The following is a 57,518-nucleotide window of genomic DNA, read 5'->3' as shown; positions in this document are numbered from 1 at the left end:
CAGATGGGCAGAGGCTTTCCTTTGTAAAGCAGGGCAGATTAAGTAATGCCGTGCATTTTCTTTTTCAGGGTTCCGTTCAAACCTAACATAACCAGACCTGCCAGCATAGGCAGAATGGTGAAAATTAGGAAGAAGACGGTGATGGAATAGTTCTCAATGATCGGGTCAATGAAGCTACCGGTTAAACCAGCTAGGTAGTTGGCCACGAAGTTCGCAATAAACCAGATCCCGAACATCAGCCCCACCAATCTAGGAGGCGATAACTTACTCACGTAAGACAAGCCCACCGGTGAGATGCACAGTTCACCCATGGTATGGAAAAAGTAGGCTAAAATCAACCAGATCATGCTCACCGAAGCGGTTTTGGCACCCTGCGGAATGGAAAGCCCGCCATAGGCCAGAATCCCGAAACCAAGTCCTAAAAGGAAAAGACCAATGGCGAATTTCACCGGACCTGATGGGTTGTAACGGCTTTCCCAGATTTTAGAGAAGATTGGCGCACAGGAGATAATAAAGAAAGAGTTCAGGATCTGGAACCAGGAAGCAGGTACTTCGGTGGCATCTGAAGTGAATTCTCTTCTCAACATCCAGATGATGATACCCCAGATAATCACAAAGCTCAAGCCCAGAAACAGGTTAGAGAAAGGAATGTTCTTGTACGTCTGTCTGAACAGATTGCCTAAAACAGCGGTTAAAATCATCATAGGCACTACCACCAGAATAGCATTGGCCCACTTAAAAATAATACCGCTGCTGCCTACCAGTACCCGGTTAGTATAATCCGCCGCAAAGATGGTCATGGAACCACCTGCCTGCTCAAACGCCATCCAGAAGAAGATCACAAAGAAAGCCAGTACTGAGATCACAATGATTCTGTCTCTCACCACGTGTGCAGGCTCCTCGGCGGCTTTCACCTCGGTTTCAGCGCTGGTGGCTACCTGGTTTTTAGTTGCCAAGCCTATGTTTCCGAACAACTTCTTGGAGAAGGCAAACTGCAGCATGCCAAACAGCATGAAGATACCTGCCAGACCAAAGCCCCAGCTCCAGCCCACTTTCTCGCCAATGTACCCGCAAAGCAGAATTCCTAAGAAAGCACCTGAGTTGATCCCCATGTAGAAGATGGTATAGGCAGCATCTTTTTTTCCAGGGTTCTTGGTGTACAATTGCCCTACCATAGAGGAGATATTAGGTTTGAACAACCCATTTCCTAAGATGATGAGCCCAAGGCCCACGTAGAAGAAGAACACGGTTTCCATGGCCATGCTGGCGTGGCCCAGTGTCATCAATAAAGCCCCGAGGATGATAGACATACGATACCCCAGGAATTTATCGGCGATGTAGCCCCCAATGATGGGCGTTAAGTAAACCAGACCGGTGTAGATACCATAAAGACGCAAGGCCTCGTCCCGTTCCCAGGCCCAGCCGCCGTTGGCCACTGTTGAGGTTAGAAAAAGAACGAAAAGCGCGCGCATTCCATAATAGCTGAAACGCTCCCACATCTCAGTGAAGAACAGAACGAAAAGCCCAGGGGGGTGACCGCTTTCCAGTTCTACCGGATGCTCTCCGTAGGGAATATTGTGCTTACTGACTTGGTCATTAAGCGGATGAACTCTTTGGGACATAGATGAATAATTAAGATGTTGTTTGTTTTAGAACGCGTAGGTTTCCTATAAAAGGTAAATATACCACTATAGCCTTACAAGGACAAACCCCAAGAAGCACAGCAGATATCATTCCAAGAAAGTTCAGCAAAAAGGCTAACATTCGTTAGTTTTTTTATAAATTTGAAAATCGAATTTCTAAATCATTCTTCCATTTTGAAAAAATAAAAAATAAAGCTTCCTTTATGAAAGAATTTGGCAAAAAGTCAGGCATCATGGATTTATCAGGGGTTGGTATTGTTCAAGCGAAAGAAATTCTCTGGAACCTTTCGCCCGCGGAGTTGGTGGAAGAAGCTCTGAAGAACGGCGAGGGCTATCTGACCGACAACGGCGCTTTGATGTGCGACACCGGTACTTTCACCGGCCGCTCCCCCAAAGACCGCTTTATTGTGCGTGATGCCGAAACAGAGCAATCTGTTTGGTGGGGCGATGTCAATATTGCCTTTGACCCAGCCAAATTTGAGGCACTTTACCAGAAGATGCTAACGCATCTGCAAGGCTGTAAATTATACGTACGTGATGCCTATGCCGGTGCCCATCCAGAGTACCGCCTGAACCTACGGATTGTGAACACCCAGGCCTGGCACAACTTGTTTTGCCACAACATGTTCCTTCGCCTCACCGAAGAAGAACTTGAACAGCATATCCCTGATTTCACCTTCATCAACGTCCCTGAGTTTTTAGCCGATCCAGCCGTAGATGGTACCCGCCAAAGCAACTTCGCCATCATCAACTTCAGCCGCAAAATGATCTTGTTGGGCGGCACAGGATATGCCGGTGAAATGAAGAAAGGCATTTTCTCGGTGTTGAATTACCTGCTGCCGCATACCCGCAACACCCTTTCCATGCACTGCTCGGCCAACGTAGGCAAAGACGGAGACACCGCCATTTTCTTCGGGTTGTCTGGAACCGGCAAAACCACCCTTTCGGCCGACCCGAACCGTGGTTTGATTGGTGACGATGAGCACGGCTGGACCGAGGACAGCGTCTTCAATTTTGAAGGCGGTTGCTACGCCAAAGTAATTGACCTTACCCGTGAGAAAGAACCACAGATCTGGGATGCCATCCGTTTTGGAGCCATTGTGGAGAATACACGCTTTAAACCCGGCACCCGCACCGTTGACTATACAAACAACTCCGTTACCGAGAACACCCGCACGGCCTACCCCATTCACCACATTGACAATGCGGTAGAACCATCACGGGCCGATATACCTAAAAATATCTTCTTTTTGACCGCCGATGCTTTTGGCGTATTGCCCCCCATCTCGCGGTTAAACAAATGCCAGGCAATGTACCACTTCATCTCGGGCTATACCGCCAAAGTAGCCGGAACTGAAGTAGGTGTGACCGAACCCCAAACTACCTTTTCAGCCTGCTTCGGGGCGGCGTTCCTGCCCTTGCACCCAACTACCTACGCCGAGATGCTTGGGAAGAAGATGACCGAGAACAACGTGAATGTTTGGTTGGTGAACACCGGCTGGACTGGGGGCGTGTACGGCGTGGGTTCCCGCATGAAACTAAGCTACACCCGCGCTATGATCACGGCCGCCCTGAACGGAGACTTACAGGACGTTGCCTTCACCAAGCATCCGGTGTTTGGGGTGGAGATGCCGGCCTCCTGCCCGAACGTGCCCGCAGACATCCTGAATCCTCGCAACACCTGGGCCGACAAAGATGCCTACGACCACAAAGCCCATGACCTGGCGAAAGCCTTTATCAAGAACTTTAACAAGTACGCTGATTACGCGAACGAAGAAATTTTGGCGGGCGCCCCAGAGGTAGCCGTGGAAGCCTAAGACTTTTAATTATTTCCTTCACCTAATAAAGCCGTCCATCTTATGGATGGCTTTTTTTATGGCAATGGTCTGCATGACCGTTTTTGCCGTATTTTTGGAAAAACAGCTTTAAACGGAACATCCATGCATCTCTTCTTCACCCCTGACTTACAACCCACAGACACGACTTACACCCTCTCAGAAGAAGAGTCAAAACACTGCTCTCGGGTACTTAGGCTAGGCCAGGGAGACCCCGTCACCTTGATTGACGGCAGAGGAGGCTTGTTTGAAGCGGAGATTGCAGAAGCTAATCCTAAAAAAACCAAAATCAGCATCTTACAGCATCACTCAGAGTACCAAAAGCGGGGTTACAGAATTCATATTGCAGTGGCGCCCACCAAAAATATGGACCGGACGGAGTGGTTCGTGGAGAAGGCCGTGGAGATGGGCATTGACGAGATTACCTTCCTGCAATGCGCCCGTTCTGAGCGCAAGAACCTCAACCTGGATCGCTTGGAGAAAATTGCCATTAGTGCCATGAAGCAATCCATGAAAGCGTACCTGCCTACCCTACATGAACTAACCCGCTATACTGATTTTATAAATAAATCTTCAACAGGACAGCGATACATTGCCCACTTGGTGGAAGGTCAGGAAAGGCACTCTCTGGCCAAAAGCATTTCGGGCGAAGATACGTACACCATCTTAATTGGCCCGGAGGGTGATTTCAGTCCGGAGGAAGTAGCCCAGGCCATACAAGCTGGATATAAACCAGTTACTTTAGGCCAAAGCCGTTTAAGGACAGAGACCGCTGCCTTGGCCGCTTGCCATACCATTCACGTACTTTTAGACGTTTAACTTTCAAGCTTCTTTTCTGAAAACCATGCATAAACGGCTTCTTCTTTGGCTGCTTCTTATAGTAGTAAGTACCAGTGCTGCCTTGGCCCAGCGCCCAAGTTTCCGAATTGCCCGTCTCAAGTACGGTGGCGGCGGGGACTGGTACGCCAATAAAACCTCGTTGCCCAACCTTATCTCCTTCTGCAACCGTGAGTTGAAAGCTAACATCGCGCCACAGGAAGAAACGGTGGAACCCGGTAGCCCCGAGTTGCTGGATTATCCGTTCGTACACATGACAGGACACGGCAATGTGGTCTTCACTGAGGCTGAGGTCCAGAACCTACGTAAGTATCTTACCGGTGGCGGTTTTCTCCACATTGACGACAACTATGGTTTAGACAAATTCGCCCGCCGCGAAATGAAGAAAGTCTTTCCTGAACTAGATTTTATTGAATTGCCTTTCAACCACCCGGTCTATCATCAGAAGTTTGATTTCCCCCGAGGTTTGCCTAAAATCCACGAGCACGACAACAAGCCTCCGCAAGGCTTCGGGATCATCTACCAGGGACGCCTGGTTTGCTTTTACTCCTATGAATGTGACTTGGGCAACGGATGGGAAGATCAATCAGTCCACAATGATCCTATTGAAAAACACCAAGCCGCTTTGCGGATGGGAGCCAACCTGATTTCCTATGCCTTAACCAACTTTTAGTCTTTGATTAACAAGCCAGTTAGGAGCTACACTTTAAGGCTTGAATTAGATACTTCAAAAGCACTTTTTGAATAAAGCGAAAGGGTTAGCTGTTTTATAACAGCTAACCCTTTCCTCTATCTATTTACTCTTACCCTTGTACTCCTTGTACTCCCTGTGTTAGCCCTGCCTTCACCCACGAAGCTACGGTGACGGTGCGCCTTGCCTGGTGCTCTACGGCCCCACGGGCGTCCGGTGAAATGCTTCCGTCCTGACCTACAGTAACGCTGGTACCGTACGGGTTACCTCCTGCCGGGAAGAGGGATTGATCGGTGTAACCCGGTGCAGCGATGATGGCTCCCCAATGGTACATGGTGGTGTACAGAGCTAAGGTGGTAGCCTCTTGTCCTCCGTGTGGGTTTTGGGCGGTGGTCATCGCGCTCACCACTTTGTTTGCCAATTTACCATGGAACCACAAGCCACCGGTACTGTCCAGAAACTCTTTTAACTGGGCAGGAACGTTTCCGTATCGGGTTGGCATACTGAAGATGATGGCATCCGCCCACTCCAAATCATCCAGGGAGACTACCGGTACATCTTTTACAGCCTCAGTATGTGCTTTCCAGGCCGGGTTCCTTTCTATAGCTTCTGGTGGAGCCAGCTCCTTTACTCTTAAAATTTTAACTTCGGCACCAGCCGCTCTGGCACTTTCCGCCGCCCATTGTGAGAGCTGGTAATTGGTACCCGTCGCGCTGTAATAGATTACCGCTAGATTTACGTTTGCCATAGTTTTATATAAATGGTTAGAAAACGAGAAAGCACATCTCCATCCCCCTGACAAGTCTTCAGGAAGTGGTCGTCTTCTATACGAGGTTATGTACCTACAGTTATTTAGAGATAGGTTTTAAATTGGTCATATTCTTTAAGTTGCCGACTTTCCTTGACATTGATCCCGGGTAGGATGAACACTTATAGCCTTTATGGGGTTAGGCTTTCTAAGTCAGAATTTTTGTCAAATCATTATTACAAAGGGAGCTTTGAAGAGCGAGTTAAGATTTTGGGTAAGGAAATACGGGATTCTTTAAGTCCATTTTTAAGAAATCAGCTCAAAAGCAAACATCCTCCCCATTCAAGCTTCTTATTTGTTCAACTCAACGCTCTTTTTTGTATTTTTGAAGTTAGGGTCAGGTTTTCTGACCGATGCGTATGGAATTAGCAAGATTAGAGATCAAAGGCTTCAAAAGTTTTGGGGACAAAGTCACTATCAACTTTGACAGCGGTATTACGGGTATTGTAGGGCCAAACGGTTGCGGAAAGTCCAACATCGTGGATGCCATTAGGTGGGTGTTGGGTGAGCAGAAGACGCGGAACCTGCGCTCTGACAAAATGGAGAGCGTTATCTTCAACGGTACCAAAAACAGGAAGCCCCAGCAAATGGCCGAGGTGGCTCTCACCTTCAACAATAACAAAGGCATTCTGCCCACTGAGTATTCGCAGGTGACCATCACCCGCCGCTATTACAGGTCCGGCGAAAGTGAATACCTGCTCAACAACGTTACCTGTCGCCTTAAAGACATCAACGACCTTTTCCTGGACACCGGGATCGGTTCTGACTCCTACGCCATCATCGAGTTGAAAATGGTGGACGACATCCTCACGGATAAAGACAACTCCCGCCGAAACCTTTTTGAGGAAGCTGCTGGTATCTCTAAGTTCAAGGTCCGTAAAAAACAGACGCTCAAAAAACTGGAAGAAACCGATGCTGATCTAGAGCGTGTGGAAGACGTGCTGTTCGAAATAGGTAAAAATTTGAAGAGCCTGGAGCGTCAGGCGAAAACTGCTGAACGTTACCTCAACCTGAAAGACGAATACAAGAAACTAAGTCTTGAATACGCCCGCCGCAACATAGGTCACCACCAAGAGGCACTGGAGCGGCTGGAAAACGAGCTGAAAAAAGAAACAGACCGCAAAGGCTCTTATTCAGAAGAGCTGGCAATCTTGGAAGATACGCTGCAGGAGCAGAAAACCCTGCTGGACCGCACCCAACACGAACTGCAGAACAAGCAGAAAGAAGTGAACGAGCATACCGGTCAGTTGCGCCAACTTGAGAACGATATCAAGTTAAAGAGTGAGCGCAACATGTACCTGCAAGAGCGGGTGAAAACCCTGCACACGCAAATAAACCAAGACACCACCAACATCAGCCAGACCGAGAACAGTCTGGGTCAATTACAAAATGATCTGGAGCAGATTCAGGAAGAGTTGCTGATTTCGGAGGAGCAACTGGGTCTGACCAAAAAAGAATTGGAGCATGTAAACCAGCAGAAAGCTGATCTACAACGTGAGCTTCAAGAAAAAACCATGGCCCAACGCCAAGTGCAAAACGAGGCATTCACGGTGAACAAAAGCATTGAAATCACGCAAGTGCAAATGCAAAGCCACCGCCTGGAACTGGAGCGCCTGCAAGAGATGGAAGGCCACGAAAGTGAGATCGCCCAGCAGCATGAATCGGCACTAGCCGAAACCAAAATCCTACTGGAAGAAGCGCAGGAAAACCTGGCAGAACTGCAGGAGGCAGAAAACCAACTTCGGGCGGAGATGATCCAAACCGAAGAAACCCTGCACGAGTACCGGCAACAGCTGATTGACCTGAACCGGGAACATGACGCCAAGACAAACCAGTACAACCTGATGAAGTCTTTGGTGGACAACCTGGAAGGGTTTCCCGAAGCCATCAAGTTCTTATATAAGGAAGAGAACTGGGACAACCCCGCTCCTCTCCTGTCTGATATCATCTCTTGCGACCCTGAGTACAAGAACCTCATTGAGACGTATCTGGAGCCTTACATGAACTTCTTCGTGGTAGATTCTGCCCAGGAAGCCGTGGAAGCCATTGAATTGTTGAAGGAGCAAAACCAAGGTCGCGCCAGTTTCATCATCCTCTCTGAGATTGAGGAAATGGAAGTACCCGCCACTATCAGCACGCCAAAATACAGAGCGGCGCTGGAGGTAGTAGCCGCCGAGGAGAAATACCACTCGCTGCTGCGCTTCATGCTCAGCGAAGTGTACCTCACCGAAACTGCCGATACCGAGCTCTTCCTCAGCGACGGTCGCACTTACATCCTAACCGATGGCACTGCTATCAAAAAACCGTTGAGTTTGGCCGGTGGATCTCTGGGCTTGTTTGACGGAAACCGCCTGGGCCGGAAACAGAACCTGGAGCAGTTGGCCGAGGAACTGGAAGCGCTGGAGCAGGAACAGGAGCGCATGAAAAGCAAAATCAGCACCTTGCAGCAGGTTTTGCAAAACCAGAAAGAAAGCACGCAGCAAGAGCAGATCCGTCTGCAGGAGCGCGACATCAACGCCTTGCAACAGGAACTGGTTAGCCATAAAGTACGCTACGAGCAGTTTCTGCTGAACCAGCAAAATCAAGCCAGCAAAAAAGACGAGCTCTTTGAAAAAATTCAGGATCTAGGCGATAAACTTGCCGACCTGATGCCGGATGCCGAAAGCAAGAACCTGGCCCTGAAAAGCTTTGAGCAGGAGCTTTCTGGTTTAAGCCAAGTTTTGGAAAAACAGAACGAAATCATCACCGAGGTAAGTGGCATCTTCAACCAGGAAAACATCAAGTTCCACCAGTTGAAGAACAGGCTGCAGAGCATTCAACAGGAATTGGCCTACAAGCAAAAAACAGTCATGAACCACCAGGAGCGCCTGGTGCAGTTGCAGGATGAGCTGAACCGCGCAGATGACGAGACTGTTTCGCTAGACCAGTTTGTGGAAGACCAGAACCACCTGCTGGAAGAAGGCATGGTGGCCCGCAAAGAAATGGCCCGTGAACTGGAGGAGATTGAGAAAGCCTACTTCTCCTTACGCGGCGAGATAGACGAAAAGGAGAAGAACATCCGGGAGTTGCAACGCAAGAAGCAGAACACTGATGAGGTGTTCCAGTCCATGAACCAGGCCATCACCGATACCCGCATCAAGTTAGTAGCTGTGATTGAGCGTTTGTCTGCCGAGTTCAACATGAACCCAGATGACCTGGCCGAAGCGCCTACCGAAAAACTGGACATCAGCAACGAGGAACTGAGCCAGCAGGTGCACACGGTGAAACAGAAACTGGAGAACATAGGACCGGTAAACCCTATGGCCGCCGAAGCCTATCAGGAAATTGATACCCGCAATCAATTCATTCTCACACAGAAAAATGACTTATTGGATGCCAAGAACCAGTTGATGGACACCATCGCGGAGATTGACACAGTGGCCAAGGAGAAATACCTTGCCGCTTTCGACCAGATCAAGGACAACTTCATGCGCGTGTTCCGGTCACTCTTCTCAGACGAGGATACCTGTGACTTGTACATCGCGGACCCAAGTAACCCATTGGAGTCGAAAATTGAGATCATGGCCCGCCCGAAAGGCAAACGGCCGTTGACCATCAATCAGCTTTCAGGGGGCGAGAAAACCTTAACGGCTATTTCCCTGCTGTTCGCCATTTACCTGCTCAAGCCTGCTCCGTTCTGTATCTTTGACGAGGTAGATGCTCCGCTGGATGATGCCAACATTGACAAGTTCAACAACATCGTGAAGAAGTTTTCTCATGACTCGCAGTTCATTGTGGTGACGCACAACAAACGCACCATGGTTTCTACCGATGTGATCTATGGTATCACCATGTTGGAAGTAGGCGTGTCCAGAGTTATCCCTGTTGACTTACGCGATCTGGCACCAGAGCCAGAGACACAAGCTGCCTTGACGGTTTAACCCTTATTTCAAATTTAAAACACCTCAGCCGTTTTGAGCTTCCTTTTACAAAAAAGGCTCTTAACGGCTGAGGCGTTTTGCTGCCTATCTAAACAAAGAAGCGCTTTCGGCCTGTTTTTCAGTAAAACAATCCGAAGGCGCTTCTTTGTAAATTTTAAGCCTTTACCGAACTCCTTGGCTTGGGAACTTAGGAGTAACGGTACGGTAGAATGCCAGTATCTTCTGCATATCAGCATCAAAGTCTCCGGTGGGGTAAATAGTAGGTCCTATGCCAGCTTCTTTTTTGGCGTAGTCAAGGTAACCTAACAGGATTGGAACACCCGCTCCTACAGCGGTATGGTAAAATCCTTTTTTCCAGCGGGGCTGATACTTTCTGGTCCCTTCCGGGGTAACCATCATTACCATATCCTCATGTTCTTTGAAGATGTCTATCATGGCGGCTACCAGGTTGTTGTTTTTCTTGCGGTCAACGGGGACAGCTCCCATGGATTTGAGCAAAGCACCCATCGGGAAAAAGAATGCTTCCTTCTTTATAGTCAATTTTACCGGAACATCCATCAAATAAAAGGCGGCCCGGGCGTACACGAAATCCCAGTTACTGGTGTGCGGAGCCGCAATCATGATGGCTTGCTTCATTCCTGGAGGCATCGCTCCTTTTAACTTCCACCCGGCAACCTTAAAAATAACTTTCGCTAAAGCTTTCCCAAACATAAAGTATCGTTGAATCCAACAACAATATTACAAAAAAACCAGCCGTTTGGCTGGTTTTCATCTATATTATGTTTAGCGCTGGGCTAATTTAAACTTCCGTTCCCTGAACAGGTACACCTGAAGGCCTATATTAGCGGAGGGGCCCCATTCTGTTACCTTGCGGTTTCCTTCGGCAGGTACTTTTTCCTGGTAGTAGGTGAACATCAAGGCAGGCTCTATGGCCACTTTAGGGTTGATGAAGATCGCGTAGCCCACTCCTCCCCTAAACTCGGCTAGGTCTGTCTTGTTGCTGTTGGGTCTGTTGTTCAGGCCTACGGCTGCACTGGCTTCGCCAAAGATCCCGTTGTCCAGATAATACCGGGCGAAGGGCCCAGCCAGGATGTTGGTAGACTGAGTCGGGCCTTGGTTTTCCATTCTTTCTTTGAAGTGGTTTACCGTTCCTCGTAAGCCCACGGCTACATCGCTTAGTACGAAATATCCTATTTTGGTATCGAAGTCAAACTGTTGCCGGTACCCAGAGATGGACTCGTTGTTAACGGTAGTATTGATTCTGCGGTAAGAACCGGAGACCCCGCCGCCCACCATTAAGGTGCGTTGGAAGATTTTGGCAGGCACCAAAGTACCCAGGTTTTCCTGGGCACGAACGTTCGTGAATACCAGAAGCAATACGCCTAAGTAGAGGAACTTTCTCATATAGTCAAATAGCGGTGAGACTTCGCGTTTATTTTGACTAATACGGCTACGAAGGTTTATGGGTATTCACTATTCAAACTAAATCATAGGACTATCTCTATATAGTCGATTTAATTAGAAGTTGAAAGCAGAGCCTTTATCTCTTCTGAAAGTTTGTAGGTGTAGTCATATCCGATGTCATACATCTCTTTAGCCCTCTTGAGATCAGAGACATGGTACTCAGTTAGTTTTGGCGGCTCCAATAAAAGATCACACAAAGAAACTCGGCTCTGAATGTTGGCGTGCAAAGCAAGGTGAAAAATCCTTTCGGTCACTTGCCTGATACTATTAATCTCTGCGTTGTGGGGCGTTGGGTTGACGTGTACCCCTATGATTTTGTCACACTCCCCGGTGATACACTCCACCGGTAAGTTGTTGACCAGGCCTCCATCTACCAAAAACCTTTTCTCCAGTTTTATGGGTTTAAACAAAACGGGTACCGCCGAGGAAGCTTTCAAGGCCTCTACCAAAGAACCTTTAGAAAAGTACACGGTACTGCCTTCCACTAGGTCCAGGGCTGAAATAATAAGTTTGATGGGCAACTCCTCAAAAGTGAGTCCATGGAGGCGCTCTTCAAAAATCTTATGCAAGGCTTGGGTGTGCAAAATACCCCTGTTCAAGGCAGGTTTCAGCAGTTTGGGCAACGGCAGTTCACAGACTAACCTTAAAACCTCTTGAGGCGAAAAACCGGCCGCAAAAAAAGCCCCGACGATTGCGCCGGAGCTAACCCCTGAAATGGCATGAATGGAAATTCCCATTTCCTGTAAAGCCTGCAGCACGCCTAAGTGTGCCACTCCTCTGGCTGCCCCTCCAGACAGACATAGTCCTAATTTAAGCATTCTCTATAAAGCAGACAAAGGGAAAACCTGGTCTACCCTTACTCCTTTGTCGGTATGCTTTACGGTACAGCACTCATTTTGGACGTCGTGCTCAAAAAATAAAACCCACTGCTCGTCGGCCGCTCTCTTCAAGAATTGCTCCTTCTCCTGTAAGGTTAGTAATGGACGGGTATCATAGCCCATTACGTATGGCAAAGGCAAGTGCCCTACCGAGGGAAGCAAATCGGCGGTAAAGCAAAGGGTGCGTCCTTTGTAGGAGATAACCGGTAGCATCATCTTGTCGGTGTGCCCATCTACGTAAAGCACCTCAAACCCTGGTAAAAATTGCTCTTGCCCCGCTGAAAGGAATTCTAATTGGCCACTCTCCTGAATGGGTAGGATGTTCTCCTTCAAGAAACTCGCTTTCTCCCTGGGGTTTGGCTCTGTAGCCCATTGCCAATGGTCCTGGTTGCTCCAGTACCGGGCGTTTTGGAAAACGGTCTCTAGGCGGTTGCCATCTTTGCCGTACCGGACAGATCCGCCGCAGTGGTCAAAGTGTAAGTGGGTCAGGAAAACATCGGTGATGTCTGAGAAGTCAAACCCTGCCTTTCTGATAGATTTCTCCAGAGAATCATCTCCGTGCAGGTAGTAGTGACTCAGAAATTTGGCATCTTGCTTATCGCCAATACCATTGTCAATCAATACCAACCGGTCACCCGTTTCTACTAGAAGACAGCGCATGGCCCAGGAACAAAGGTTGTTTTCGTCTGCGGGGTTTGTGCGTTGCCAGATAGATTTGGGCACCACGCCAAACATGGCGCCCCCGTCTAACTTAAAATTTCCGGTTGGGATTGGGTATAGATTCACAAGGTCTATGGTGTGATGTAAGCCTGTTTTTAGAAAAAGGTACTGGAAACGGAATTATTCTGTTACCACTCCCATTTCCCCGAACTTCTCAATGCGTTGCATGATGCGTTCCTCTGGGGTAAGCGCTTCCAGTTCTTCTAAAGTAGAAAGTATCTTTTTCTGCAAAGTTCTGATCATTTTCTCTGGGTTCACGTGCGCGCCTCCCAGTGGTTCTTTGATGATGCCATCTACCAGTTTATTACCCAGCATGTCTTTGGCGGTAAGCTTAAGCGCTTCGGCGGCTTGCTCTTTGTAGTTCCAGCTCCGCCATAAGATAGAGGAGCATGATTCTGGTGAGATAACAGAATACCAGGTATTCTCCAGCATGTACACGCGGTCTCCTATTCCAATCCCTAAAGCTCCACCAGACGCGCCTTCACCAATAATGATGCAGATGACAGGCACCTTGAGCATGAACATCTCTTTCAGGTTTCGGGCGATGGCCTCTCCCTGTCCTCTTTCTTCGGCCTCTAAACCAGGGAAAGCGCCGGGGGTGTCAATAAAGGTAATGATGGGCTTGTTGAATTTCTCGGCCAGTTTCATCAGGCGGAGCGCTTTGCGGTACCCCTCGGGATTGGCCATCCCGAAATTGCGGTACTGGCGCTCTTTGGTGTTACGGCCTTTTTGCTGACCAATAAACATTACCGTTTTCCCGTTGATTTCGCCAAAACCGCCCACCATGGCTTTATCGTCGCGCACGTTTCGGTCGCCGTGTAGTTCAATGAACGTGGAAGACAACCCCTTGATGTAATCCAAGGTGTAAGGTCTTTCTATGTGGCGGGAAAGTTGCACGCGCTGCCAGCGGGTTAGGTTGGCATAGGTTTCTTTCTTTAAAGACTTTATTTTCTCCTCCAAGGCCAGAACTGCTTCGCTCACGTCAACCTGGCTTTCAGAGGCCAGTTTTTTCATTTCGGCAAGTTTCCCTTCCAGAGAAGCAATAGGTTGTTCAAAATCTAACAGCATAGTAATGCCCCTTACGTTTAGCTAAAGTGTGACTACAAAGGTAAACGAAACTTGCAAAGTTTTGTAGCAGGAGTTTTTTGAAGTTTTAAGAGATTTTTTCGGTTTGAAAATGAACTGGTTATCTCTTAAACGCCCTTTCTTTTAGTCTTTTTTACGTTTTCCTGTTGTGTGGTAAAGATCTGCCCCCCATATTTGCATCATCAAACGGGGACAGCAGGTCTCCGGAAGAAGTTGGTCCGGTAGTTCAGTTGGTTAGAATGCCGCCCTGTCACGGCGGAGGTCGCGGGTTCGAGTCCCGTCCGGACCGCAGTTTGTAAGAGTCCCTTCACTTACCGGTGGAGGGACTCTTTCGTTTTATGCCTTCCTTCCTGGTAGCCCGCTAGAAGATTCTCACCTTATTATTTAGATAATTAAGATTTTGTTTTTAGGCTCCTTTTAAAGAATGTCCTGAAAACTGCTTTACTCCTATTATAATATTTAGAAGCTGTAAACCTTAGTATTCCGATCCTCTCTGAAAATCATTTTGTTTGCAGCCATCCCCCCACTCTGCCAAAGTTCGGCAATAAGTCATACCAACCGGTCAATAATAAAAAAAAGGAGCAGTTAAAGGGTTTTGAAACGGAGTAACACCAATTCTGTCAACGTTTGGCTCTTTGAATTTAGAGGAAGCTTGGTTCCGTCATCCCTCCTCTTCCATCCCTAATTTGAATGTTAATGTAATTAAGGTTTTTTCAGAATGCCAAATCTAAGGCACAACTTAACAGGCTTTACCAGCTTAACCTTTTCTAGTTCATAAACCTTGAGTATACAAAAGCAGATATTAAAAGGAAATTTGGATGATGGACTAAACTTCACTTAGTCAGAAATCTCTTTTTTTTCAAAAAAGTCTTAGGGTAGAAGTGCTAGAAGAATATGTTCATTTTATAATGCAAATAACTGTGTCTTAATTATATACTATAATTCTACACCTCTTCTGTAAAAGGTAATAGTTTTGGAAGCCCCAATATTTTTTTGAATTACCTAGAATTAGTTTGCTTCATAAAATTTAACTCTACATATTTGCACCATCAAACGGGGACAGCAGGTCTCCGGAAGATGTTGGTCCGGTAGTTCAGTTGGTTAGAATGCCGCCCTGTCACGGCGGAGGTCGCGGGTTCGAGTCCCGTCCGGACCGCAGTTTGTAAGAGTCCCTTCACTTACCGGTGGAGGGACTTTTTCGTTTTATGCCAGTTTGTAAGAAAATATACCCAAAGGGCTCTTTTCTACATTTCGCATAAACCTCTGTTGCCCTTTACACCTTAAAAAACCTATAAGCACTATTTTTATTCTATACTCCTATGCATGGTTTTATACTTCTGGAATTTGAAAAGTTTATCATTAAAGAATACGGGTTTACTACCTGGAATTCTGTTTCCAAAAAGGCTAATGCAGAGGGATTGTCTATAGATGCTCATCAAACCTACCCAGACTCAATAGTATTCTCATTAGTAGGAGAAGCGGTCAACCTTTTGGATATGGAGTTAGGGGTGTTCCTGGAGAAATTTGGGTACTCACTGGTTCCAAATTTATTAAAGGTGTATAAAGCTTATATAGACCCTAAGTGGACGACATTAGACCTTTTGGAGCATACTGAGAATACCATGCATCACGCAGTGCGAAGCAATAACCCCAACGTCACTCCTCCTATTTTAGAGATTACCAGAAGAAACCCTAAAAGCATACAAATCACTTACAGGTCTAAGAGGAACATTCCCCAGTTAGGTGTGGGAGTAATAAAAGGAATCGCCCATCATTTTGGAGAGTTAAACAAACTTCACCTTACCCTTTCCGAAACATCGGAGACAGGTGTTTACCAATATGATGTTGCCATTTTATCTTAGAATAAAAACAACAGCTTAGAATTGCCAAACGGGTACTCCAATAAAGAGTACCCGTTTAATTTGTTTTCCAATTAATACCCTTCCACCAACCATTGAAGTTGTCAAACCTCAAGGTGATGTTTCTTGGCAGGCCCCTATACTCTAGCAAAACTTTCATTCATATCCCGAATACAACCTAGCTTAGATTAATACTATCAGGAAGGATCGTAACTCTCAAAGCTCCCATCCGAAAAGAGTAAGACCACCTTCACCAAAGTTCTGCCTTCCGGTTTTCTACCTCTGGTGCTTTCTTCTAAGCGCCTTTCACTTTTTTGAACTTTTCCCTCTTTTTTCATTATAGCCAGCAAAGTATCATTTTGGGTTTCTGAGGATTTTTTCTCTTGGTCCTGGTTTTTAGAATCAGAAGTTCCGTCTAATGAGATTAGCATTTCTCCATTTCCAGAAAGTAGCCAGGTTGGAGAAAGCTCAGAATATCGGCCCATAATTTTCTGGACCACTTCCAAACTCGCCTTGTTTCTAGCTGATAAAATATGGCTCATCACCGGTCTGGCTACGCCAATTTCGTCTGCAAACGCCGCAGGCCCCAAAGCGCTCCATTTGATTACTTCTTGTATTCTGGTTAATAGATCAGACACGATTTAAGATCCTTAATGTAAATTTCTCCTTGTATACGGGAGGTTTAATAATTCATGGATGTGGATATGCAATAGATAACTACTCCTCACATTTAGAATCACCACTTCAAAAGAAAACAGATTCTCTTCTAATTATTAAGCTTTTAAAAAGAGGTTTCCTGATCTGGATGAATTTGAACGAGCCACAAAGCTAACAAAAATAAACACAGTTTACATTTGTTAAACAAATGTAAACTGTGTTTATTTTTGTTAGCTTGCTCTAATTCTACATTTAGATTGTTTTATAATTTTCAGCATCTCACTTAAACAGAACTTAAGTTTCTAAGTAGCGATAGGTCAAAATGGCAGTGGCTTTTCCTAAAGCTTTGTTTTACTATTTCCATAGTAAAATCCATGTGTCAAAACCCAGGCTTATTATTCACCCCATTACATAGTTGTTCATCTATATGAAAATGTAGGTATACCTTTTCAAGTGAAATTGTATAAAAATGGCTATTCAGAATAATTGTATTTTATCCCCACCATTTTCTTTCAGCAAGTTCCACTAAATAGAAAAGCCGAGGCCTTGCTCAAATCATGAGCAAGGCCTCGGCTTTAAAGATCAGTCCTTTCTACAGGCAGTCTATCCAGATATTATCTAAAATAGGCCATTTCCAAATCACGGTCATGGTTGTAGATATCATCTCTAAAATGTACCGCGCCGGCATCATCTACCCAGGCAGTAAAATACACAATGTACACTGGTACTTTAGCTGAAAGGTTCACGTACTTTTCTTCTCCTCCATGCATGGCAGCATTGATGGCGGAAGGTGTCCATTGTTTCTGATCTTTCAACAGGTATTGAGCCATTTCAAAAGGTTTCTCAATCCGGATGCACCCGTGGCTGAACCCACGTTCCGTTTGGTTGAATAAGTGGTCGGCGGGGGTATCGTGCAGGTACACGTTATGCTCATTCGGGAAGATGAATTTCACAAAACCCAAGGGATTCTTTTTCCCTGGCCGTTGCCGCACCCGGTATTTAAAGTTCTTATCTACAGAATACCAGTCAACGGAAGAAGGCGAGATGACTTCCACTTTATTGTTTCCTATATCCTTCACCAATTCCATATCATTACGGGCAAGGTAGTTAGGATTGTTGGCCTGGGCCGGGGCAATCTCTTCCTCTAAAATCTGCGGGGTAACGTTCCAGTAAGGGTAGAAAACAATGTACTCTAGTTTATCACTGAATACCGGGGTGGCGTGCATCTCCTTCCCTACTACCACCTTCATGTTCAAGACTTCTTTCCCTTTTTCCACCACATGCAGCATGTACTCAGGAATGTTGATGAACACGTATTTGTCCTCGAATCGTTTAGGAACCCAGCGCCATCTCTCCATATTGATGATGATCTGGTCAATTCTCTCCTCAATAGGAATGTTCATGACCCGTAAAGTTTCGCCTCCTACAACCCCATCTGGTTTAAGCCCATGGCGCACTTGGAAGTTCTTGACGGCAGCCGCTAAGGCATTATCATAGATTCTGTTTTGCGGCAGGTTCTCGGCTGGCTTGCCTAAAATTCTGTGACGCAAGGTCAAGACCGCTTGGGCAGAGTCGCCGGGTTTAATCATTTTAGAAGCCAATTCAATTTTAGGCCATCCACCTTGCTGCTTGGCTTGACGGTATTGCTTCAAGGCTTCACGTAGACGGATATAATCTGGATGCAGGGCTTCAAACTCATAATAAGGGTAACGGCTTTCCCGCTCCTTCAAAATGGTCTGCAGCGCTTTATGAAGCTTGATTTTGTTTTTCTTCACCTCCCACTCAATATTATCTATGCTGCGTGGGTCGACCGTTCCGCGGTAAAAGTCGCTGGCGTACTTAAAGTAAGAAGCCGTTAACGTAACATCTAATTCTTGCTGCAGCTTATAGCGGGCAGAGTCACTTTTGGCTTGCTCCAGGGTTTGGAACATCTGCTTCAAGTCTCTTTTAGAGTAATCTTGCGGGTTAAGACCTTCTTCGTGGGCGTTGTTCAGTACCTCCACAAACTTAAAGGCCTGCGGCACCAACTCTCCGTCTTTAAACCAGGCAAACCGGTACTGGCGCTCCCGGTAAAACAGTTTCATGAGGTCCAGGTGTTTTTTGAAATCAGGATCGCTCCTGGTAAAATTAACCACGTATACACTGTCGGTCTGCTGAGGAAATTCCTTGGCAGCGGCTAAAGCCACTTTCTTTTGCTGCTTATCACCTGACTTGGCGCAGGCAGTCAGCAGCACCAAGGTCATCATGAAAAGCATTAAAAAGGAATATATTGGTTGATTTGGTTTCATAAAGGTTGTTCCTGTCATTTAGATGTGGTACTTATACTATAAACAAACAAAAAAGTTAAGTGAAGGCTTCAGGATAGAATTGCATTTAAGCCACAATCAACCATTAAACCTGATCTAGTATAGAAAGTCTAAATCCTGCCAATATGGTGCCAATTCAAAAGGATGATTCAACCTAAAACTTCTTTTTAGGCCAATTTTACACAAAACACTATTAAAACTCCTGCTAAATGCGCCTCCATCCGGCGTTTACTTTCAACTTGCACAAAATGAATAACAGCAATCATTCTACCATCAGTTTTCCTCATGATCCTCATAGTTTCTCTAAGCCCCAGGAAGCGTGCATTCACCAGGTCGATTGGGATTTGAGGGTAGACTTTGAACAGAAGAAAATAACGGGTACGGGAATTTACCACCTGCACCACCAACAAGCACCTGAAGTCATACTAGATGTTCACCACCTCCAAATAACTAAGGTTTGGTTAGACGAGGAGGAACAAGAAGCTGCCTTCCATTTATCAGAGGAAAAACCGTTCCTGGGGCAGGGCCTACATATTCAACTTAAACCAGAAACGCAGAAGATAAGGATACACTTTGAAAGCACACCTTCTTCCGCCGCCCTTCAGTGGCTGGAGCCTTCTCAAACGGCTGGCAAAACCCACCCTTTCTTGTTCACGCAGTCACAAGCCATTTTGGCGCGCACCTGGCTCCCTTGCCAGGACAGTCCTAGCGTACGGTTCACCTATACAGCGCGGGTGCAGGTGCCTGCTCACCTGCTACCCCTCATGAGCGCCGAGAACCCGCAGGAGAAAAATGAGAGCGGAACGTACTTTTTCCGGATGGAACAACCCATCCCTTCGTACCTGCTTTCTTTGGCCGTTGGCGATCTGGTATTTGCTTCTTTAGGGGAACGGTGTGGCGTTTATGCGGAGCCGTCTTCGTTAGATGCGGCTGCTTATGAGTTTGGAGATACTGAGCAAATGCTGTTAGCCGCCGAGAAGTTGTATGGTCCTTACAGATGGGGCCGGTATGACTTATTAGTACTGCCACCGAGTTTTCCGTTTGGCGGAATGGAAAACCCTAAACTTACCTTTGCCACCCCAACCATCATTGCTGGCGACCGCTCGCTTACTAGTTTAGTAGCCCATGAGTTGGCGCATTCCTGGTCTGGCAACCTGGTCACCAACGCTACCTGGAATGACTTTTGGCTGAACGAGGGGTTTACGGTGTACTTTGAAAGAAGAATCATGGAAGCGCTGTACGGTTCTGATTACGCAGAAATGCTTCACGCCTTGGGCTACCAGGATTTGCTGCACACCTTGGACGAACTAAGCAGCGCCCCCCAGGATACTTGCCTTCACTTGAACCTGGAGAACCGTGACCCAGACGAAGGCTTAACCGAAATCTCCTACGAGAAAGGCAACCTTTTTCTCCGCCACTTAGAACAATTGGTAGGTAGAGACCGGTTTGACTCCTTTGTGAACGAGTACTTCAGCACTTTCCAATTCAGGTCTATGGACACGGCTGGCTTCGAGGTGTTTTTAGAAAAACAACTGATAAGCGGAGATGAGGACCTCAAGCAGAAAGTTAACGCCACCGCCTGGATTCATTCGCCGGGCATTCCGGCGGGGATTGCACCTGTAAAAGCAACCCTGTTTGAGAAAGTAGCCCAGGAACGGCAAAGATTGGAATCAGGCGCTTCGGCAACTTCGCTCCTAACACAAGGTTGGAGCACCCATGAGTGGCTCTATTTTTTAAGTAACCTTCCCATTGATCTGAGCCATGCGCAAATGGAGGAACTGGATTCTGCTTTTGGGTTTACTTCTTCTGGAAATGCTGAAATACAAGCGGTGTGGCTCAGACACGCCATCCAACACCAATACAAAGCTGCTTACCCGGCGCTTGAGGAGTTCCTGGTGAGGGTAGGAAGAAGGAAGTTTTTGATGCCTTTGTACAAAACCTTGCTGAAAACCGATGAGGGAGCCACCTTGGCCCGTAGCATCTACCAAAAGGCCCGGCCTAATTACCATGCTGTATCTACCAACTCCCTGGATGCTCTTCTCCATTAAATTTTATTTCATATAAGCAGAAGAGCCCGGCAGTAAGGTAGCTGCCGGGCTCTTCTGCTTTAAGGTAAGATATGACTAATGATTCTCGGCTCTTCTATTTACCGCGGTTTCAGCAATCATGGTAAGCTTTTCGTCGGTCATTTTCTCCTCGTTCAAAATTTCCTTCAAGTGGTTTAACACTTCATTATGGCCCAGGAATTTGGCGTAGGTACAAGCTGTGCCATATCCGGCAATCTCATAATGTTCTACCCGTTGTGCACAGGCAATAATACCTGCATCCATAACTTCAGGGTCGGCATCGTGCTGCATGAACTCTCTGGCTTCTTTGATGATTCCTTCCATAGCCATACATTTCTCACCGTTGCCATTGATACCCAGAATCCGGAAACACTCTTCCAGCCGTTGTATCTGCCGTTGGGTCTCTCCCATGTGTGTTTCAATAGCCGTAGCCAACTCAGGGCTTGCAACCATCTCCATCATTTCGGGCATGGCTTTCAACAACTGCTGCTCTGCGTTATAGAGATCCTTCATCTGGTGGATGAACAGGTCATTCAATGATGTTAATTTCATAGCTATACTTTTAAGTTGGAAAATCTTAAGTGTAATTTTTATACGAGGGTATGTATAGGTAGTTTACCGGATGGCAGAAGAAATGCCCTAAATTCACAATCTTACTTAAATTGGTACGTCAGCAACGTTTACCCCGTATAAGCACAGTTTAAAAAGGATTCTAAGTAAAATTCACAGCATACATGACCAAACTTGAACTGGTCCCCAAAGGCATCCTCATCGCCGTAGGCGGAAACGAAGACAAAGGCACCTATCCGCGTGCTAAGAAAAAACAATTCCATCTGAGCTTCTTTGAATTAGGCATCCTAAGACGGATCATAGACGCTATGGGGGGCAAAAACGCCAGAATTGAAGTCATCACCACCGCCTCCATGATTCCGGAGGAGTTGGGCGCGCTTTACCTGCACGCTTTTGAAGCGTTGGGCTGTAAAGAGGTCAACATCCTGGACATACGGGAAGAAGCTGATGCTATGAAACCAGAAAACCTGGATCGGCTCAAAAAGGCAAGCGGGGTCATGTTCACGGGAGGAGATCAGTCCAGGTTGTTTCAGATATTTTCGGGCACGGCTTTTCACCAGATCCTGCTGGACCGGTACTATTATGAGGCGGGTTTCGTGATTGCGGGCACCAGCGCCGGAGCCATGGCCATGTCTGACATCATGATCACTGGCGGAAGCAGCTCCCGCTCTCTCCTGAAAGGCTCCGTGAAGTTAGACCGCGGACTAGCCTTCCAGAAAAATGTCATCTTTGACTCTCATTTTGTAAAAAGGGGGCGTTTTGGCCGGCTGATGGAAGCCGTAGCCACGCATCCCTATATGATTGGCATTGGCTTGGGGGAAGACACCGGGGTTATGATCACCCAGGGTAATTTTATTGAGACCATCGGGTCTAACCTGGTGATTGTGGTAGACGGCCACCACATTAAGCACAACAACACCTCGTATGCTGCGCCCGGCACCCCGCTTTCTATAGAGAACTTCAGGATGCACGTGCTGGCCTTTGGGAATTACTATGATATACGGGAGCGTAAATTTTGCGTGGGGCAGAAACAGCTCATCCAGGTACTAGAATAGATTGCTTTTCTAATCCTGGTAGATGGCTACCAAGGGTTCCTGATCCTGAGCCCAGCTACCGCGGTACATTCCTTCTGAGTTGAAAGGCATGGCAATCTCACCGTGATGGTCCACCGCTACCAAGCCACCCTCACCGCCTTGTTTTTTTAATTTACGGTTCACCACCAGATCTGAGGCCTGGGCCAAGGTCAATCCTTTGTACTCCATAAGGCAGGAAATATCATAGGCCACCACGTTGCGCATGAAGTACTCGCCGTGCCCAGTGCAGGAAACCGCGCAGGTGGTATTGTTGGCGTAGGTACCCGCCCCTATGATGGGAGTATCACCAATACGGTTGAAGTTTTTGTTTGTCATGCCTCCGGTAGAAGTAGCCGCCGCTAAATTCCCGTGCAGATCTACCGCCACGGCTCCTACGGTGCCAAATTTCTTGTTTTTCGTTTGGGAATGGTCCAGCATGTAGACGTCAGAGTCACGGAGGGCTTGCCACTGCTCGTACCGCTGTTGGGTGAAGAAGTACTCATCAGATTCAAAGGCAATTCCGTGGTTTCTGGCAAATTCCTCGGCGCCCTGCTGGCAAAGGAACACGTGGTCTGAGTGGTGCAGTACTTCACTGGCCAGAAGGATGGGATTCTTCACGTTTCTCACGCCCGTCACTGCCCCAGCCCCAAGCGTTTTGCCACACATGATGGCCGCATCCATCTCATGCCGGCCCCTTTTATTGAAAACCGAGCCCCTACCGGCATTAAACAAAGGGCAGTCTTCCAAAGATACCACGGTAGCTTCTACGGCGGCCAGAGCCGTTCCGCCCTGCTGCAGAATTCTGTAGCCAGTTTCCAGGGCCTGGTGCAGGGCTAAGCGGTATTCATGGTCCATCTCAGAGGTCAAAGAAGCCCGGGTGATGGTTCCGGCGCCTCCGTGCAGGGCAAGGGCAAATCGATGCTTGTTCTCCATATATTGTTTTATCGCTTCTACAGGGTTCTTCCAGAGACACTTGGGTGAGGGGCCTTTAAATGCCTTTTTACACCTTCGGACAAGGTCCGGATGGTTGATAAATTTAAGTCTGGCCAGTGGAATCTTAACCCTCTATTCTTTGTATATTTGTAGAGTTTACTTTACTAATCTATTAAAATTATCACCTATGTCTTTTGATGTACAGGGAAGATTGCACGAAATCTTTGACGAAACCCAAGTGAGCGAAAAATTCCGTAAACGCGAATTCGTTTTGGAGATCCCAGACGGCTCTTATACGCAATATGCCAAGTTTCAGCTTACCCAAGACAAGTGCGGTATTCTTGACAACTATAAAACAGGCGATGAAGTAAAGGTTGCTTTCAACCTGAGCGGGAAACCATTCACCAAGAATGGCACTACCATGTACTTCACTAACCTGCAGGCCTGGAGAGTTGAGCACGCCGGAAACGCGGCCCAGCCACAAGCGTCAGGAAACCCTTATGCCCAGCAGCAGCCGGTTAAATCCAGCTCTTCGTTCATCAGCGATGACATGGACAACGATCTTCCTTTCTAAGCTTGATCTTTCCTTCTAAAATAGAATGCGGCCCCAAAAAGGCCGCATTTTTTTGTGTTCCGGGCAATCTTTTCCAGAACACAGCGAAAAGTATAAAATTTCCGTAGTCCACCTTATCCGGGCTAACCGGAGCAGCAGAGGACATGACAACAGATAAAGAAGCGAAGATAATGGTGGTGACTGGCGCCAGCTCGGGCCTGGGCAAAGCCACCGCAGAAACACTGGCAAAGGAAGGAGCAAAAGTAGTCATGGTGTGCCGAAACGAGCAGAAAGGTCACCAAGCAATGGAAGACATCCGGAAAAAAGTCCCGGAGGCTAACCTGGAACTGCACCTTGCAGATTTGTCGTCTTTGGCAGAAGTGAGACGGCTAGGCGAAGAACTGAAAGCCCAGTACCCTGTCATTGATGTCTTTATCAATAATGCCGGCCTGATTCCCGGGCTGCAGGAAACCACGGTGGATGGTTGGGAGTTGGCCTGGGCTACTAACCATTTGGCCCCCTTTCTGCTGACCAATCTGCTCATGGACTCTTTACTGGCGGCAGAACAAGGCCGCATTATCAACGTCACCTCAGAGGCTCACCGCCTGGGGCAGATTGACTTTGAGCATGCCGGCAAGCCCCAAAAATACAGTGCCATTACTGCTTACGCCGATTCTAAGCTAGCCAACATCCATTTCACCTATGAACTGGCCCGCCGAACAGAATTTACGGCCGTAACGGTGAACTGCCTGCACCCAGGGGTGGTAGCCACTAACTTCGGGAGCAACAGCAATTTTTTTATCAGGCAGATTTTACGTTTAAGCCGCTTTTTCATGAAATCAGCGGCAAAAGGAGCCGAGACTTCGGTGTACCTGGCCACCTCTCCGTACGTTAAACATGTCAGCGGTAAGTATTTCAAGAACACCAAACAGGTAAAATCTGCCGCCGACTCCAATAATGCCCATGTAGCCCGTCGTTTATGGGATATAAGCGCGGAACAAACCGGTTTTTAAGCTGTTTTTTGTGAAATACCCCTTAAACAACGCCCCCAACCGTAAACAGGAACTTTACCTGCTCATTCTACAGGGGGAAAGCGAGACGCTGGAATTCAAGAAAACCATCACTCACCCTGCCCGCATTGCCCGCACCTTGGTGTCGTTTGCCAATACCCGTGGCGGACAGATTCTGGTAGGCGTTCAGGATGATGGTACCATTTGCGGCGCAGACCCCGAGGAGGAAAAGTACTCGCTAGACATCGCCATCAATACCTTTTGTGATCCGCCGGTAGAGGTCATTTACAAAGAAGTGGAAATGGACGAAGGCACGGTGCTGAAAGTGATCATTCCGGAAAGCGCCTCCAAGCCGCATTTGGCCAAGGTGAAAGACGATGATTGGCGCAGTTACATCCGGGTAAAGGACGAGAGCGTGCAAACAAGTAAACTGGTGGAGAAGTCGCTCACGCTGGAGCCTGCCACCGAGACTATTGAGGAGAAGGTAGACCACCAGCAGGAACGCATTCTGGAGCTGCTTCGGAAATACCGTAAACTCACCATCAAGGATTTCATGCACATGGCCAACCTCTCTAAGCAAAGAGCCCGCAGGCTTTTGGTGTATATGGTACTGCAGGGCCAGATTAGGATGCACGACAAAGAAAAGGAGCCTTTTTACACCTTAAGCTAGCCAGTATATTTCAGGGCCAACTGAACAGAAAGGAAGCAGCCGAGTCTTTTTCATCCAGTTCTCCTGCCGCGGTTTGGTAGATAAGCTGGGTATTCACCTGCTCCTGGTGCTGCTCTAAGGCCAGTTGCCCTTCCTTGTCCCAGATGGTTGAGGCCCATCCTAGCATCACTCCTACTCCAAGGGTAAACAGAATCTTCATACTTCTTTGTTTTAGAACTGCTTAAGGATAAACAACATCAAACTTTATTGAACCGGCTTCCGGCAGGAATGCCATAACGCAAGGACCAACACCACCAGGCTACCTGCCAAGCTGTACCACATCTGGGGGATAAAAACCGTTGGTTCTTTGGCCTGAAAAGCCGCGGCCGCGAAAGAAGGCCAACTGTAAGGATAATACCCGATGTGTTCCCACCGGGAACCGATCAGAAACGCCAGGGTGAACAGAATCCCCAACCCGATACTGAGGGCAATGCTTTTGAATCGGTAACTGAGCCAAAACTGCAGGCTGAAAATAAACAAGGACCCCACCAGGATACGGAAAGCCCCCAGGGTGATGCTTTGCACATGGTGGTAGTGCTGGAAACCCAAATCTGGCCGGAGAAAACCCAGTAAGTATCCTGCTCCCAGCAGGCTGGCCCAGAAGGTAAGATAGCTCAGCACCATTAACCCCAACACTAGCAGAAACTTAGTCAGAAACACCGACCACCGGGGCACCGGCAAGGCATACAACTGCTTCCAGCCCCCTGATTGATGCTCGGTTCCATTTACCATAGCGGTGATCAAGGCCAGAAACAAAGGAACCAGCAACTGGCTTGTAGCAGAAAAGTTGTTCCCCGCCCAAGGATACCAAGGATCAGAACCCGGCTTCATGAGCAGATGTCCTTTGAAGAAGAACACCAGGAACGTCATGCTCACAATGGAGAGCGGGGCCAACAACGAAAGCCACAAGGCCCAGGTATGTTTTAGTTTTAATGCTTCGGCAGATACGCCCCGGCTTAGGTAAACAATAGCGGTACTCATAATGTCAGGCTTGGAGTTGAGGAACAGGAATGGTTCTGGCTGAGGAAGCTTCGGTTAAAGAAAGAAAAACTTCCTCCAGGTTTTGAGTGGTAAAGGACAGGCCGTAGACCAAAACCCCTTCCTGCACCAGCAGTTGATTGAGCGTGGCGGCTTCCTCTTTTTCCTGCACGGCCACACGCAATCTGCCGTGGGTTAGGGTTTCTACCGCATGTCCGTTCAGAAGCAATATCTCTTTTGCCAGTAAGGGGTTATCCACCTCTACCTCCATGGTTTTAGCTTGCAACGTAGCCTCCTGTAACTCCTGCACGCTTCCTTGAAAAGCCAATTGCCCCTGGTGGAGAATGGCCACGTGTGACACGGTTTTCTCAATCTCGCTTAGAAGGTGGCTGGAAAGAAAGATCGTTTTGCCGTGCTCCTGGTTCAACTCTTTCAGCAGCTCTCGCATTTCCCGGATGCCGCTTGGATCCAGTCCGTTGGTGGGTTCATCCAGGATCAACAGCTCGGGATCTGAAAGCAGCGCCAAGGCTATACCTAGCCGTTGGCACATGCCCAATGAATATTGCTTCACAGGCCGGTGGGCATCACGCTTTAGCCTTACTATCTCTAAAACATGCTCAATTTGCTTTTTCTCTGCCCCCAGCAATCTCCTGCCCACCTCCAAGTTTTCTCGGCCGGAAAGGTGCCGGTAGAGGCTGGGCGTTTCTATCAAGGCGCCTACCTTTTGCAGAAGCGGCACCCGGTGGGCTAGCAATTCTTGCCCAAATAACTGAACCTTGCCCGAGGAAGGTTTGAGCAGCCCCAACAACAACCGAATGGTGGTTGTTTTGCCCGCTCCGTTCGGCCCTAAGAAACCATAGATGCTGCCTTGGGGAATGTCCAGGTTCATATCCTTAAGGATTTCCAAGGGCCCGTACCGGTAGGTTAGTTTCTGGGTGGAGATAACAGGTTCTTTCATGGTCTGGCGGATAGGATAAACCAAAAGAACAGTTCCCCTTCTTCCGCCGCAACTAAACTATACCAATCCCTTAATAACTTGGACCAACCCGGGTTTTCTTCACCTTAACCTGTTCGTCGATACAATTGGCGGCTTGGTCTAAATCCTGCTATTTCTGTGACAGAAGCTCTTCTGAATGTTTAGTTTTGGGCTAGTTCTGGAAAAGAAATGAAAAAACACCTGCCTCTGCTGCTGCACATATTGTTATGGCTTGTTCTCCTTGGGTTCTCCCTCTGGATTCATTTCCGGGTAGATCAGAAACGGATTCCTTGGACCTGGGTAGCTTTGGATGTGGCGCAGACCTTCGCTTTTCACCTGGCTATTTTCTACTTCAACTGGTTTGTGCTGCTGCCCCGCCTTTTAGCCAAAGGCAAAGTGCTGGGGTATGCCTTGGCCGTGTTGGTTACCTTAGCAGCATTTACCACGGTTCGTGCGCCCATTGAGATTTTCCAGACCAAAAAAATAGCGACCAGAGACCCCAGAACGGCTCAGCAGATTGCCAAACACCCCACCAGCCTGAACTACAAGAACACCATGGTGCCGCTGTTGATTATGGGCTTGATGAACATTTTTCTCAGTTCTTCGCTTAAAGTAACCGGAGACTACCTGAAAAACGAACGGCGGCGCAAAGAACTGGAACTGCAGCATACCACCACCGAGCTGGAACTCCTGAAAGCCCAGGTAAACCCGCACTTCCTATTCAATACCCTAAACAACATCTATTCACTGGCGTATCAGAACGCTCCCTCTACCGCCGATGCCATCATGAAGCTCTCGCTTCTGCTCCGGTACCAACTCTATGAAACCAATACTCCGGTGGTCCCGCTTGCCCGGGAGTTGGATCATCTGGAGCATTTACTGGACCTGCACCGGCTCCGGCTCACCAACCCAGCTTTGCTAACCTTTGAGATAAAAGGCCCTATAAACGGCAGCTCTATTCCGCCCATGCTGCTGATGCCGCTGGTAGAAAACATGTTTAAACATGGCCTCACCTCCGCCCCCATGGAAGTGCACTTATCAGCAGAGAACGACAGCCTTACGTTCACCACCAAAAACAGGCTGAAGCCAAATACCAGGGAAAATGAAAGCTTCGGAGGCATTGGGCTTCAAAACCTAAAACGCCGGTTGGAGCTCCTCTACCCCGATGCTTATGCCTTCACCACCCACCAGCAGGACCAAGAGTTTATTGCCTCGCTTACCTTGAATAAGCTTACCTAAATACCTACTTTCACCCCATGCAACTGACCTGCCTCGCCATTGACGATGAACCCCTTGCGCTGGACATCATGCGCTCCTATATCAGCAAGATTCCTTTTCTAACCTTGGTCCAGACCTGCTCCAGTCCCTTAGAAGCCATGTCTATCTTGCAGCGCCAGCCTGTGGATCTTTTATTTCTGGACATTGAGATGCCCGAGATTACCGGGGTGCAGTTTGTGCAGTCGCTTTCCAACAAACCAGCCATCATCTTCACCACGGCCTACCCTCAGTATGCCTTGGATGGTTTCACCTTAGATGCTGTAGATTACCTGCTTAAGCCCATCCCCTTTGACCGTTTCTTTAAAGCGGTGAACAAGGTTTATGAACGCGCCCAGTTGCAATTGGCGCCGGTTCAGGTTACCGTTCCCACGCCCCACCAGGCAGACAATGAAGATTTTATCTTCGTGAAAGCTGACTACAAAACGTTACGGGTAAACCTGAAGGACATTCTCTTCATTGAAGGCCTCAAAGATTACGTGATCTTGCATACAATAACCCGCAAGATCATCACGCTTTTGTCCATGAACAAAATTATGGAGAAACTGCCGGAGCAGGAGTTCGCGCGGGTGCACCGCTCATACATTGTCTCTCTGGCACACATTGACAGCATTGAGAAAAGCCGCATCAAAATAAAGGAGCAGGAGATTCCCATAGGCGACAGCTACAAAGAGAACTTCATGCGCTGGGTGGAAAGCAAGAACCTTTAACTAGCTTGCACACGTACTAATTGCCTCCGGATTTAAACCTACTTTCCTGAAATCATACCAGAAAGAGGCCATTATTGGCTCTAATAACAAACGTTCGTCACCTCCTTAAACTGTTAAGCCAAATCAGTATCTTTGACGAATCTTTACAACATCAATTTATCTGACATGCAAGCATTAAGAGGAACAGGTGTGGCCTTGGTAACTCCTTTCAAAGCCGATCTTTCCGTAGACATAGAAGCCTTTGGCCGATTAATAGATTTTAATTTAGATAATGGCGTGGATTACCTAGTGGTGAATGGCACAACCGCTGAATCTGTGACCACCTCTCCAGAGGAAAAAGCCCAATTACTGGCCTTCGCGAAAGAACGCATTGCAGGACGCAAACCCTTGGTGTACGGGTTGGGTAGCAATGACACTAACTACGTGCTGGAACAATTTAAAAAAATTGATTTCACTGGCATTGACGCCATTCTTTCGGTTTGCCCTTACTATAACAAGCCCTCGCAGGAAGGTGTCTACCTACATTACACCGCCATCGCCGATGCTTCTCCGGTTCCGGTGATCCTGTACAACGTACCGGGCAGAACCGGCATTAACATGACGGCCGCCACTACTTTACGGTTGGCTCAGCATCCCAACATCATCGGCACCAAAGATGCCAGCGGCAACATGGAGCAATACATGGCCATTATTGAAGAGAAACAAGAGGGTTTTCTGGTGATCAGCGGCGATGACATGCATACTGTTCCCGTGATTGCAGTGGGTGGAGACGGCATCATCTCTGTTTTGGCCAATGCCTTTCCGGAGCGCTTCAGTCGCATGACCCGTCTGGCGTTGGAAGGAAACTTCCAAGAAGCCAGTGCCCTGCAACGCTCCTTCGGGAAGATCAACCCTTTGATGTACGAAGAAGCCAATCCGGTTGGGGTTAAATTGGCCTTGGAACTTGCGGGCATAAGCGCGCCTTTTGTTCGGTTGCCGTTAGCTCCTGCCTCTGCGGGCCTGGTAGCGCGCGTGAAAGAAGCGGCCGCCCCGCTTCTGGCGTAACTTTATCTTTTTTAGCCTTTTTCCGGAAAACAAATGAGAAAACCCTGGCTTCTTCTATGGATACTCTGCTTGTTGGTTTGCGCTAATGTACTGGCGCAAACCAAAACGGCCTCCTTGGGCGAAGCCACCGAGTTAACTACCGGAAAAGGTAGCCTAAGAGGGACTTTGCTCGCCCCTGCTTCTTCGGGCAAAATGCCCGTGGTGCTCATCATTTCTGGCTCCGGCCCCACTGACCGGGATGGGAACAACCCGGCCATGAAAAACAACAGCCTGAAAATGGTGGCCGAAGACCTGTTTACCCATGGCATCGCTACTCTCCGCTTTGATAAGCGAGGCATCGCAGAAAGCAAGGACACGGCCGTATCAGAGTTTGATCTCCGGTTTGACCATTACGTGCAGGACGCCGCCGCGTGGGTGCAGAAGTTAAAGCAGGATCCACGGTTCAGTAAAGTAGTGGTGCTGGGTCACAGCGAAGGTTCTCTGATTGGGATGATCGCTGCCCGCCAAGCCCAGGCCGATGGGTTTATTTCGATTGCGGGTGCGGGTCAGTCCGCTGACAAAGTCATTCGGCAACAATTGGAGATGCAGCCCAAGGTTGTCACCGATGCGGCTTTTCCAATCCTGGATCAGCTGGCGCAGGGGAAAGCGGTAATGGAGGTAAATCCCATGCTGGCCTCCTTGTTTAGACCCAGCGTGCAGCCATACCTCATCTCCTGGTTTAAGTATGATCCGCAGGCAGAGCTCAGAAAATTGAACGTGCCCGTTTTACTTGTTCAGGGAACCCAGGATTTGCAAGTAGGCTTAAACGAAGTCCAGCTGTTGGCCGCTGCGGCGCCAAAAAGCCAAATAGTGGAAATCAAGGACATGAACCATGTGCTGAAGGAAACTTCCTCAGATAGAAATGCTAACCTCAGCACGTACTCTAACCCTACTCTCCCGCTGGCTCCTCCGCTTATTCCTGCTCTAGTGACATTTGTACGGTCCATTAAGTAGCCTTATCAAAAAGCCGAAGCCCGTTTGAAAGTTGTTTTTAGTGGAACAACCTTTAAACGGGCTTCGGCTTTTCTGTTAATGGCCTAAGGTTACCAACCGCTGGTCAGCACATCGGTAATGTGCAGGACCTTGATGGGTTTGTTCTGCTTTTTGCTGTAAGCTTCTAAGTGCATGAGGCAACTGGTATCCGTGGAGACGATGTATTCGGCACCCGTGCTGAGGGCATTCTCCACCTTCTGCTCGGCCATGGCCACGGAGATAGATTCAAACTTAGCGGCGAACGTACCGCCAAACCCGCAGCAGGTCTCGGTTTCGCGCATCTCGGTAAGTTCCAGGCCTTGCACCATGCTTAGCAAGCGACGTGGTCCTTCTTTGATGCCGCACTCGCGCAGGGCGCTGCAAGAATCATGGTAGGTAACCTTGGCATCTAAGCGGGCGCCCGGAATCTGTTTTACCTGAAGCACATCGGTTAAGAACTCGGTTAATTCCAAAACCTTCCGTTCCATGGCCCGGTAGCGCACAAAGTTGGAAGAGGTCACAAAGAGGCTGGAGTAGGCGTTCCGGATCATGCCCACGCAGGAAGCGGAGGGTGCCACAATATAGTCGCTGTCTTCGGCGGAGAAATCTTCCAGGAATTTGTTGGCTACCTGGCCGCACTCCTTCTGAAAACCGGCATTGTAGGCGGGCTGCCCGCAGCAGGTTTGGTTTGTGTTATAGCGGACCTTGCAATCCAGCGACTCCAATAACTTCACCATGTTCCAAGCCGTCTGCGGAAACAGCTGGTCAATGAAACAGGGAATAAAAATATCTACTACCGGTTGTGGCATCTGGTTTAAAGCGAATGGAAAACGTGGGAAGCGGTGGCCAATGACCTGAAAAGCGCCTCCTGGTTCAAGCCCAAAGGTACGCCTTTCTCCTGTAAATAAGAGAGCATTTTCTCGGTGGGCATGTTGCCCACCAGATCGTCTTTGGCCATAGGGCAACCACCGTAACCCAGCAAAGCCCCGTCCATCCGGCGGCACCCACTCTCGTAAGCGGCTTCCACTTTCTCGCGCCAGGTAGTAGGGCTGGTATGCAGATGCGCCCCAAACTCAATGTGCGGAAAAGCCGGAATCAAGGTGGAGAAAAGCGACTGAATTGCGGCGGGGTTAGATACCCCTATAGTGTCTGACAAAGAAATGATCTTGATACCGAGCGCATCTAACTTTTGGGTCATCTCCCCTGCCAAGGCTGGCTCCCAAGGTTCTCCGTACGGATTGCCAAACCCCATGGATAGGTAAAGTACCAGTTCTTTGTTATGCTTCAGACATAGATCCTGCATTTGGGCCACTTCGTCCAAGGCCTCTGAGATGCTTTTGTTTGTATTGCGTTTCTGAAACTCTTCTGATAAAGAAAGCGGAAAACCAATGTACCGGATGGCGGCCTGCTCCACCGCTTGTTGAACACCCCGTACATTGGCCACAATCGCCAGTAACTTGGTAGTGGAAACAGAAGTATCTAATTGCGCCAGCACCTCTGCGGTGTCCCGCATCTGGGGGATGGCTTTTGGCGATACAAACGACCCAAAGTCCAAAGAGTCAAACCCCACCTCCAGCAAAGACTGCAGATAGCTTACCTTTAATTGCGTAGGCACAAATTCCGGCAAACCTTGCATGGCATCGCGGGGGCATTCAATTATTTTCATAGAGTTCTTATTTGCACAGGTTTCCTGGTCGGCAGGGTTCCTTTGTTTTGGTTTATATTTGCTTTTAGCCCTAGGCTGAAGCCCGGTTTGCCAACAATGGTTAGCTTGCCTCTTGTACTCTTTAACACTATCCTAGCCTATGGCCGCTCATGCCTCGCTGTTCACGTCTGATCCGGTGTTATTTCAATTGGTGTTGAACGCCCCGGAAATAAATGTATCACCCGTTTTCAGGCCGATTTACGAAGCCTTGTTCAGTTCGGTCATTTCCCAGCAACTATCGGTGAAAGCGGCCGCCACCATTAAAGCCCGGTTTCTGGCCTTGTTTCCGGAAAACTACCCAGATCCAAAGATAGTGCTTTCCATGGCTCCTGAGGAAATGCGAGAAGTGGGCTTGTCGCGCCAGAAAATAAGCTACCTCCAAAACATTGCCGAACACAAAGCCGCCGGTAACCTAGAGGATGAGCACCTGGCGCATTTACCGGATGAGGAACTCATTGAACAGCTCATTCGCATCAAAGGAATTGGCCGCTGGACCGCTGAGATGATCCTGATGTTTGCCCTGCACCGGCCCAATGTCATGCCCTTGGATGATCTGGGTATCTACAACGCGATGAAACGACTGTACGGTTTCGAAGAACCCATGAAAGCTGCCAAACCTAAGATGATTTTCCTCTCTGATAAGTGGCGCCCCAACCGGACGCTGGCTTGCAGGTACCTATGGCAATCGCTGGACAACACACCAGAAAGTAGTCCAGAGTCGTGATTCACTAGTTAGGAGGTGCTCGCCTTGAAATTCAGGTAAAAAGGTTTGCAGCGGTTTATTCCTAAACAAGCCTGAAACACTATCGTACCTTCTGCCTTTTGATAAGGTAGGCCTGCAACACCTTGTCTATGGGTTCACGCAAATCCACTGATACTAAGTCGATGCGGTTTTGGCCGCACCGCAGCTTGAGCTCATTCTTAAATTGCCGCATGGCTTTGACGTACTCTTCCCGTATCTCAGAAGGCTGCACTTTGATCTTCTCTCCGTTCTCCAGCCCATGGAACATGTACGGCTTATCCGGGAAATGGAATTCTTCCTCGGTTTCGGCGTGGGTGAGATGAAACAATAGAACTTCGTGCTGCTGGTGTCGCAAGTGCTGTAAAGCCAGGAATATCTCATCCAATTGCTCATACTGGCTCAGCAAATCGCTGAAAAGCACCACCAAGGAGCGTTTAGGTAACTGCTGCGCTATGTGGTGCAGCATGGAGGCGACCCGGGTTTCTTTCTGGGGCGGAGCCGGCTTCTGCAATTGCTGTTGTAAAGCCAGTAAAAGCGTATGCAAATGCGCACCCGTGGATTTGATGGGGGTTTGTAGCTCAATCTGGTCTGAGAAAGTGGTCAGGCCTACCGCATCGCGCTGTTTTTGTAAAAGCGTGGCCAAAGCCGCGGCGCTCAACACCGCGTAAGAAAGCTTCCCGAAGTTGTGGGTGGGGTAATACATAGAGCCTGACACATCCAGGATCAGCTGGCAGCGCAGGTTGGTTTCCTCCTCGTACCGTTTTACAAACAGTTTCTCGGTACGGGCAAAAACTTTCCAGTCCATGTGACGGGTACTTTCCCCGGAGTTATAAAGCCGATGCTCTGAGAACTCCACTGAAAACCCGTGGTAAGGCGATTTGTGCAACCCTGTGATAAATCCTTCTACCAACCGCTTAGCCAGGAACTCCAGGTTCTGAATATTGCGGACACTATCTATATCAACGGTTATTCTGCTCATGTACTTTTTTTCTCCACCTTCTTCCAGGAGAGGGCGGTTTCCCGGTCTACTCTGGTAAGTTTCACATTTCCAGAGCCGGACCGAACGATGCCTAGTTTCTGGGCTGCTTTTCTGGAAACATCAATGATGTAACGTGACTTGGCACTCATCCGGTCATTTACCCTAACCAAAACGCTCCGGCCGTTCTCCAGATTATGCACCTCTACATACGAATTGATGGGCAAGGTGGCGTGCGCGGCAGTCATTTCTTCGGGGTTATACCGTTCACCGCTGGTGGTTTTATGCCCGTTATGCGAGGTGGCGTAAAAAGTAGCTTTCCCCTTTTGTGGCGTTATTTCCGCAAAACTTGCCAAAGACAGTAGGCAGAGTACCAGGCAGAATAGGTTTTTTCTCATGTAGGTTTGTTCATTACAAACATTAGTACATTCTAATTTAACTATTAAAATTAACCTTAAAAATTTTTAGATATGAATCTGTTGCTTTAAATTGGCTACTTCAAATAAATAAGGAACCTTCAAGTTATGGTGGAAGAGAACAACGACAAAGCAGAAATCTACTCGCAGAGAGTAAGGGCAGGAAAGCGCACCTATTTCTTTGATGTGAAATCAACCCGCTCCAATGATTTTTATCTCACAATCACTGAGAGCAAGAGAAAATTCAAGGACGACAACTACTCTTACGAAAAGCACAAGATTTTCTTGTACAAAGAAGACTTTGCCAAGTTCATGGAAGCGTTGCAGGATACCGTTAACCATGTAAAAGGTGAGTTATTGTCTGAAGAGGCACTGGCGGAACTTGAGCGTTTAGATCATGCTCCCTCAGAAGCTGCGGTGGATGAAGAACTGAAGTGGGAATAGTTTCCCCTCTCAATTCTCCTCAAGCTCATGCCTCGCGTGAGCTTTTTTTACGCATGTTGTTTTCCATTCTTTGGTTGTTTTTAGAAAATAGCTAATAAGCTCATCTCTTGTTTACAGAGATATAGATAGGTTTTTAATGCATGGTGGATTGCTTTATTATTTACATTAAGATCTATCCTTTATGGTGTAAATTAGGTTGTAACTAAGTTTACCAGAGCATATAGATAAAAAAGCAAAAGGCACTGATTCTTCTATGATGTATCAGTGCCTTTTGCTTTTTGAATAAACCTAGATTCCTGTCGTGAAGTGGTCCTTTAATCTTACTCTCTTCCTTATGCGTTATAAACATTAAAAGGTCCATACTTTCTTATTGACTTAGAATCTATCCCTTTACTTATGTTCCTTCATCTTCCTAGTCAAACCAGAAACAAGTTCATGGAAGAAGTACTAACACTTTTATAAAGAGTTTCCTACTACCCTATTGCCTTGCCCTTACTATTTTCAAGGTGGTACCTTAAGATTGCGTATATTTGCACCCGCTTCTTAAAAACAGGCTTTGAACAGGAAAGACCTAGGTTGGAAGCGCAACCATCAACCTTGAATTTAGACCAACCTTATAAATATGGGACTTCGTTGTGGAATAGTGGGTTTGCCAAACGTGGGTAAATCTACGCTGTTCAATGCCTTGTCAAATGCCAAAGCCGAATCGGCTAACTACCCTTTCTGTACCATTGAACCCAACGTGGGCGTGATCACCGTGCCAGATGAGCGCCTTCAGGTGTTGGAAGAACTGGTGCACCCAGAGCGCGTGCTGCCTACCGTAATGGAATTCGTTGACATTGCCGGTCTGGTGAAAGGCGCCAGCAAAGGCGAAGGCTTGGGCAACAAGTTCCTGGCTAATATCCGGGAAGTAGATGCCATCATTCACGTGATTCGCTGCTTTGATGACCCAAACATTGTGCACGTAGCCGGTGGTGTTGACCCTGTGTTTGACAAAGACGTGATTGACACGGAGCTGCAGTTGAAAGACCTGGAGTCCATTGACAAGAAGATCGCCAAAGTAGAACGCACTGCAAAGTCTGGAGATGCTAAGGCTAAGAAGGAGTTCGCAAGCCTGCAGCGCTTCAAGCAGCACCTGGAAAGCGGCAAAAACGCCCGCTCTTTGGATTACACCGAAGAAGACCTGGAGGCGGTAGAAGACCTTCAGTTGCTCACTATTAAGCCGGTTATCTATGTAGCCAACGTAGACGAAGAGTCTATCCAGACGGGCAACAAGTTCCTGGATGCTTTGAAAGAGCACGTAAAAGAGGAAAATGCCCAGGTAGTGGTAATCTCCGCGGCCATTGAAGAGCAAATCGCTGATTTCACCGATCCGGATGAAAAAGCAATGTTTCTATCAGAATACGGTTTAAAGGAATCTGGCTTAAACCAGTTGATCAGAGCTTCCTATGCCCTATTGGATTTGATCACCTACTTCACAGCAGGGCCCAAAGAAGTGCGCGCCTGGACTATCCGGAAAGGCTGGAAAGCACCTCAGGCTGCTGGAGTAATCCATACAGATTTTGAGAAAGGCTTCATTCGGGCAGAGGTGATTAAGCTGAAAGATTACTCTGAATATAAGACCGAAGCCAAGATAAAAGAGGCCGGTAAAATGGCATTGGAAGGCAAAGATTATGTGGTGCAAGACGGGGATATCATGCACTTCCGGTTCAACGTATAATTGAATTCAAGTCCTATTTAGAAAAGGAGAGCCAAAAGCTCTCCTTTTTTATTATAAAAGCATATAAATATAGTTCAAAGCAACTATATCCCTTTTGGTAAGAAGATCAGCACTTATTTTAAAACTGAGTAGAATTATAAGAACTTTTATAAAAATTAATCGTCTGATTATTTGGGTGTTACTTAATATTAGAATTCCTTTTTATTCATTAAAGGCAACATTTTGGCGTAAAACCTGTAAATATGTGCAGAATACTATATTACTACTCTTTAAAACTATGAAAAAAACATTACTTAAAGCTTCTGTACTCGGCGCGTGGCTGCTGTCTATGGTTGCTCCATCAGAAACAATGGCTCAGTCCGCCGATAGACCTTGGGGATTATCTATCTACGCTAACGCTATCCAGGCTCGAACCAACGTTCGGAATGACATCTGGGACATGAGTAACTCATCATGGGGCGGGGGTTTAGGTATTAATCGCTATCTATCTCCTTCATTTGACGCAACCTTGCAGTTGAACTACTTCAACCTGAAGCAGGATGCCAACAACGTGACCTACAATGTGGTAGGATTTGGACCAGGACGTTTCGATGATGAAATTGGAACTGCTAACCTGGGTCTTAAATTGAAACTGAACAATGGCAAAATCCTGAGCGAAACCTCTTTCTTGCAGCCTTACCTGATTGCGGGTATTGGTGCTCAGTACGCCAGCGTAGAAGCCTACATGCCAGTACCAGCTGCCGGATCTCCAGGTGGAGTTCGTCAGGACAAGGTGTATGACGAAGGTATTCTTCGCATGAACTACATGGGTGGTGCCGGGATCGGTTTCAAAATCACTGAAGGAATCAGCCTGTTTGCGCAGTCTACCTTCAACTACCCTACCACTAACCTCATTGACGGTATCAAGCCAGCTGGTTCTGATGAGTTGAACGACCGTTACCTGCAACACTCTTTCGGGTTGACGTTTGGTCTAGGAAAAGCCACTGACACAGACGGTGACGGTGTTTCTGATCGTCGCGATAAATGCCCTGACACCCCAGCCGGCGTACAGGTTGACAAAACTGGTTGCCCACTGGATGGTGATGGTGACGGAGTTCCAGATTACCAAGACAAATGCCCTACTGAAGCTGGTACTGCTGCTCTTGAAGGCTGCCCAGACAGAGACAATGACGGTGTTCGTGATTCAGAAGATGAGTGCCCAGACCAAGCTGGTCCGGCTGCCACAAGAGGTTGCCCAGATGCAGATGGTGACGGTGTAGCTGACAAAAACGATACTTGCCCTAACACCCCAGCCGGTACTCGTGTAGACGCTAGCGGTTGCCCAGTAGTAGTTGACCGTGACAATGACGGTGTAAACGATGATGTTGACCGTTGCCCAGATGTTGCCGGTTCTGCCGCTAACATGGGTTGCCCAGGCTTAGACGCTGCTGACAGCACTTACATGGCCCGTGTTCCAAAAATTGAGTTTGAGTTCAACAGAGCTGTTCTGAAGAGAACTTCTTACCCAACTCTGGACAGAATGTCAAGCATGTTGGCGAAGTATCCGCACTACAACCTGCGTATCTCTGGCCACGCTGACCATATTGGTTCTAACGAGTACAACCAAGAGCTTTCAGTTCGCAGAGCTGATGCCGCTAAGTCTTATTTGACAAACCAAAAAGGTGTAGCTTCTGACCGTATCATCACCGAAGGTTTCGGGGAAGAGCGTCCAGTGGCACCAAACACGACCAATGCCGGTAGAGCTAGGAACCGCCGTGCAGAGTTCCGTCTCTTCATCCAATAACGGAGCCTGAAATTTGAACACAGAGAATGCCCGGTCTTTAGGCCGGGCATTTTTGTTTTACCTTATTGCTAGTTTACTATGGAAGACGAGAAGAAACTGGAAGTGTGGCTAAGAGGTCCCCTCCCCAATATTCCGGCGTTATTGCAGCCCGTAGCCCATGCCTTGTTGCAAGCACGTGAAGAAATACGCTCCTACATGAGCGGGTTCCCAGACCATTTGCTTTGGGAAAAACCTGCAGGCGTAGCTTCGGTGGGGTTTCATCTGCAGCACCTCACCGGTGTTCTGGACAGACTTTTCACCTATGCCCGCGGAGAGGCTTTGTCACCTCAGTCGCTTACCTACTTAAAAGGAGAAGGCCATGCCCCAGAAGGCGGCATTACCGGAGAAGATTTAGTGCTTCTTTTTGAAAAACAGGTTCAAAAAGCAGTGACAGAACTCCAGCAAATTTCCCCGGAAACCCTCACAGAAATAAGAGGAGTTGGCAGAGCCCAAATTCCCTCCACTGTAGGCGGCTTGCTCTTTCACACGGCAGAACATACGCAACGCCATGTGGGGCAACTACTGGTCACGGCTAGAATTTTGCAGGCCGGTAATTACTAAATAAGAAAGACTAACGACATAGAACACTCGCCAAATTTTTATGGTGTTTACATTAAACCAGCCCTAAAACAGAAAAGCCTGACACATAGATCAGGCTTTTCTGTTTTAGGGCTGGTTTGCTTAAGGTTAAGCAAAAACCTGTGGCTTAGTTGTAATGAGGCAAAAGGTTGTACACCTCGCCGTACTCCAGCATTTGCTGCGTGAAGTTCTCTGGATACACTAGCAGTACATCCACTATTTTACCGTCCTTCACCACCGGGGTAAGCTTTGGTTGAATAAACCCGCTGTACGGTGCAATGTTCAGCTTGCTGTACCGCTGCAATACTTCTTGGTGCAAGGCTTTATCTACGTTCACACCATAGGTTTCCACCAATTTTTGAGCGGCTTTGAAATCGCCCTCAGAGGTAATCCGTTGGGTTTCGCGCAGCAACTGCCCGAAGAGCTCTCTCAGTTTCTGGTAATCATTGATCTTAAAGTAGGTCTTTCCCTGGCGCGACACCCGCTCAATCACGTTGTCTTTCTTGCCTTTTTCAAAAGCCCAGGCGGCCACCATCTGGCGGTTCCGCATGTGGTCCTCTTCTATCTTTTCACCAGGTGCTAAGCGAGAAAGTTGGGTCATCAAGCCATTCCGGATGTAGGCATCGTATTCGGCTTTGCCCGCTTCCAACGAAGGCATCACGCCAATCTGTACCAGTTTAGGATCCATCACATAGTAAAGGGCCACCAGATCAGCTCGGCCTTCTTCTATGGTGCTGGCGTAGTTCTTCAGGGTTTGCTTGGGCGTACCCACCCCCGGATTGATTTGTCCTGAGGCATGGCCAATTACCTCATGCATGTCGGTGTGCAGGTCGCTGGCCAAGGAGCCGTGTTTCTTGGCGCGGTCAATTTCCTCCTGGCTGAAGGCGAACTCACCTAAGGCACTTCCTCCGGTGTTGGCAGACTCATTGTAGGCATGCACAATGTTGCCCAGGTTCACCGATTTAGAGCCATGCTCCTTCCGGATCCAGTTGGCATTGGGCAGGTTGATCCCAATGGGAGTAGCCGGAGCGGCATCTCCGCCTTCCACCACCGTGGTGATTACCTTGGCCGTGATACCCACCACGTTTTTCTTTTTGTGCTGCGGAAGCAATGGCGAGTTGTCTTCAAACCATTGGGCTTGGTCTCCTATCGCCTTGATGCGCTTTGTGGCTTCCACGTCTTTAAACGATACCACCGATTCATAAGAGCCTTTGATGCCCAATGGATCATCATAGACCTCAATAAAGCCGTTCACCACGTCAATCTGTGACTCGGTGTCTTTCACCCAGGCGATGTTATACTCATCAAACACCTTCAGGTCGCCGGTGCGGTAGAACTCGGCTAGTTTCTGCAGGGCTAAACGCTGCTGGTCGTTCTCGGCTACGGTAACGGCTTTGTCCAGCCAGAACACAATGCGCTCAATTGCGGGCCCGTACATGCCTCCTACCTTCCAAGGTTTCTCCACGATCTGGCCATTCTCTTTCACCACCTTGGAGTTGAGTCCATGGGATACCGGCCGAGGATCGTTCTTGTTATCTTTCTTCGCATAGAACGCTTCCACTTCTTTCTGAGTGAGGCCTTCATAGAAGTTCACCGCCGAGGTTTTGATCAGATCTTGCCCTGCGGCTTTGTTTACCTGTTTGGCGTCAACGTTGGGGTCAAACAAAATGGGCGTCAACCATTTTATGAAATCGTCCACACTTTCTCCCTGCTGTAACGGCAACTTAGCAAGAGGTACCTTACGGATGGAGGAAGCTAGAAACTCCTGGCTAAACTCAGGCATGATTTTATTGGCCGAGTAGTGGTGGTGAATGCCATTCGCAAACCAAACTCGTTTGGTGTACTCCATGAACTTCTCCCAATCTTTGGAGGTAGAGCGGTCCCGCTTGTTCTGCACCAAGGCATCTAACGTGCGCCGGATGCGCAGATTGTGCTTGTAGTTCTGGTCATAGATGATGTCTCGGCCCGACAAAGCGGCCTCGTATAGGTAGTACAACAGTTCTTTCTGTTTAGCAGAAAGGTTCTCAAACCCTGGAACACGGTATCTGAGAATCCGCAAGTCAGCGAACTGCTCTGTGACATATTTAAACTCGGTCTCGTCAACGATCACCTGGGGAGGGGACACTTGGGTGGCGGCCATTTCCTGGTTCCTGACCACGCTGGCCTCACCGGGCATCATGGTGGTGGAAGCTGTGGCCGAGGCAGTGGTTGCTTTTTTCGTACAGCCGCCCGCCAGCAAGGAAGCCAGCAGTACTGCCGATATGGCTATTGGGGTTTTCTTCATGTGTTACTGAAATGTAAAATCTTCTAAAAATAAGAATTTAAGGAGTGGAAGGCAAAAACCACACCGATTGGCAGAAGCCCGGTACTTTTCTTGTGGTTCGGGTTTGTTTTGGTGAAAACAGTCTCTAAATGCCCGGTCCTTTGAAGCCATTTTCCTAAAGGTGACCTGAAAACGAAAAGAAAGAAATACCTTTAAAAGCAAAACGCATAGGTAGAAACTATTTGCCAGTTTTCTTTTCATGGCGCTCCTTACCCCAGACTACTTTTCTAGCCGAATCCTTCCGCTCTCCGTCATTCTGGGGTTGTTCCTGGTGTATGCGTTTTTCCCTAACAACAACCCTTCCTCAGACGCTTATGACTATGCGGCTTGCGTTAGGTGGCAGGTAGATCTTTGGCAACCCCACCATTTGTTATATAACATCACGGGGCTTGGCCTTTATTCTTCAGTTAAATTTCTAGGGCTTACGGTGGAGCCTCTGGAAATGCTTCAGTATGTAAATAGTCTCTTTGCTGGGGCAAGTCTTTGGGTACTCTGGCGTATTCTGGCCCCTTTTCAGAAAGACCCCAAAATACAAGCGGGTTTGCTGTTGTTGGCGGGTTCTAGCTTGGGAACCATGCGCTATGCCACCGAGAATGAGACTTATATTCTGCCTATCTTCTTTTCCCTGTTGGGCTCCTACTATTGGGTGCGCTTCAATTTTCACCAAAAACTGCCGTCTATTTTCTGGAGTGGCTTTTGGGCGGCTTTCGCTTGTCTTTACCACCAGATTCATTTCTTCTGGTGGCTGGGTCTGTTTCTCTCATTCTTATTGCTGCTGAAAAATAAAACTTGGATTATCTGGTTTGTGTTGCCGGCCTTTGTAGTGCCACTTGGGTACGCCCTTGTTTTAGGCCTACAGCACATTCCTTTGTCCCAGTCCCACCGATTTGTCTTTCTTGATTTCTACAAAGGCGAAGTGGAAACCACCATTTCCTACAAGAACTTTCTTCTAGCCTTTATTTCGCTTATCAGGTCTTTTTTAGAAATCCATGGCAGAATGTACTACCTATGGAAGCAAAGCTTACTTTACATAATTCCTTCACTAATCACCTTCACCATAGGAATAGTTGTTCTACGACAATTCATTTTAAAACGTAGGAAGGCCCTACCCCAAGCAAATGCCTTTCTTAAAGGCCACAGCTTGATCTTGGTGCTCCAATTGCTGTTTGCCTGGTATGCCGTGGGTAACGCAGAGTTCATGGTCATGGTGCCGTTTCTGGTGGCTCTATTAGCGGGCTGCTATTCATTTCAAAGGACACGTTACCTGTTTCTGGCTGGTTTAGGTCTCTTTATTTGGAACATGGCCTTTGCCCTACTCCCTAATTATTACCTCACCTATACCAATTACGCGTGTGTACGGGAAGTGCTCCAAGCCCAACCCCAAGCCATTTTATTGCTAGAGGATAAAAATGCCTTTGATGCTTATCTCTTCTACCATACGGGCCAATATCATCCGAATGCTTATGAGATTTGGGCTTCTCCAAAGGTGCTCTCCAATGTTATCTCCCAAGCCCAGAAGCAAAACCAACCTGTCATTACAGATTATTCTCCTGAGCAACCCGTGTTCAACCGGGCCTGGTTTCTAAACCATCGGTCTATGACAGAATTCATGCAATCTTATCGACTTACGCCCGTCAACACTTGCCCCACCCTGTATGGCGATAAAGGGCTGAAATACTTAAAACCTGCCTACACCAAGTAGCATTTCAATTAAAATTCAAACAGACGCCTTTATTTTACCATCCATCTCTTTGGAATCACTCAACGGCATCAGAATTGCATGTTAGCCGCCGTCTTTTACGTGGGTAGCACTGGGCTTTGTCATGGTGTTGCCTTAATCTACAAAGCATTGAAGCTGCTCTAAATGACCCTTTGAAGATGAGACCATAAGGCATGCTTTCTCTTTACTTCCTGCGCGGAATTTTGTACCTTAAAATAAAAAAGAGCTATGGCTGCCATTCATCAATTGCTAGAAGAGTATGCCGAAAGCCATCGTAACGGCACAAACAAACTCATCCACTGGATCTGCGTTCCCGCCATCATGATCAGCCTAGTGGGACTAATTTGGGCTATTCCCGTACCTGACTTTTTGGATAACCTGCCGTTTCTTTTCAATTGGGGAATCTTCTTCGTGCTGTTGTGCATGATCTATTATGTATCCCTATCTCCCAGCCTAGCCCTAGGCATGATCCTGGTCACTTCCTTTTTCCTCTGGATTGTGTACCAGTTAAACCAAGTACAGCAGCTTCCACTTTGGGCTTTGTGCCTGATCATCTTTGTTCTGGCCTGGGTTGGTCAATTTATTGGGCATAAGATTGAAGGCAAGAAGCCTTCCTTTTTGAAAGACCTGCAGTTCTTGCTCATCGGGCCGGTTTGGCTTTTAAGTTTTATTTACCAAAAATTGGGAGTCCGATACTAACCAGATAAAAGGCCAGTAAATGAGGACATTTTCAAAGTGAAACCATTTGGATGGTTTTAATGCATCTTTTTGGAAAATGCCTTTAAAAGGAAGGGATTACACTAGTTGAAAACTTGGTTAAAGGTTTAGTTAGAGGGATATCCTACAAACTTGTAAATAAACAATGTTTTTTGTAACTAAATCATTGCTTTGAGGCTATTTAGAATAAGTGAGTCCGGGTAATTACCTTTGCGCCTTTCTTTCGCCTTTTGAAGAGATCTGTAACCATATTACTATTGACCGTGATGCTGATCCAAGTGTTCAGCAAGCTGTTTATTGTTTTAGATTACCAGACCAATAAGGAATACATCGCGAAGGTTCTGTGCATTAATCGGGAAAAGCCTAAAATGCTCTGCCATGGAAAGTGCTACTTGAAGAAAAGCTTAAAGAAGGCAGACCAGTCTCAATCTTCATCGGCAGAGAAAAGAGCCAAGCAAAGCACGGACCTGACGCTCTTTTACCAGGCCCTTGCCGAGCGTACTCCAGTTTTCAAACCGCAGCGGGAAGACTTCATTTCCTTCCCTGTGAGGAATACGCCGTCTGGCGCCCAGCACTTCATTTTTCATCCGCCCCAGAAAACAGTTTAGAAGTAATGTGCCTTCGGCTTAGGAGCCGAAGCGTTTGGCTGTACCCTACATTTTGTTCGGGATTACTGCTTTTCTATTATTTTCTTTTCTGCTAAGGCTTTTCTATGAAAAAGAAACTGACCGGCATCTTGTTGTGCATGATGCTGGCGCACTATGCCCATTCCCAATTTACTTTAAAGGGGCGGGTGGTAGATGCGTATACTAAAGAGGCCTTGGTGGGCGCCTCCGTTCAACTGAACCAAAACCCCATCGGCATTATCACAAAATCAGACGGAAGCTTCTCCTTAATTTCTGAGCGCCAGCCGGAGGTGGTAGTTGTCTCCTATCTGGGCTATACCACGCTCCAACTTCCGGTTAGCGGTTCTACCCTGCTGGTGCAGTTACATCCGGCACCGCACCAGATAAATCAGGTAGTGGTGTCGGCAAGTCGGGCGGCGCAGGCCCGTACCGAAGCCCCAGTAGCCATCAATTCCATTTCCAGCCAGGTGCTGCAGGAAACCAAAGCCACTACCCTAGACCAGGTTCTGAATAAGGTGAGCGGGGTGTACATGGTGAACCTGGGGAACGAGCAGCACACCATGGCCATTCGGCAGCCCATCGGGTACAAGAGCCTTTTCCTGTACCTGGAAGACGGCATTCCCATCCGGACCTCCGGTGATTTCAACCACAACGCGCTGATCGAAATCAACATGGCCGCGTTGAAGACCATTGAGGTCATTCGCGGTCCGGCTTCCTCGCTTTACGGGAGCGAGGCCATCGGGGGAGCCGTTAACTTTATCACGCATGCACCTGCCTCAGTGCCCACGGTCAGAATTCAGGTTGAAACAAGCAATCAAGGCTACAGTCGCACCGATTTCAGTGCTTCCAGCACCATCGGGAAGCTGGGCATCTACGCCGGGGGTTACTATGCCGCCCAACGCGACGGTATCATTAGCCACAGCGACTTTGACAAGCTGGCCTTCACCTTGCGAGCCGATTACCGCCTGAGCTCCCGCAGCAAGCTGGTTACCTCAGCCTCCTTAGTGGACTACAAAACCGATCAGACCGGTGGGCTGGACAGCACCCGTTTCTTCCGGAAAGAGTACAGCAGCCTGCACACGTTTACCTACCGCCAGGTGAAAGCCCTACGGGTGAGAAGCACCCTGGAACATGCCTGGGACTCCTCCAACCATACTCAAGCTACCTTGTTTCTGCGCCATAATTCCATTGGGCAGAACCCTTTCTATGCAATCGCTAACATCAGAGACAATCCATTGAAAGCGAAAGGTGAAGTAAACGAAGACGCGTTCAATAGCTACGGGTTTGTTGGGCAGCACCGCAAGACCTTCAGTTTCCTGAACGCTAGTCTCACTGCCGGGGTATCCGCTGACTATAGTCCGGCCACGTATACTGCCTATTTTCTGGATATTGACCGGAATGAAAGCGGGGTGTACACAGGCTTCACGAGAAAAGATTCGCTGCTCACCCATTACAACGTAGACCTGCTCAACACGGCCGCTTACTTGCAGGCGGAAGTATCGCCCACTGACCGGCTGAAAATTACGGGTGCTTTACGCTACGACCGGTTAGACTACGCCTTTGACAACCACCTCCCGCCTTCCTCGTTTACCGGTGCCCCTGATGAAACGAACGGATACGAGCAGCTGTCACCCAAACTGGGGCTGACCTATGACCTGGGCAAAAGCAAAGGCGTGTACGCCAACTACAGCCTGGGATTTGCGCCTCCCCAGATCACCGAGCTGTACCGGGGCGTGCAAGTGCCTACCCTTCGGTCTTCTGATTACCGTAGTTATGAGGTGGGTGGCTGGTGGAGCTTCCTGCAGCACAAGGCGTACCTGGACCTGAGTTTCTACCAAATGGAAGGCACAAACGAAATTATTTCGGTGAGGCGGGACGACGGCAGCTACCAAAACCAGAACGCGGGCCGTACCCGTCACCGGGGAGTGGAATACACCTTTCAGGTTGCACCCGTGGAGGCGCTTACTTTGAGGGTTTCTGGCACCAAAGCGCGGCACTGGTTTATAGACTATGTGGAGCAAGGCGCAGATTACTCTGGAAACGAAATGGCCACTGCTCCCGGCTTTATCGGGAACGCGGAGGTGACCTTTAAACCCACCTTTGCCAGAGGGCTAAGACTAAGCTTGGAATGGCAACGGGTGGGCAACTACTTTATGGACCCCGCCAACACCGAAACTTATGACGGGTATGACCTCTTCAACGCCAGGGTTGGGTATTCCTTCAGAGGATTTGAGGTCTGGGTAAACGCTATTAACCTGTCAGATAAACTGTATGCCACCACAGTAGATAAATATTCCTACGGCAAAAGTTACCGCCAGGGAGTTCCGCGCACCTTCAATGTGGGGCTTGGGTATCAATTTACGGCAAAGGGAAAGTAAACTTCATAAGTCATTTCCTTTCTGCCTGAAGATTCTGTTTTATGTCTTTTTTTAAAAACAGGCTTTAAACGGATTCATCAACTCTACCCTTCTCCATCAAAAAAAAACTACTGTACTGAAATAATCAAACTTGAAAATGATATCACGCCACACCTATTTACTTTACTTCTGCTTTCTCCTTTTGATGGGTTGCCAGGCTCCCTCTGCCCAAAAAGCAATGGGAGAGAAACGGATATCACTTGCCCAACTGAAAGCCTCCTGCCCATACCTCACGGCTGACCAGAAGGGCAATCCGGTGATGTGCTGGGTGCAAGCGCAGGACACCTCCGGGAATCACCTGCTCATGTACGCCCGCTCTACTGACGGAGGGCAAAGCTTTGAAACACCAAAGGCCATTCCTACCTCGGCCGGAGTTTACCCGCACGACGAGAACCTGTCTAAAGTGCTCTTCAAACCAAACGGCGACATACTGGCCATGTTTGCCGTGCAGAACCCCAGCGCGGAGAACAGCTACGCCGGATTGGTCAAATACACCCAATCGTTTGATGGAGGCAAAACCTGGTCACCCGCCCGTCAATTGGCCCTGGATGCGGAGAACAGCATCGATGAACGGTACTTTGACATGGCCCTGCTGCCTACCGGGGAAATAGCCGCCGTTTGGCTCGACTCTCGTAAAAACACCCCCAAAGAAGGCTCCTCGCTGTACTTCTCTTCCACCTCGGGCCGAGATGGTTTTACCTACGAGAAAGTGATTGATCAACAGCTGTGCCAATGCTGCCGCACCGATTTGTTTCTGGACGGTATCGGTAAACTGCACGTGGCCTATCGCGCTATCCTTAACGACAGCATTAGGGACATGATGCACCTGGTTTCCACAGACAACGGCCAAACCTTTCTGCCACGCGAGCGCATCAGCCCTGACAATTGGGCCATCAAAGGCTGTCCGCACACAGGTCCTACTTTGGCCTGGAACAAGAATGGCTTGCACGCCGCCTGGTACACCATGGGCGGGGGAAGCGGGGTGTTTTATAGCCATAAACAGGAAAATGAGCCCTTCGCTGCAAGAGAAGCGGTAAGCAACTTAGCTTCTGCCAAACATCCACAATTAACCAGTTATGGAGAAGACCAGTTGGCGTTGGTCTGGGACGAGCAAGCTAAAAACACTTCTGGGTTTAGAAACCGTATTGGCTTGCAACTGAGAGAAGCATCAGGAAAGCCGGTGCAGCAGACTTTTATCACTGCAGATTCTACTAGTGCCACGCACCCGGTTGTCCTTGGCTTACAGGATGCTTCCATTTTAGTGGCCTATACCAAAAAACAAGGGAAAAACAGTGAGGTTTGGTACCAGGTTGTGGCAACTACTCCAAAGAAAGGGTAACGATGCTGCATTAAAAAACGAAAAGCTTTTGTTTTCGATTCCGCTTTTTCCGAAACAAACTCCATTCAAAACGGAGTTAATAAAATCGGTAATCAAAAGAGAAGGCGTTCTGTTTCAGGTCCTTTTTATAGAAAATAGGATTGAAACAGAACGCCTTTATTTATCCCTCAGAACGCAAAACTTCTAAGGGTGATTGGTTTACCACGGCTCGGCTATTGAACAAGCCAATGATCACCGTCAGCCCGGAGATAAGAAGGAACAGGATTACCACAGGCCAGGGTTCAGGGGTGAAACTGGTTTCGAAACTGAACTTCGCCAACGCCCAACTGCCTGCCAATGATAAAACAATGCCCGTACCTGCGGCTAAGGCGCCCAAGAAGAAGTACTCTAGGGCCGTGATGGCGAAGATCTGCTTCCGGTTAGCGCCTAAGGTGCGGAGCAGTACACTTTCCTGCATGCGCTGGTACTTGCTGATAAGTACCGAAGAGATGAGGACCACTAACCCGGTGATGATACTGAAGGCCGCCATAAACCGGATCACAAAGCCAATCTTGCCCAACAGTTCATCCATCACACTTAAAATCAGCTCCAAGTCAATGATGGAGATGTTGGGGAACTGCCGTACCACCGCCTGCTGGAACCGGGCCGACGTCTCGGCCGTGGGCACCCTGGTAATGAGCACATGGAACTGCGGAGCGGCTTCCAGTACCCCTTGCGGGAATACCACCCTGAAGTTGGTTTGGATGCGGTTCCAGTCTACTTCGCGCAGACTGCCCACCACCGTTGGGATGAGCGCGCCCTGCACATTAAACACAATCTCGTCCCCAACCTTTACTTTAATCCAATCGGCGTAACGATCATCCAGTGATACATAAATGGTGTCTGTAGGCGAGGCTACGTTCCCATGCCAGGTCCCATCAATCACCTTTTCTGATTCGGTGAGTTTGCCCCGGAAGGTAGACCTGATTTCCCGCTGAAAAGCCCGCGGCGAAACCCCAATGGTGCTGTCTTCCTTTACTTCCTCGGCGGTTCTGCCGTTGATTTCCTCAATGCGCATGGTCACGATGGGCACTTGGTCAAGCACTGGTAACCCTTGTTGCCTGGTGAGTTGGGCCACAGCCTGCCGCTGTCCTTCCTGGATATCAAAGAGCACCATGTTAGGCTGGTTATTGCTCGCGGACAAGGTCACCTGATTCAACAAAATGGTTTGCACAAAGTACAGGGTGCTGATAAACGCCGTGCCTAAACCAATGGAAACAATCAATATCAAGGTCTGGTTGTTGGGCCGGAAAAGGTTGGCTAAGCCTTGCCGCCACACATAACTCAGCGACTCAGGGAAGAACCTTCTCACCACCCACATCAATCCCCAGGCAATACCTACCAGAACTAAAAAGCCCACCAGCACGCCCAAGGTAAAGTAAGCAGCCTCTTTCCATTTCTGGGTTTGGAGGTAAGTGAACCCAAAGATGAAAAGCAGGATCAGCGCGTACACGCCCCATTTCAGAGGGTCTTTGAACAGGCTGGTGCTTTCCAATGAAAGGCGCAGGGTATTCAACGGAGATACGTTCCGGATGCTGACCAATGGCAACAAGGCAAACAACAGCGAGATAATCAGCCCTAACCCAATACCCTGCAAAATGGCCAGCCAGGAGATCCCCACGGTGATCTCAACGGGCAAAAGGTCTTGCAATACCTGCGGAAGCAGTTGCTGCACCAAGGTACCCAGAACCGCTCCAATGATAGAACCTAGCAACCCGATGCCCAGTATCTGGATCACATAGATCAGGAAAGCCTGCGTGGCACTAACGCCCAGACACCGCAAAATAGCAATGGAGCGCAGCTTTTCCCGGATGTACACATGGATGGCACTGGCGACCCCTATGCTGCCCAGCAACAAGGCAATGAACCCTACCAGGGCCAAGAAACTCGTCAAGTCCTTGAAAGAGCGTCCTAGATCCTCGCGTTGGGTTTCAATGGTTTCGGTGTTTAAGGCTTCTTTTTCTAAACGAGGCTCTAAACGCTCCACCAGTTGTTTGATGTTGGTCTTGGCGTTGTATTTATAATAGAATAGGTAGTTAATGCGGCTTCCCTTCTGCTCCAGCCCAGTTTGGGGCAAAAATCGGAGGGGGATGTACACCGCCGGAGCCACCGTGGCTGAGATACCCGTCTGCCCGGGGGCTTTGTTCAGAATACCGGCAATCTGGAATGTTACCTCACCTACCTTAATGGAGTCGCCAATGCGGGCATCGAACTGGAGCATGAGGGTTTTGTCAACCAACGCTTGCTGCCCCTCCCTAAAGGTTTGGGCGGCAGCTTGGGGCACTGTCTCCAAGGAACCGTAATAGGGAAATTGCCCCTCCAACGCCCTGATCTGCACCAAGCGGGTTCCCTGGTTTTTAGGGAACAGAATCATGGAGGCAAAGCTCCGCTCCCTAGACCTGCGGTTTCCCAGAGAGTCCAGTAAAGGCAGCATCTTAGGGTCTACCGGCCGGTTACTCGTAATCACCAGATCGGCACCAATCAGCTCCTTGGCCTGGTTGTCTATGTCTTCGCGCAGGTTGTAGCCAAAGGAAAAGATTGCTACCAAAGCAGCGATGCCCAGGATGATGGAGGATATAAAAAGAAATAACCTGGACCGGTTGCGCCGGCTGTCTCGCCAGGCCATCTGCACCAACCACGGGAAATTGAGTTTATTCATTCAGGTAATGGCTAATTCTTTAATACTTGATGCTGAAATGTGCTAATGCGGTAAGGTGCTTGTGGTAATGTACAACCTTGAGAAAATGCACTTGGAAGGATTTCAACCCCATGTTGATAGAACATTTTAGGCTGCTTTTTACAAAATCCCTCCATTTTCAACTGCCCTATCAGCACCTTAAAAACAAGTACCTTAACTACCGGTTCTCTCATCTGAGATTAGCTTGCCGCCTTTCACCCGTAAGATGCGCTGGGTTTTGGAGGCCAGTTCTGAGTCGTGGGTTACCAGCACCAGGGTGGTACCTGCCTGGCGGTTCAGGTCAAAGATCAGCTTCACCACCTTTTCACTTGTCTCGGCATCCAGATTCCCTGTGGGTTCATCTGCGAAGAGAATTTTAGGCTTGTTGGAGAAGGCCCTTGCCAAAGACACCCGCTGCTGCTCTCCACCCGATAGTTGAGCCGGGTAGTGGTGGGCTCTGTCGGCTAAGCCTACTTTGTCTAGCAGTTCCATCGCTTGCGGTCTGATGTGCTTCTCCCCTCTTAGCTCCAATGGCACCATCACGTTCTCCAGGGCGGTGAGAGTGGGCAGAAGCTGGAAGTTCTGGAAGATAAACCCCACGTATTGGTTTCTGACCTGCGCCCGGGCATCTTCATTCAAAGTATCCAGCCGGATGCCATTCAACTCCACCAACCCTGAGCTGGACCGATCCAAACCGGCACAGAGGCCCAGCAAAGTGGTCTTTCCGCTCCCTGATGGGCCCACAATGGAGATTGTGGAGCCCTCCTCTACTGAGAAATTGATGTTATCCAGCACGGTGAGTGTTTGGCCGGTACTTTGGTACGTTTTGGTAAGGTCCTGAATATGAAGAATCGGAGTCACAGGCAAGGATATGTGGGAAAGGGTTTCAGTTTGAAATGCCGTTTAAGCAAACGGGAAATTACAGAACAGGATTTAAAATCCATTGTTTAAACCTCAAACGCAAGAAACAAGTTATAAGTACTTTCTTTGCATGCGAACAAGAAAACCCTAAGTCATGTATAAACTTTCAATCTTTTACTTGTTGCTCTTTGTCTGGCTAGGTACTGGCTGCTCCGAAAACGGGAGCGGTGGCCAGGATGAAACCCAAGCCGGCGCTGACCAGGGAGTAGCTAAAAAAGCCCCCCAAGCTATGAAAAACATCCTCTTCTTTGGTAACAGCCTCACCGCCGGTTATGGCCTGAATCCGTCTGAGTCGTTTCCTGCCTTGATACAGAAAAAAATAGATTCACTAGAATTGCCTTACAAAGCCATTAATGCAGGTTTAAGCGGGGAAACCTCGGCCGGCGGGAAAAACCGGATAGACTGGCTCTTAAGACAACCTGTGGATGTGTTTGTGTTGGAACTAGGTGCGAATGACGGTCTCAGGGGCATCCCTCCCGCCGAAACCAAAAAGAACCTGCAAGCGATTGTTGACAAGGTGAAAGCCAAGTACCCGGAAGCTAAGTTAGTTATGGCCGGCATGGAAGTCCCGCCTAACATGGGCGGCAAATACGCTAGTGAGTTTAGGGTAATTTTCCGTCAACTCGCCAATGAAAACAACATGGCCTTGGTCCCTTTCCTATTAGAAGGTGTGGGCGGGGTACGATCCCTAAACCAACCAGATGGTGTCCATCCTACCGCTGCTGGCCAGAAAATACTAGCGAACAACGTATGGGAGGTTTTGAAGAAAGTGCTTTAAGTTAATATATTCAAATAAGATTAATGCCTCTTTAAAGCAAAACATGCTTTAAAGAGGCATTTTTACATATAAGTGCTTGACTTATAATATTTTATACCTTATCTTAGAATATAGGCAATCAAGAAAATATATAATTGAAAATATCACCTATTAATATTACTCACAACCCCATCATATAAGTACAGTACTTCTTAATAAGTTACTTTTTAGTTCTTTCCAATCAAGTATTTAAAAATTATAAATGCTTGATACCTGTTTATGTCTCATTCTAATAAAACATCAACTTTTTTTGAATTTATTATCATCTTTAAATTCTTATTTTATGAAAAGTATAATTAAATTTTTATGGAATATAAGTACTACTCTACTTCTGTCTTCAATGCTATTATTTAGCCAAGAAGTGTTTTCGCAAAAAATTTCTGAAGATAAAGTTTGGACAAGCTTCACTAAATCTCCGGGAATTTCATTGAAGCCTACCTACCAATCATTTTCTGTAGATTACGATTTTGGCAATATGGCTGTTAAAGTAGGGGATCCACCCAAAGTGCAAGGATTAGAATACAAGAAAACCGATGCAGATCTATTATTAAAAATTTATGTAAAAGGAATATATATTGAGAATAAAAAATTGAATGAAACAAAAGCCAGGAACGGCATGAGGTATTATTATAGCCTTTCCTACAAAGCGGAGTATGGTTATGATTTAGTAGAAAATAAAACTGGAAAATCCCTTTATAGTTTTGAGAGAACGGGAGGTCCATATGATACGAAAGATTTTGAAAGTAAATCTGATCTGGAAACCTATATTCAAAACGCATTAGTAGGTGATTTAACAAAAGCCCTTTTAAGCTATACCCAAAAGAAGGTGGATTATGATTTATCAGAGCACACCTATGAAATTAGGATTGCAGCTAACAAAATAGAAGGGGAATCTGAGGCTTATAAAGATATCAATAAAGCAACAGATGAATTTAAAAACGCTATATCAAGTAAAAATATAACCAAAGGTACTCCAGCTCCATATATCCAGGTTTGGGAAAAACATTTGGCCAAAGCTGATTGGGGTAATAAGAAAAGTCAAATAAATAAAAAGGTTGCGAATGCATTGATTTATAATTTATGTGCAGCATACCTTCTGATGGAAGACTACACAAATGTTAAAGATAAATCTTCCATATTTGAAAAAAATAACTCAGGTATTCTCGCAAGTCTTACCGCATCCCCATCCTTTGAAATAGATGGAAGCTACACGGGACCAAGCAGTGGATATCATACTATAATCAAAAATAGTAGACCGGTAAATGTTTACACACCCACATTTATTGAATTCTCTTCAGACCTTTTAGAGAAATGATTAACTAGATAATAAACCATCTATTAACAAGAATTCCCACCAACTACCAAAAGTAGTTAGTGGGAATTCTTTATTTATAATATAAAATTGTCCTTACCCCACCAGCATTTGCCACTGAGCCGGGATCTCTAATACTGGTAAGCCTTCTTTCTCCAGTTGGTCCGCCAGACGGGTTAGATCTGAAAGACTTTCCAAAACGAAATAAGCCTCAGGGGCTTCACCGGTCTTGTAGGGCTGACCCAGGATTTCCTCCAGTACAATGGGGTGCCAGGCGTTCTCGCGCTTCAGGGCCAGTTCGGCTTCTGGTGCGTTTGAGATGAGGTTAGCCCCGAATAAGGTGATGTTTCCCTGGGCATCGCGCAGGAGACCGTTGCCCAGCACGTGCTGCACCAGGCGCCACAGCAGATCGGTGGCAGCCGGGTCTTTGTGCTGGAGCGACAGTTTTCCCAACCGTTCCATGAAATCTGCTACCTCAGGCTGAAGCAGCCACGGCAGTTGGCTGAACACATCCTGGAACAGGTCTTTATCGCCCTGCAGACGCAGGTCGCTGTCTGGGTGCAGGCGCAGGGACGTCACCGCCGGAAACTTCTGTTTCGCCCACTTGGCCAATACCTGCCGCGGGCGCAGCGGCTCTTCTACCGCCACCAATTCCCACTCCGTGAGGCTCTTCAAATGGTAATTCACCTTCTGGAATTCGGGAATAAAATAGGCCTTCAGATCAAGGGCGTTGATTCCTTGCCAGAAAGGCAGGGAGACCACGGCAGAAAGTGCTTCTGCCCGCTTCGTGTACAAGATGTTCCAGGTCTGTTGTTGCCTGATGCTGTACTGATGATACTGTTGCTGATACATGGCTTTGTTATGAATAAATAAAAAAAGCCTGGTTCCGTTACCGGAGCCAGGCTTTATATTGGGTTCTTAACTTCTAAACTGGTTAGTTAACTATTGCCCATACTGTCCTGGCTCCGGTTTGCATCGCAAACGGTTTGCAGTTGACAATAATGAGTGACTGGGCAAATGTTTTCATAACTGAAACTAATATAAAAGGCCTGACTCAGAAAACCAAGAACTTTATATATTTTAACACTTAAATTAAAACTGCCTAAAGCAGTAATCTCTTCGTTCTTCACGACCATTTATACGGGTCACTTTTTGAAAAGATTCGCCTCAGAGCGTTTAAAGCACGTTTTTAAAGATTTCACTTGAAAACCGAAGCCTTTTTATGGGGGTAAAAATCACTAAAGTTTTGCCTCTTAATGTTTTAAGGCCGTCTTATAAAAAACGGCCTTAAAACACTTTTTCAATTGATTTCTTCTTACTCTTTTCCCCTACAAAAAATCACCTTAGCGGAACGGTGAGATGAATTCGCTTGCCTTACACCAGTTCCTTCCGCAGTTCAAAAGTCTTCCGCATTTTCCTGATCAGGCGCTCAGACTCGGTGAAGCTCAATGTCTGGGCTCCGTCTGAGGCGGCTTCTTCTGGCTTTTCGTGGGTCTCATAGATGATACCATCTGCGCCGGCCATGATCGCGGCCAGGGCCATGGGTTCCACGTACTCCCGGATGCCGATGCCGTGCGATGGATCCACAATCACCGGCAAGTGGGTTTTCTCTTTAAGGATAGGAATGGCGTTCAGGTCAAGGGTGTTGCGGCTGGCTGTCTCGTAGGTTCTGATGCCGCGTTCGCAGAGCATCAGCTTTTCGTTTCCGCCCGAGAAGATATACTCCGCTGAGTAAAGCAACTCGTCAATAGTGCCAGAGATACCTCGTTTCAGCAACACGGGTTTGTCTACCTTGCCTAACTCATCCAGCAGGTTGAAATTCTGGGTATTGCGGGCCCCCACTTGAAACACATCGGTGTACGGCTCCATGGGCGCAATCTGCGACACCTGCATTACCTCGGTCACAATCTTAATCCCGTGGGCACGGCACATGTCATAGAACAGCTTTAGGCCTTCCAAACCCAATCCGCGAAAAGAATACGGTGATGACCGGGGCTTGAATACGCCCCCGCGCATGAAGCGCACATTATTGGCTACCAGGTGCTGGATGGTTTTTTCAATCTGGTCTTCGTTCTCAATGGAGCAAGGGCCGGCCATAATGGTGAACTCCCCTTCCTGCACCTTCAATCCGTCACCAAAGTCAATGACGGTGGGGTTTACCTTCCATTTTCTGGAAACCAGCCGGTAATCATCAGACACAATGTGGATGTCTTTGATGCCCGGCAGATTCCCGATGGCGCGCACGTCAAACTCGGCTTTGCCGGTACCTACCAGGTAATGGCCGGCTTGGGTTAGCACCTCGGTGGTCTTATACTTCAATTCTTTAGCCTTTTCTATAATGGCCTGTTTGTCCTCCGGACGAATATTTGAATGTAGCTGAATGAGCATGTTGTGTCAATTTAAAGATGAGCAGATTTGAAGATGTGGGGATAGAAGTAATTGCTTAACATTTAATTGTCTTCAAATCCCCACTTCTTCCCCTCTATCTAAGTGTTTTCAGGAATGAGCGAACGTTTTCGCGTACTTCCTGGGGTTGCTGAAGAGCCTTGATGAACGCGCTTCCAATAATGGCTCCGTGAGCCGTTAGGCAGGCC

General features: G+C 47.9%; 50 protein-coding genes and 2 tRNA genes (1 of these 52 cut by a window edge). 28 read left to right on the top strand and 24 right to left on the bottom strand.

Annotated elements, in window-relative coordinates; genetic code table 11:
* Positions 1-38 precede the first annotated feature (38 nt).
* A complete protein-coding gene (locus tag ACW9SV_RS11690) occupies positions 39-1,622 on the bottom strand; it encodes a peptide MFS transporter (protein WP_479556946.1) in 1,584 nt (527 codons plus the stop codon).
* 224 nt (positions 1,623-1,846) lie between these two features.
* On the opposite strand from ACW9SV_RS11690, the gene pckA reads away from it, so the two are divergent.
* The 3 genes from pckA to ACW9SV_RS11675 all read left to right on the top strand — a co-directional run bounded on the left by pckA (position 1,847) and on the right by ACW9SV_RS11675 (position 4,988).
* Positions 1,847-3,460, top strand: a complete 1,614-nt coding sequence (gene pckA / locus ACW9SV_RS11685) for a phosphoenolpyruvate carboxykinase (ATP) (protein ID WP_479556945.1) — start codon at positions 1,847-1,849, stop codon at positions 3,458-3,460.
* Positions 3,461-3,583: 123 nt separating this feature from the next.
* Complete coding sequence (locus ACW9SV_RS11680) at positions 3,584-4,297, top strand: 16S rRNA (uracil(1498)-N(3))-methyltransferase (protein ID WP_479556944.1); 714 nt, start codon at positions 3,584-3,586, stop codon at positions 4,295-4,297.
* A gap of 25 nt (positions 4,298-4,322) precedes the next feature.
* On the top strand, positions 4,323-4,988 hold the full coding sequence (locus tag ACW9SV_RS11675) for a DUF4159 domain-containing protein (RefSeq protein WP_479556943.1): 666 nt from the start codon (positions 4,323-4,325) through the stop codon (positions 4,986-4,988).
* A gap of 130 nt (positions 4,989-5,118) precedes the next feature.
* On the opposite strand, the gene wrbA is transcribed toward ACW9SV_RS11675, so the two are convergent.
* Positions 5,119-5,754: an NAD(P)H:quinone oxidoreductase type IV gene (wrbA, locus tag ACW9SV_RS11670; protein WP_479556942.1), complete on the bottom strand. Its 636-nt coding sequence runs from the start codon at positions 5,752-5,754 to the stop codon at positions 5,119-5,121.
* Between the two features lie 419 nt (positions 5,755-6,173).
* Here wrbA and smc point away from each other — a divergent pair, with 419 nt between their 5' ends.
* Complete coding sequence (gene smc, locus ACW9SV_RS11665; protein WP_479556941.1) at positions 6,174-9,734, top strand: chromosome segregation protein SMC; 3,561 nt, start codon at positions 6,174-6,176, stop codon at positions 9,732-9,734.
* Positions 9,735-9,896: 162 nt separating this feature from the next.
* On the opposite strand, the gene ACW9SV_RS11660 is transcribed toward smc, so the two are convergent.
* From ACW9SV_RS11660 to ACW9SV_RS11640, 5 genes are all read right to left on the bottom strand, one after another.
* Entirely contained in the window at positions 9,897-10,370 is a 474-nt protein-coding gene (locus ACW9SV_RS11660) for a 1-acyl-sn-glycerol-3-phosphate acyltransferase (RefSeq protein ID WP_479556940.1), read from the bottom strand.
* Positions 10,371-10,517: 147 nt separating this feature from the next.
* The gene (locus tag ACW9SV_RS11655) at positions 10,518-11,138 is read right to left on the bottom strand and encodes a hypothetical protein (protein ID WP_479556939.1); all 621 of its coding nucleotides are present in this window, start codon (positions 11,136-11,138) and stop codon (positions 10,518-10,520) included.
* Positions 11,139-11,248: 110 nt separating this feature from the next.
* On the bottom strand, positions 11,249-12,016 hold the full coding sequence (locus ACW9SV_RS11650; RefSeq protein ID WP_479556938.1) for a patatin-like phospholipase family protein: 768 nt from the start codon (positions 12,014-12,016) through the stop codon (positions 11,249-11,251).
* 3 nt (positions 12,017-12,019) lie between these two features.
* Positions 12,020-12,862, bottom strand: coding sequence for an MBL fold metallo-hydrolase (locus ACW9SV_RS11645; RefSeq protein ID WP_479556937.1), 843 nt, complete (start codon positions 12,860-12,862; stop codon positions 12,020-12,022).
* A 54-nt stretch (positions 12,863-12,916) separates the two neighbouring features.
* Positions 12,917-13,864 (bottom strand): acetyl-CoA carboxylase carboxyltransferase subunit alpha, encoded by a 948-nt coding sequence (locus ACW9SV_RS11640; RefSeq protein ID WP_479556936.1) that lies wholly within the window; start codon positions 13,862-13,864, stop codon positions 12,917-12,919.
* Between the two features lie 233 nt (positions 13,865-14,097).
* On the opposite strand from ACW9SV_RS11640, the gene ACW9SV_RS11635 reads away from it, so the two are divergent.
* The 3 genes from ACW9SV_RS11635 to ACW9SV_RS11625 all read left to right on the top strand — a co-directional run bounded on the left by ACW9SV_RS11635 (position 14,098) and on the right by ACW9SV_RS11625 (position 15,744).
* A tRNA-Asp gene (locus ACW9SV_RS11635) sits at positions 14,098-14,171 on the top strand.
* Positions 14,172-14,964: 793 nt separating this feature from the next.
* Positions 14,965-15,038: transfer RNA gene (locus tag ACW9SV_RS11630), tRNA-Asp, on the top strand.
* Between the two features lie 163 nt (positions 15,039-15,201).
* Positions 15,202-15,744, top strand: coding sequence for a heme NO-binding domain-containing protein (locus ACW9SV_RS11625; protein ID WP_479556935.1), 543 nt, complete (start codon positions 15,202-15,204; stop codon positions 15,742-15,744).
* Between the two features lie 194 nt (positions 15,745-15,938).
* Here the strand turns inward: ACW9SV_RS11625 and ACW9SV_RS11620 are convergent, their stop codons facing one another.
* Both ACW9SV_RS11620 and ACW9SV_RS11615 read right to left on the bottom strand, forming a co-directional pair.
* Positions 15,939-16,379 carry a hypothetical protein gene (locus ACW9SV_RS11620; protein WP_479556934.1) on the bottom strand — a complete coding sequence of 147 codons (441 nt, stop codon included), beginning with the start codon at positions 16,377-16,379 and terminating at the stop codon, positions 15,939-15,941.
* Between the two features lie 633 nt (positions 16,380-17,012).
* On the bottom strand, positions 17,013-18,686 hold the full coding sequence (locus ACW9SV_RS11615) for a L,D-transpeptidase family protein (RefSeq protein WP_479556933.1): 1,674 nt from the start codon (positions 18,684-18,686) through the stop codon (positions 17,013-17,015).
* A 266-nt stretch (positions 18,687-18,952) separates the two neighbouring features.
* Here ACW9SV_RS11615 and ACW9SV_RS11610 point away from each other — a divergent pair, with 266 nt between their 5' ends.
* Entirely contained in the window at positions 18,953-20,752 is a 1,800-nt protein-coding gene (locus ACW9SV_RS11610) for a M1 family metallopeptidase (protein ID WP_479556932.1), read from the top strand.
* Between the two features lie 75 nt (positions 20,753-20,827).
* Here the strand turns inward: ACW9SV_RS11610 and ACW9SV_RS11605 are convergent, their stop codons facing one another.
* Complete coding sequence (locus tag ACW9SV_RS11605) at positions 20,828-21,322, bottom strand: YciE/YciF ferroxidase family protein (RefSeq protein WP_479556931.1); 495 nt, start codon at positions 21,320-21,322, stop codon at positions 20,828-20,830.
* Between the two features lie 182 nt (positions 21,323-21,504).
* On the opposite strand from ACW9SV_RS11605, the gene ACW9SV_RS11600 reads away from it, so the two are divergent.
* On the top strand, positions 21,505-22,395 hold the full coding sequence (locus ACW9SV_RS11600) for a cyanophycinase (protein WP_479556930.1): 891 nt from the start codon (positions 21,505-21,507) through the stop codon (positions 22,393-22,395).
* Positions 22,396-22,404: 9 nt separating this feature from the next.
* Here ACW9SV_RS11600 and ACW9SV_RS11595 read toward each other — a convergent pair whose 3' ends face one another.
* Complete coding sequence (locus ACW9SV_RS11595) at positions 22,405-23,346, bottom strand: isoaspartyl peptidase/L-asparaginase family protein (protein ID WP_479556929.1); 942 nt, start codon at positions 23,344-23,346, stop codon at positions 22,405-22,407.
* A 187-nt stretch (positions 23,347-23,533) separates the two neighbouring features.
* Here ACW9SV_RS11595 and ACW9SV_RS11590 point away from each other — a divergent pair, with 187 nt between their 5' ends.
* The 3 genes from ACW9SV_RS11590 to ACW9SV_RS11580 all read left to right on the top strand — a co-directional run bounded on the left by ACW9SV_RS11590 (position 23,534) and on the right by ACW9SV_RS11580 (position 25,579).
* Positions 23,534-23,920: a DUF3127 domain-containing protein gene (locus ACW9SV_RS11590; RefSeq protein ID WP_479556928.1), complete on the top strand. Its 387-nt coding sequence runs from the start codon at positions 23,534-23,536 to the stop codon at positions 23,918-23,920.
* Positions 23,921-24,063: 143 nt separating this feature from the next.
* Positions 24,064-24,912: an SDR family oxidoreductase gene (locus ACW9SV_RS11585; protein WP_479556927.1), complete on the top strand. Its 849-nt coding sequence runs from the start codon at positions 24,064-24,066 to the stop codon at positions 24,910-24,912.
* Between the two features lie 10 nt (positions 24,913-24,922).
* Positions 24,923-25,579, top strand: a complete 657-nt coding sequence (locus ACW9SV_RS11580) for an RNA-binding domain-containing protein (RefSeq protein WP_479556926.1) — start codon at positions 24,923-24,925, stop codon at positions 25,577-25,579.
* A gap of 10 nt (positions 25,580-25,589) precedes the next feature.
* On the opposite strand, the gene ACW9SV_RS11575 is transcribed toward ACW9SV_RS11580, so the two are convergent.
* The 3 genes from ACW9SV_RS11575 to ACW9SV_RS11565 are packed head-to-tail and all read right to left on the bottom strand — an operon-like array spanning position 25,590 to position 27,554.
* On the bottom strand, positions 25,590-25,778 hold the full coding sequence (locus ACW9SV_RS11575) for a hypothetical protein (protein WP_479556925.1): 189 nt from the start codon (positions 25,776-25,778) through the stop codon (positions 25,590-25,592).
* Positions 25,779-25,822: 44 nt separating this feature from the next.
* Positions 25,823-26,599, bottom strand: a complete 777-nt coding sequence (locus tag ACW9SV_RS11570; protein ID WP_479556924.1) for an ABC transporter permease — start codon at positions 26,597-26,599, stop codon at positions 25,823-25,825.
* A 4-nt stretch (positions 26,600-26,603) separates the two neighbouring features.
* Positions 26,604-27,554 carry an ABC transporter ATP-binding protein gene (locus ACW9SV_RS11565; RefSeq protein ID WP_479556923.1) on the bottom strand — a complete coding sequence of 317 codons (951 nt, stop codon included), beginning with the start codon at positions 27,552-27,554 and terminating at the stop codon, positions 26,604-26,606.
* A gap of 207 nt (positions 27,555-27,761) precedes the next feature.
* Between ACW9SV_RS11565 and ACW9SV_RS11560 the strand changes: the two genes are divergently transcribed.
* The 4 genes from ACW9SV_RS11560 (at position 27,762) to ACW9SV_RS11545 (ending at position 31,594) form a co-directional block, all read left to right on the top strand.
* On the top strand, positions 27,762-28,811 hold the full coding sequence (locus ACW9SV_RS11560) for a sensor histidine kinase (RefSeq protein WP_479556922.1): 1,050 nt from the start codon (positions 27,762-27,764) through the stop codon (positions 28,809-28,811).
* Between the two features lie 17 nt (positions 28,812-28,828).
* Complete coding sequence (locus ACW9SV_RS11555) at positions 28,829-29,557, top strand: LytR/AlgR family response regulator transcription factor (RefSeq protein WP_479556921.1); 729 nt, start codon at positions 28,829-28,831, stop codon at positions 29,555-29,557.
* Between the two features lie 165 nt (positions 29,558-29,722).
* Positions 29,723-30,601: a 4-hydroxy-tetrahydrodipicolinate synthase gene (gene dapA / locus ACW9SV_RS11550; RefSeq protein WP_479556920.1), complete on the top strand. Its 879-nt coding sequence runs from the start codon at positions 29,723-29,725 to the stop codon at positions 30,599-30,601.
* Between the two features lie 33 nt (positions 30,602-30,634).
* On the top strand, positions 30,635-31,594 hold the full coding sequence (locus ACW9SV_RS11545; RefSeq protein ID WP_479556919.1) for an alpha/beta hydrolase: 960 nt from the start codon (positions 30,635-30,637) through the stop codon (positions 31,592-31,594).
* Positions 31,595-31,683: 89 nt separating this feature from the next.
* Here the strand turns inward: ACW9SV_RS11545 and ACW9SV_RS11540 are convergent, their stop codons facing one another.
* Both ACW9SV_RS11540 and ACW9SV_RS11535 read right to left on the bottom strand, forming a co-directional pair.
* Positions 31,684-32,421, bottom strand: coding sequence for a (Fe-S)-binding protein (locus ACW9SV_RS11540; protein WP_479556918.1), 738 nt, complete (start codon positions 32,419-32,421; stop codon positions 31,684-31,686).
* Positions 32,422-32,426: 5 nt separating this feature from the next.
* A complete protein-coding gene (locus tag ACW9SV_RS11535; RefSeq protein ID WP_479556917.1) occupies positions 32,427-33,278 on the bottom strand; it encodes a hydroxymethylglutaryl-CoA lyase in 852 nt (283 codons plus the stop codon).
* A gap of 139 nt (positions 33,279-33,417) precedes the next feature.
* Here ACW9SV_RS11535 and ACW9SV_RS11530 point away from each other — a divergent pair, with 139 nt between their 5' ends.
* The gene (locus tag ACW9SV_RS11530; protein ID WP_479556916.1) at positions 33,418-34,041 is read left to right on the top strand and encodes a DNA-3-methyladenine glycosylase family protein; all 624 of its coding nucleotides are present in this window, start codon (positions 33,418-33,420) and stop codon (positions 34,039-34,041) included.
* A 79-nt stretch (positions 34,042-34,120) separates the two neighbouring features.
* On the opposite strand, the gene ACW9SV_RS11525 is transcribed toward ACW9SV_RS11530, so the two are convergent.
* Together ACW9SV_RS11525 and ACW9SV_RS11520 are read right to left on the bottom strand one after the other, a co-directional pair.
* A complete protein-coding gene (locus ACW9SV_RS11525) occupies positions 34,121-35,038 on the bottom strand; it encodes a DUF58 domain-containing protein (RefSeq protein WP_479556915.1) in 918 nt (305 codons plus the stop codon).
* Positions 35,035-35,433 carry a septal ring lytic transglycosylase RlpA family protein gene (locus ACW9SV_RS11520; protein WP_479556914.1) on the bottom strand — a complete coding sequence of 133 codons (399 nt, stop codon included), beginning with the start codon at positions 35,431-35,433 and terminating at the stop codon, positions 35,035-35,037. The genes ACW9SV_RS11525 and ACW9SV_RS11520 overlap by 4 nt, the downstream gene beginning before the upstream one ends.
* Before the next feature lie 129 nt (positions 35,434-35,562).
* Between ACW9SV_RS11520 and ACW9SV_RS11515 the strand changes: the two genes are divergently transcribed.
* The 4 genes from ACW9SV_RS11515 (at position 35,563) to ACW9SV_RS11500 (ending at position 39,998) form a co-directional block, all read left to right on the top strand.
* Complete coding sequence (locus ACW9SV_RS11515) at positions 35,563-35,895, top strand: DUF3276 family protein (protein WP_479557382.1); 333 nt, start codon at positions 35,563-35,565, stop codon at positions 35,893-35,895.
* Positions 35,896-36,517: 622 nt separating this feature from the next.
* Positions 36,518-37,615, top strand: coding sequence for a redox-regulated ATPase YchF (ychF, locus tag ACW9SV_RS11510; RefSeq protein WP_479556913.1), 1,098 nt, complete (start codon positions 36,518-36,520; stop codon positions 37,613-37,615).
* 277 nt (positions 37,616-37,892) lie between these two features.
* A complete protein-coding gene (locus tag ACW9SV_RS11505) occupies positions 37,893-39,398 on the top strand; it encodes an OmpA family protein (RefSeq protein WP_479556912.1) in 1,506 nt (501 codons plus the stop codon).
* Positions 39,399-39,476: 78 nt separating this feature from the next.
* Entirely contained in the window at positions 39,477-39,998 is a 522-nt protein-coding gene (locus ACW9SV_RS11500; protein WP_479556911.1) for a DinB family protein, read from the top strand.
* A gap of 145 nt (positions 39,999-40,143) precedes the next feature.
* On the opposite strand, the gene ACW9SV_RS11495 is transcribed toward ACW9SV_RS11500, so the two are convergent.
* Entirely contained in the window at positions 40,144-42,300 is a 2,157-nt protein-coding gene (locus ACW9SV_RS11495) for a dipeptidyl-peptidase 3 family protein (RefSeq protein ID WP_479556910.1), read from the bottom strand.
* Between the two features lie 238 nt (positions 42,301-42,538).
* On the opposite strand from ACW9SV_RS11495, the gene ACW9SV_RS11490 reads away from it, so the two are divergent.
* From ACW9SV_RS11490 to ACW9SV_RS11470, 5 genes are all read left to right on the top strand, one after another.
* The gene (locus ACW9SV_RS11490) at positions 42,539-44,041 is read left to right on the top strand and encodes a hypothetical protein (protein WP_479556909.1); all 1,503 of its coding nucleotides are present in this window, start codon (positions 42,539-42,541) and stop codon (positions 44,039-44,041) included.
* A 246-nt stretch (positions 44,042-44,287) separates the two neighbouring features.
* Complete coding sequence (locus ACW9SV_RS11485; protein WP_479556908.1) at positions 44,288-44,758, top strand: Mpo1 family 2-hydroxy fatty acid dioxygenase; 471 nt, start codon at positions 44,288-44,290, stop codon at positions 44,756-44,758.
* Between the two features lie 281 nt (positions 44,759-45,039).
* Positions 45,040-45,384 carry a hypothetical protein gene (locus ACW9SV_RS11480; protein WP_479556907.1) on the top strand — a complete coding sequence of 115 codons (345 nt, stop codon included), beginning with the start codon at positions 45,040-45,042 and terminating at the stop codon, positions 45,382-45,384.
* Between the two features lie 104 nt (positions 45,385-45,488).
* Entirely contained in the window at positions 45,489-47,780 is a 2,292-nt protein-coding gene (locus tag ACW9SV_RS11475; protein ID WP_479556906.1) for a TonB-dependent receptor, read from the top strand.
* 217 nt (positions 47,781-47,997) lie between these two features.
* Positions 47,998-49,158 carry a sialidase family protein gene (locus ACW9SV_RS11470; protein WP_479556905.1) on the top strand — a complete coding sequence of 387 codons (1,161 nt, stop codon included), beginning with the start codon at positions 47,998-48,000 and terminating at the stop codon, positions 49,156-49,158.
* Between the two features lie 160 nt (positions 49,159-49,318).
* Here the strand turns inward: ACW9SV_RS11470 and ACW9SV_RS11465 are convergent, their stop codons facing one another.
* Together ACW9SV_RS11465 and ACW9SV_RS11460 are read right to left on the bottom strand one after the other, a co-directional pair.
* Positions 49,319-51,856 (bottom strand): ABC transporter permease, encoded by a 2,538-nt coding sequence (locus ACW9SV_RS11465; protein WP_479556904.1) that lies wholly within the window; start codon positions 51,854-51,856, stop codon positions 49,319-49,321.
* Positions 51,857-52,048: 192 nt separating this feature from the next.
* Positions 52,049-52,735 carry an ABC transporter ATP-binding protein gene (locus ACW9SV_RS11460; RefSeq protein WP_479556903.1) on the bottom strand — a complete coding sequence of 229 codons (687 nt, stop codon included), beginning with the start codon at positions 52,733-52,735 and terminating at the stop codon, positions 52,049-52,051.
* A 154-nt stretch (positions 52,736-52,889) separates the two neighbouring features.
* Here ACW9SV_RS11460 and ACW9SV_RS11455 point away from each other — a divergent pair, with 154 nt between their 5' ends.
* Both ACW9SV_RS11455 and ACW9SV_RS11450 read left to right on the top strand, forming a co-directional pair.
* Positions 52,890-53,573: an arylesterase gene (locus ACW9SV_RS11455; protein ID WP_479556902.1), complete on the top strand. Its 684-nt coding sequence runs from the start codon at positions 52,890-52,892 to the stop codon at positions 53,571-53,573.
* Positions 53,574-53,895: 322 nt separating this feature from the next.
* Complete coding sequence (locus ACW9SV_RS11450) at positions 53,896-54,927, top strand: hypothetical protein (protein WP_479556901.1); 1,032 nt, start codon at positions 53,896-53,898, stop codon at positions 54,925-54,927.
* A 93-nt stretch (positions 54,928-55,020) separates the two neighbouring features.
* On the opposite strand, the gene ACW9SV_RS11445 is transcribed toward ACW9SV_RS11450, so the two are convergent.
* From ACW9SV_RS11445 to trpA, 3 genes are all read right to left on the bottom strand, one after another.
* Positions 55,021-55,776 (bottom strand): hypothetical protein, encoded by a 756-nt coding sequence (locus ACW9SV_RS11445; RefSeq protein WP_479556900.1) that lies wholly within the window; start codon positions 55,774-55,776, stop codon positions 55,021-55,023.
* A 522-nt stretch (positions 55,777-56,298) separates the two neighbouring features.
* The gene (aroF, locus tag ACW9SV_RS11440) at positions 56,299-57,312 is read right to left on the bottom strand and encodes a 3-deoxy-7-phosphoheptulonate synthase (protein WP_479556899.1); all 1,014 of its coding nucleotides are present in this window, start codon (positions 57,310-57,312) and stop codon (positions 56,299-56,301) included.
* A 94-nt stretch (positions 57,313-57,406) separates the two neighbouring features.
* Positions 57,407-57,518: the final stretch of a tryptophan synthase subunit alpha gene (gene trpA / locus ACW9SV_RS11435; protein WP_479556898.1), read on the bottom strand. Its footprint extends 665 nt past the window's final position; only the last 112 of its 777 coding nucleotides appear in the window; its start codon lies off the right edge, out of view; its stop codon occupies positions 57,407-57,409.

This window comes from Rufibacter sp. JT20002, assembly GCF_056491185.1.
This window is presented reverse-complemented; position numbering and strand designations above follow the sequence as displayed.

Excerpts from the sequence above, each read along its gene's own strand:
- ACW9SV_RS11690 (WP_479556946.1), bottom strand. The coding sequence starts at position 1,622 with ATGTCCCAAAGAGTTCATCCGCTTAATGACCAAGTCAGTAAGCACAAT.
- pckA (WP_479556945.1), top strand. The coding sequence starts at position 1,847 with ATGAAAGAATTTGGCAAAAAGTCAGGCATCATGGATTTATCAGGGGTT.
- ACW9SV_RS11680 (WP_479556944.1), top strand. The coding sequence starts at position 3,584 with ATGCATCTCTTCTTCACCCCTGACTTACAACCCACAGACACGACTTAC.
- ACW9SV_RS11675 (WP_479556943.1), top strand. The coding sequence starts at position 4,323 with ATGCATAAACGGCTTCTTCTTTGGCTGCTTCTTATAGTAGTAAGTACC.
- wrbA (WP_479556942.1), bottom strand. The coding sequence starts at position 5,754 with ATGGCAAACGTAAATCTAGCGGTAATCTATTACAGCGCGACGGGTACC.
- smc (WP_479556941.1), top strand. The coding sequence starts at position 6,174 with ATGGAATTAGCAAGATTAGAGATCAAAGGCTTCAAAAGTTTTGGGGAC.
- ACW9SV_RS11660 (WP_479556940.1), bottom strand. The coding sequence starts at position 10,370 with ATGAAGCAAGCCATCATGATTGCGGCTCCGCACACCAGTAACTGGGAT.
- ACW9SV_RS11655 (WP_479556939.1), bottom strand. The coding sequence starts at position 11,138 with ATGAGAAAGTTCCTCTACTTAGGCGTATTGCTTCTGGTATTCACGAAC.
- ACW9SV_RS11650 (WP_479556938.1), bottom strand. The coding sequence starts at position 12,016 with ATGCTTAAATTAGGACTATGTCTGTCTGGAGGGGCAGCCAGAGGAGTG.
- ACW9SV_RS11640 (WP_479556936.1), bottom strand. The coding sequence starts at position 13,864 with ATGCTGTTAGATTTTGAACAACCTATTGCTTCTCTGGAAGGGAAACTT.
- ACW9SV_RS11625 (WP_479556935.1), top strand. The coding sequence starts at position 15,202 with ATGCATGGTTTTATACTTCTGGAATTTGAAAAGTTTATCATTAAAGAA.
- ACW9SV_RS11615 (WP_479556933.1), bottom strand. The coding sequence starts at position 18,686 with ATGAAACCAAATCAACCAATATATTCCTTTTTAATGCTTTTCATGATG.
- ACW9SV_RS11610 (WP_479556932.1), top strand. The coding sequence starts at position 18,953 with ATGAATAACAGCAATCATTCTACCATCAGTTTTCCTCATGATCCTCAT.
- ACW9SV_RS11605 (WP_479556931.1), bottom strand. The coding sequence starts at position 21,322 with ATGAAATTAACATCATTGAATGACCTGTTCATCCACCAGATGAAGGAT.
- ACW9SV_RS11600 (WP_479556930.1), top strand. The coding sequence starts at position 21,505 with ATGACCAAACTTGAACTGGTCCCCAAAGGCATCCTCATCGCCGTAGGC.
- ACW9SV_RS11595 (WP_479556929.1), bottom strand. The coding sequence starts at position 23,346 with ATGGAGAACAAGCATCGATTTGCCCTTGCCCTGCACGGAGGCGCCGGA.
- ACW9SV_RS11590 (WP_479556928.1), top strand. The coding sequence starts at position 23,534 with ATGTCTTTTGATGTACAGGGAAGATTGCACGAAATCTTTGACGAAACC.
- ACW9SV_RS11585 (WP_479556927.1), top strand. The coding sequence starts at position 24,064 with ATGACAACAGATAAAGAAGCGAAGATAATGGTGGTGACTGGCGCCAGC.
- ACW9SV_RS11575 (WP_479556925.1), bottom strand. The coding sequence starts at position 25,778 with ATGAAGATTCTGTTTACCCTTGGAGTAGGAGTGATGCTAGGATGGGCC.
- ACW9SV_RS11570 (WP_479556924.1), bottom strand. The coding sequence starts at position 26,599 with ATGAGTACCGCTATTGTTTACCTAAGCCGGGGCGTATCTGCCGAAGCA.
- ACW9SV_RS11565 (WP_479556923.1), bottom strand. The coding sequence starts at position 27,554 with ATGAAAGAACCTGTTATCTCCACCCAGAAACTAACCTACCGGTACGGG.
- ACW9SV_RS11560 (WP_479556922.1), top strand. The coding sequence starts at position 27,762 with ATGAAAAAACACCTGCCTCTGCTGCTGCACATATTGTTATGGCTTGTT.
- ACW9SV_RS11555 (WP_479556921.1), top strand. The coding sequence starts at position 28,829 with ATGCAACTGACCTGCCTCGCCATTGACGATGAACCCCTTGCGCTGGAC.
- dapA (WP_479556920.1), top strand. The coding sequence starts at position 29,723 with ATGCAAGCATTAAGAGGAACAGGTGTGGCCTTGGTAACTCCTTTCAAA.
- ACW9SV_RS11545 (WP_479556919.1), top strand. The coding sequence starts at position 30,635 with ATGAGAAAACCCTGGCTTCTTCTATGGATACTCTGCTTGTTGGTTTGC.
- ACW9SV_RS11540 (WP_479556918.1), bottom strand. The coding sequence starts at position 32,421 with ATGCCACAACCGGTAGTAGATATTTTTATTCCCTGTTTCATTGACCAG.
- ACW9SV_RS11535 (WP_479556917.1), bottom strand. The coding sequence starts at position 33,278 with ATGAAAATAATTGAATGCCCCCGCGATGCCATGCAAGGTTTGCCGGAA.
- ACW9SV_RS11530 (WP_479556916.1), top strand. The coding sequence starts at position 33,418 with ATGGCCGCTCATGCCTCGCTGTTCACGTCTGATCCGGTGTTATTTCAA.
- ACW9SV_RS11525 (WP_479556915.1), bottom strand. The coding sequence starts at position 35,038 with ATGAGCAGAATAACCGTTGATATAGATAGTGTCCGCAATATTCAGAAC.
- ACW9SV_RS11520 (WP_479556914.1), bottom strand. The coding sequence starts at position 35,433 with ATGAGAAAAAACCTATTCTGCCTGGTACTCTGCCTACTGTCTTTGGCA.
- ychF (WP_479556913.1), top strand. The coding sequence starts at position 36,518 with ATGGGACTTCGTTGTGGAATAGTGGGTTTGCCAAACGTGGGTAAATCT.
- ACW9SV_RS11505 (WP_479556912.1), top strand. The coding sequence starts at position 37,893 with ATGAAAAAAACATTACTTAAAGCTTCTGTACTCGGCGCGTGGCTGCTG.
- ACW9SV_RS11500 (WP_479556911.1), top strand. The coding sequence starts at position 39,477 with ATGGAAGACGAGAAGAAACTGGAAGTGTGGCTAAGAGGTCCCCTCCCC.
- ACW9SV_RS11495 (WP_479556910.1), bottom strand. The coding sequence starts at position 42,300 with ATGAAGAAAACCCCAATAGCCATATCGGCAGTACTGCTGGCTTCCTTG.
- ACW9SV_RS11490 (WP_479556909.1), top strand. The coding sequence starts at position 42,539 with ATGGCGCTCCTTACCCCAGACTACTTTTCTAGCCGAATCCTTCCGCTC.
- ACW9SV_RS11485 (WP_479556908.1), top strand. The coding sequence starts at position 44,288 with ATGGCTGCCATTCATCAATTGCTAGAAGAGTATGCCGAAAGCCATCGT.
- ACW9SV_RS11475 (WP_479556906.1), top strand. The coding sequence starts at position 45,489 with ATGAAAAAGAAACTGACCGGCATCTTGTTGTGCATGATGCTGGCGCAC.
- ACW9SV_RS11470 (WP_479556905.1), top strand. The coding sequence starts at position 47,998 with ATGGGAGAGAAACGGATATCACTTGCCCAACTGAAAGCCTCCTGCCCA.
- ACW9SV_RS11465 (WP_479556904.1), bottom strand. The coding sequence starts at position 51,856 with ATGAATAAACTCAATTTCCCGTGGTTGGTGCAGATGGCCTGGCGAGAC.
- ACW9SV_RS11455 (WP_479556902.1), top strand. The coding sequence starts at position 52,890 with ATGTATAAACTTTCAATCTTTTACTTGTTGCTCTTTGTCTGGCTAGGT.
- ACW9SV_RS11450 (WP_479556901.1), top strand. The coding sequence starts at position 53,896 with ATGAAAAGTATAATTAAATTTTTATGGAATATAAGTACTACTCTACTT.
- ACW9SV_RS11445 (WP_479556900.1), bottom strand. The coding sequence starts at position 55,776 with ATGTATCAGCAACAGTATCATCAGTACAGCATCAGGCAACAACAGACC.
- aroF (WP_479556899.1), bottom strand. The coding sequence starts at position 57,312 with ATGCTCATTCAGCTACATTCAAATATTCGTCCGGAGGACAAACAGGCC.